At 63.4% G+C, this 40472-nt stretch carries 65 protein-coding genes (1 of these 65 cut by a window edge); 38 read left to right on the top strand and 27 right to left on the bottom strand.

The annotated features are described in order from the left end of the window. Positions 1–99 precede the first annotated feature (99 nt). A complete protein-coding gene (ilvC, locus tag QN347_RS02985) occupies positions 100–1119 on the top strand; it encodes a ketol-acid reductoisomerase (protein WP_322163444.1) in 1020 nt (339 codons plus the stop codon). 123 nt (positions 1120–1242) lie between these two features. Beyond that, positions 1243–1872, top strand: coding sequence for a YceI family protein (locus QN347_RS02980; RefSeq protein ID WP_322163442.1), 630 nt, complete (start codon positions 1243–1245; stop codon positions 1870–1872). Positions 1873–1934: 62 nt separating this feature from the next. Here QN347_RS02980 and QN347_RS02975 read toward each other — a convergent pair whose 3' ends face one another. Next, entirely contained in the window at positions 1935–2327 is a 393-nt protein-coding gene (locus QN347_RS02975) for a BLUF domain-containing protein (protein WP_133188770.1), read from the bottom strand. A gap of 251 nt (positions 2328–2578) precedes the next feature. Here QN347_RS02975 and leuA point away from each other — a divergent pair, with 251 nt between their 5' ends. Further along, positions 2579–4237 (top strand): 2-isopropylmalate synthase, encoded by a 1659-nt coding sequence (gene leuA / locus QN347_RS02970; protein WP_322163440.1) that lies wholly within the window; start codon positions 2579–2581, stop codon positions 4235–4237. 28 nt (positions 4238–4265) lie between these two features. On the opposite strand, the gene QN347_RS02965 is transcribed toward leuA, so the two are convergent. Genes QN347_RS02965 through folE form a run of 3 tightly spaced genes read right to left on the bottom strand, consistent with a single transcriptional unit; the run spans position 4266 to position 5991 of the window. Then, complete coding sequence (locus QN347_RS02965; RefSeq protein ID WP_133188773.1) at positions 4266–4622, bottom strand: dihydroneopterin aldolase; 357 nt, start codon at positions 4620–4622, stop codon at positions 4266–4268. Continuing rightward, positions 4619–5371 (bottom strand): SDR family oxidoreductase, encoded by a 753-nt coding sequence (locus tag QN347_RS02960; RefSeq protein WP_322163438.1) that lies wholly within the window; start codon positions 5369–5371, stop codon positions 4619–4621. The genes QN347_RS02965 and QN347_RS02960 overlap by 4 nt, the downstream gene beginning before the upstream one ends. Continuing rightward, a complete protein-coding gene (gene folE, locus QN347_RS02955) occupies positions 5368–5991 on the bottom strand; it encodes a GTP cyclohydrolase I FolE (protein ID WP_322163437.1) in 624 nt (207 codons plus the stop codon). Before folE ends, QN347_RS02960 begins: the two co-directional genes overlap by 4 nt. A 230-nt stretch (positions 5992–6221) precedes the next feature. On the opposite strand from folE, the gene QN347_RS02950 reads away from it, so the two are divergent. The 3 genes from QN347_RS02950 (at position 6222) to QN347_RS02940 (ending at position 9464) form a co-directional block, all read left to right on the top strand. Continuing rightward, complete coding sequence (locus QN347_RS02950) at positions 6222–8861, top strand: TonB-dependent receptor (protein WP_322163435.1); 2640 nt, start codon at positions 6222–6224, stop codon at positions 8859–8861. 76 nt (positions 8862–8937) lie between these two features. Next, entirely contained in the window at positions 8938–9141 is a 204-nt protein-coding gene (locus QN347_RS02945; RefSeq protein WP_133188781.1) for a DUF2945 domain-containing protein, read from the top strand. A 41-nt stretch (positions 9142–9182) separates the two neighbouring features. Then, positions 9183–9464 carry an SWIB/MDM2 domain-containing protein gene (locus QN347_RS02940; protein WP_322163433.1) on the top strand — a complete coding sequence of 94 codons (282 nt, stop codon included), beginning with the start codon at positions 9183–9185 and terminating at the stop codon, positions 9462–9464. Positions 9465–9588: 124 nt separating this feature from the next. On the opposite strand, the gene QN347_RS02935 is transcribed toward QN347_RS02940, so the two are convergent. The 20 genes from QN347_RS02935 to QN347_RS02840 all read right to left on the bottom strand — a co-directional run bounded on the left by QN347_RS02935 (position 9589) and on the right by QN347_RS02840 (position 19856). After that, positions 9589–9774, bottom strand: a complete 186-nt coding sequence (locus tag QN347_RS02935) for a hypothetical protein (protein ID WP_010186188.1) — start codon at positions 9772–9774, stop codon at positions 9589–9591. 291 nt (positions 9775–10065) lie between these two features. Further along, positions 10066–10401 carry a hypothetical protein gene (locus QN347_RS02930; RefSeq protein WP_322163431.1) on the bottom strand — a complete coding sequence of 112 codons (336 nt, stop codon included), beginning with the start codon at positions 10399–10401 and terminating at the stop codon, positions 10066–10068. Between the two features lie 149 nt (positions 10402–10550). Further along, positions 10551–11318 (bottom strand): tyrosine-type recombinase/integrase, encoded by a 768-nt coding sequence (locus QN347_RS02925; RefSeq protein WP_322163429.1) that lies wholly within the window; start codon positions 11316–11318, stop codon positions 10551–10553. 59 nt (positions 11319–11377) lie between these two features. Further along, positions 11378–11677, bottom strand: coding sequence for a helix-turn-helix domain-containing protein (locus QN347_RS02920; protein WP_322163428.1), 300 nt, complete (start codon positions 11675–11677; stop codon positions 11378–11380). Further along, a complete protein-coding gene (locus QN347_RS02915) occupies positions 11674–12225 on the bottom strand; it encodes a hypothetical protein (RefSeq protein WP_322163426.1) in 552 nt (183 codons plus the stop codon). The genes QN347_RS02920 and QN347_RS02915 overlap by 4 nt, the downstream gene beginning before the upstream one ends. Then, positions 12222–12464, bottom strand: a complete 243-nt coding sequence (locus QN347_RS02910; protein ID WP_322163425.1) for a hypothetical protein — start codon at positions 12462–12464, stop codon at positions 12222–12224. Before QN347_RS02910 ends, QN347_RS02915 begins: the two co-directional genes overlap by 4 nt. 64 nt (positions 12465–12528) lie before the next feature. Beyond that, the gene (locus QN347_RS02905; RefSeq protein WP_322163424.1) at positions 12529–13434 is read right to left on the bottom strand and encodes a phosphoadenosine phosphosulfate reductase family protein; all 906 of its coding nucleotides are present in this window, start codon (positions 13432–13434) and stop codon (positions 12529–12531) included. 187 nt (positions 13435–13621) lie between these two features. Next, on the bottom strand, positions 13622–14224 hold the full coding sequence (locus QN347_RS02900) for a hypothetical protein (RefSeq protein ID WP_323493963.1): 603 nt from the start codon (positions 14222–14224) through the stop codon (positions 13622–13624). Between the two features lie 67 nt (positions 14225–14291). Further along, entirely contained in the window at positions 14292–15257 is a 966-nt protein-coding gene (locus tag QN347_RS02895; RefSeq protein ID WP_322163418.1) for a recombinase RecT, read from the bottom strand. A gap of 24 nt (positions 15258–15281) precedes the next feature. After that, on the bottom strand, positions 15282–16202 hold the full coding sequence (locus QN347_RS02890) for a hypothetical protein (protein WP_322163416.1): 921 nt from the start codon (positions 16200–16202) through the stop codon (positions 15282–15284). 11 nt (positions 16203–16213) lie between these two features. Then, a complete protein-coding gene (locus QN347_RS02885; protein ID WP_322163414.1) occupies positions 16214–16633 on the bottom strand; it encodes a hypothetical protein in 420 nt (139 codons plus the stop codon). Beyond that, complete coding sequence (locus QN347_RS02880) at positions 16630–16944, bottom strand: hypothetical protein (protein ID WP_322163412.1); 315 nt, start codon at positions 16942–16944, stop codon at positions 16630–16632. The genes QN347_RS02885 and QN347_RS02880 overlap by 4 nt, the downstream gene beginning before the upstream one ends. Next, positions 16941–17219, bottom strand: coding sequence for a hypothetical protein (locus QN347_RS02875; RefSeq protein ID WP_322163410.1), 279 nt, complete (start codon positions 17217–17219; stop codon positions 16941–16943). The genes QN347_RS02880 and QN347_RS02875 overlap by 4 nt, the downstream gene beginning before the upstream one ends. Next, the gene (locus QN347_RS02870; RefSeq protein WP_322163408.1) at positions 17219–17533 is read right to left on the bottom strand and encodes a hypothetical protein; all 315 of its coding nucleotides are present in this window, start codon (positions 17531–17533) and stop codon (positions 17219–17221) included. Before QN347_RS02870 ends, QN347_RS02875 begins: the two co-directional genes overlap by 1 nt. Positions 17534–17596: 63 nt before the next feature. After that, a complete protein-coding gene (locus tag QN347_RS02865; protein ID WP_322163406.1) occupies positions 17597–17884 on the bottom strand; it encodes a hypothetical protein in 288 nt (95 codons plus the stop codon). 106 nt (positions 17885–17990) lie between these two features. After that, positions 17991–18113 carry a hypothetical protein gene (locus QN347_RS02860; protein WP_322163404.1) on the bottom strand — a complete coding sequence of 41 codons (123 nt, stop codon included), beginning with the start codon at positions 18111–18113 and terminating at the stop codon, positions 17991–17993. Then, the gene (locus tag QN347_RS02855; RefSeq protein WP_322163402.1) at positions 18110–18364 is read right to left on the bottom strand and encodes a hypothetical protein; all 255 of its coding nucleotides are present in this window, start codon (positions 18362–18364) and stop codon (positions 18110–18112) included. The genes QN347_RS02860 and QN347_RS02855 overlap by 4 nt, the downstream gene beginning before the upstream one ends. Further along, positions 18361–18579, bottom strand: a complete 219-nt coding sequence (locus QN347_RS02850; protein ID WP_322163401.1) for a hypothetical protein — start codon at positions 18577–18579, stop codon at positions 18361–18363. The genes QN347_RS02855 and QN347_RS02850 overlap by 4 nt, the downstream gene beginning before the upstream one ends. 111 nt (positions 18580–18690) lie before the next feature. Next, on the bottom strand, positions 18691–19158 hold the full coding sequence (locus QN347_RS02845; protein ID WP_322163399.1) for an OB-fold protein: 468 nt from the start codon (positions 19156–19158) through the stop codon (positions 18691–18693). After that, complete coding sequence (locus tag QN347_RS02840) at positions 19155–19856, bottom strand: S24 family peptidase (RefSeq protein WP_323493962.1); 702 nt, start codon at positions 19854–19856, stop codon at positions 19155–19157. The genes QN347_RS02845 and QN347_RS02840 overlap by 4 nt, the downstream gene beginning before the upstream one ends. Positions 19857–19880: 24 nt before the next feature. Between QN347_RS02840 and QN347_RS02835 the strand changes: the two genes are divergently transcribed. Both QN347_RS02835 and QN347_RS02830 read left to right on the top strand, forming a co-directional pair. Then, positions 19881–20105 carry a hypothetical protein gene (locus QN347_RS02835; protein ID WP_322163396.1) on the top strand — a complete coding sequence of 75 codons (225 nt, stop codon included), beginning with the start codon at positions 19881–19883 and terminating at the stop codon, positions 20103–20105. Next, positions 20102–20317, top strand: a complete 216-nt coding sequence (locus QN347_RS02830; protein ID WP_322163394.1) for a hypothetical protein — start codon at positions 20102–20104, stop codon at positions 20315–20317. The genes QN347_RS02835 and QN347_RS02830 overlap by 4 nt, the downstream gene beginning before the upstream one ends. On the opposite strand, the gene QN347_RS02825 is transcribed toward QN347_RS02830, so the two are convergent. Beyond that, positions 20314–20655 carry a hypothetical protein gene (locus QN347_RS02825; protein ID WP_323493961.1) on the bottom strand — a complete coding sequence of 114 codons (342 nt, stop codon included), beginning with the start codon at positions 20653–20655 and terminating at the stop codon, positions 20314–20316. The genes QN347_RS02830 and QN347_RS02825 overlap by 4 nt on opposite strands. On the opposite strand from QN347_RS02825, the gene QN347_RS02820 reads away from it, so the two are divergent. The 28 genes from QN347_RS02820 (at position 20630) to QN347_RS02685 (ending at position 37796) form a co-directional block, all read left to right on the top strand. After that, on the top strand, positions 20630–20794 hold the full coding sequence (locus QN347_RS02820; RefSeq protein ID WP_323493960.1) for a hypothetical protein: 165 nt from the start codon (positions 20630–20632) through the stop codon (positions 20792–20794). The genes QN347_RS02825 and QN347_RS02820 overlap by 26 nt on opposite strands. Next, the gene (locus tag QN347_RS02815; RefSeq protein WP_322163390.1) at positions 20794–21255 is read left to right on the top strand and encodes a hypothetical protein; all 462 of its coding nucleotides are present in this window, start codon (positions 20794–20796) and stop codon (positions 21253–21255) included. The genes QN347_RS02820 and QN347_RS02815 overlap by 1 nt, the downstream gene beginning before the upstream one ends. Next, positions 21252–21977 carry a hypothetical protein gene (locus QN347_RS02810; RefSeq protein ID WP_322163389.1) on the top strand — a complete coding sequence of 242 codons (726 nt, stop codon included), beginning with the start codon at positions 21252–21254 and terminating at the stop codon, positions 21975–21977. The genes QN347_RS02815 and QN347_RS02810 overlap by 4 nt, the downstream gene beginning before the upstream one ends. Next, positions 21974–22150, top strand: a complete 177-nt coding sequence (locus QN347_RS02805; RefSeq protein WP_322163387.1) for a hypothetical protein — start codon at positions 21974–21976, stop codon at positions 22148–22150. Before QN347_RS02810 ends, QN347_RS02805 begins: the two co-directional genes overlap by 4 nt. Beyond that, entirely contained in the window at positions 22147–22359 is a 213-nt protein-coding gene (locus QN347_RS02800; protein WP_322163385.1) for a hypothetical protein, read from the top strand. Before QN347_RS02805 ends, QN347_RS02800 begins: the two co-directional genes overlap by 4 nt. Positions 22360–22384: 25 nt before the next feature. Continuing rightward, positions 22385–22627, top strand: coding sequence for a DUF2312 domain-containing protein (locus QN347_RS02795; RefSeq protein ID WP_322163384.1), 243 nt, complete (start codon positions 22385–22387; stop codon positions 22625–22627). Then, positions 22627–22971 carry a hypothetical protein gene (locus QN347_RS02790; RefSeq protein ID WP_322163382.1) on the top strand — a complete coding sequence of 115 codons (345 nt, stop codon included), beginning with the start codon at positions 22627–22629 and terminating at the stop codon, positions 22969–22971. Before QN347_RS02795 ends, QN347_RS02790 begins: the two co-directional genes overlap by 1 nt. Beyond that, the gene (locus tag QN347_RS02785; protein ID WP_322163381.1) at positions 22968–23807 is read left to right on the top strand and encodes a hypothetical protein; all 840 of its coding nucleotides are present in this window, start codon (positions 22968–22970) and stop codon (positions 23805–23807) included. The genes QN347_RS02790 and QN347_RS02785 overlap by 4 nt, the downstream gene beginning before the upstream one ends. Further along, positions 23800–24327 carry a hypothetical protein gene (locus QN347_RS02780; RefSeq protein ID WP_322163380.1) on the top strand — a complete coding sequence of 176 codons (528 nt, stop codon included), beginning with the start codon at positions 23800–23802 and terminating at the stop codon, positions 24325–24327. The genes QN347_RS02785 and QN347_RS02780 overlap by 8 nt, the downstream gene beginning before the upstream one ends. 148 nt (positions 24328–24475) lie before the next feature. After that, positions 24476–24682 (top strand): hypothetical protein, encoded by a 207-nt coding sequence (locus QN347_RS02775; RefSeq protein ID WP_323493959.1) that lies wholly within the window; start codon positions 24476–24478, stop codon positions 24680–24682. 112 nt (positions 24683–24794) lie between these two features. Beyond that, positions 24795–25604, top strand: a complete 810-nt coding sequence (locus QN347_RS02770) for a hypothetical protein (RefSeq protein WP_322163378.1) — start codon at positions 24795–24797, stop codon at positions 25602–25604. Then, a complete protein-coding gene (locus QN347_RS02765) occupies positions 25601–25825 on the top strand; it encodes a DUF3310 domain-containing protein (RefSeq protein ID WP_322163376.1) in 225 nt (74 codons plus the stop codon). Before QN347_RS02770 ends, QN347_RS02765 begins: the two co-directional genes overlap by 4 nt. Then, the gene (thyX, locus tag QN347_RS02760; protein ID WP_322163374.1) at positions 25812–26492 is read left to right on the top strand and encodes an FAD-dependent thymidylate synthase; all 681 of its coding nucleotides are present in this window, start codon (positions 25812–25814) and stop codon (positions 26490–26492) included. Before QN347_RS02765 ends, thyX begins: the two co-directional genes overlap by 14 nt. Beyond that, positions 26489–26644, top strand: a complete 156-nt coding sequence (locus QN347_RS02755; RefSeq protein ID WP_322163373.1) for a hypothetical protein — start codon at positions 26489–26491, stop codon at positions 26642–26644. The genes thyX and QN347_RS02755 overlap by 4 nt, the downstream gene beginning before the upstream one ends. 59 nt (positions 26645–26703) lie before the next feature. Further along, positions 26704–26865, top strand: a complete 162-nt coding sequence (locus QN347_RS02750) for a hypothetical protein (RefSeq protein WP_323493958.1) — start codon at positions 26704–26706, stop codon at positions 26863–26865. A 225-nt stretch (positions 26866–27090) separates the two neighbouring features. Further along, positions 27091–27513 (top strand): hypothetical protein, encoded by a 423-nt coding sequence (locus QN347_RS02745; RefSeq protein WP_322163372.1) that lies wholly within the window; start codon positions 27091–27093, stop codon positions 27511–27513. After that, on the top strand, positions 27488–29737 hold the full coding sequence (locus QN347_RS02740) for a terminase large subunit domain-containing protein (protein ID WP_322163370.1): 2250 nt from the start codon (positions 27488–27490) through the stop codon (positions 29735–29737). The genes QN347_RS02745 and QN347_RS02740 overlap by 26 nt, the downstream gene beginning before the upstream one ends. Continuing rightward, positions 29734–31131 (top strand): DUF4055 domain-containing protein, encoded by a 1398-nt coding sequence (locus QN347_RS02735; protein ID WP_322163368.1) that lies wholly within the window; start codon positions 29734–29736, stop codon positions 31129–31131. The genes QN347_RS02740 and QN347_RS02735 overlap by 4 nt, the downstream gene beginning before the upstream one ends. Positions 31132–31205: 74 nt before the next feature. After that, a complete protein-coding gene (locus QN347_RS02730) occupies positions 31206–31970 on the top strand; it encodes a DUF6651 domain-containing protein (protein ID WP_322163366.1) in 765 nt (254 codons plus the stop codon). Positions 31971–32098: 128 nt separating this feature from the next. After that, positions 32099–33271: a P22 phage major capsid protein family protein gene (locus QN347_RS02725; RefSeq protein ID WP_322163365.1), complete on the top strand. Its 1173-nt coding sequence runs from the start codon at positions 32099–32101 to the stop codon at positions 33269–33271. A gap of 81 nt (positions 33272–33352) precedes the next feature. Then, positions 33353–33502, top strand: a complete 150-nt coding sequence (locus tag QN347_RS02720) for a hypothetical protein (RefSeq protein WP_322163364.1) — start codon at positions 33353–33355, stop codon at positions 33500–33502. Next, positions 33499–33894 (top strand): hypothetical protein, encoded by a 396-nt coding sequence (locus QN347_RS02715; RefSeq protein WP_322163362.1) that lies wholly within the window; start codon positions 33499–33501, stop codon positions 33892–33894. The genes QN347_RS02720 and QN347_RS02715 overlap by 4 nt, the downstream gene beginning before the upstream one ends. Before the next feature lies 1 nt (position 33895). After that, positions 33896–34570 (top strand): hypothetical protein, encoded by a 675-nt coding sequence (locus QN347_RS02710; RefSeq protein ID WP_322163361.1) that lies wholly within the window; start codon positions 33896–33898, stop codon positions 34568–34570. Next, a complete protein-coding gene (locus tag QN347_RS02705; protein WP_322163360.1) occupies positions 34563–35171 on the top strand; it encodes a hypothetical protein in 609 nt (202 codons plus the stop codon). The genes QN347_RS02710 and QN347_RS02705 overlap by 8 nt, the downstream gene beginning before the upstream one ends. Before the next feature lie 11 nt (positions 35172–35182). Next, positions 35183–35374 (top strand): hypothetical protein, encoded by a 192-nt coding sequence (locus tag QN347_RS02700; RefSeq protein ID WP_322163358.1) that lies wholly within the window; start codon positions 35183–35185, stop codon positions 35372–35374. Between the two features lie 12 nt (positions 35375–35386). Continuing rightward, positions 35387–36919 (top strand): hypothetical protein, encoded by a 1533-nt coding sequence (locus tag QN347_RS02695; RefSeq protein ID WP_322163356.1) that lies wholly within the window; start codon positions 35387–35389, stop codon positions 36917–36919. A 38-nt stretch (positions 36920–36957) separates the two neighbouring features. Beyond that, complete coding sequence (locus QN347_RS02690) at positions 36958–37392, top strand: hypothetical protein (RefSeq protein ID WP_322163355.1); 435 nt, start codon at positions 36958–36960, stop codon at positions 37390–37392. A gap of 2 nt (positions 37393–37394) precedes the next feature. Then, positions 37395–37796, top strand: coding sequence for a hypothetical protein (locus QN347_RS02685; RefSeq protein ID WP_322163353.1), 402 nt, complete (start codon positions 37395–37397; stop codon positions 37794–37796). Between the two features lie 163 nt (positions 37797–37959). Here the strand turns inward: QN347_RS02685 and QN347_RS02680 are convergent, their stop codons facing one another. Continuing rightward, complete coding sequence (locus QN347_RS02680) at positions 37960–38460, bottom strand: hypothetical protein (protein ID WP_322163352.1); 501 nt, start codon at positions 38458–38460, stop codon at positions 37960–37962. A gap of 88 nt (positions 38461–38548) precedes the next feature. Between QN347_RS02680 and QN347_RS02675 the strand changes: the two genes are divergently transcribed. Continuing rightward, positions 38549–39037, top strand: a complete 489-nt coding sequence (locus tag QN347_RS02675) for a hypothetical protein (RefSeq protein WP_322163350.1) — start codon at positions 38549–38551, stop codon at positions 39035–39037. Here the strand turns inward: QN347_RS02675 and QN347_RS02670 are convergent. Beyond that, positions 39034–39258, bottom strand: coding sequence for a hypothetical protein (locus QN347_RS02670; protein ID WP_322163348.1), 225 nt, complete (start codon positions 39256–39258; stop codon positions 39034–39036). The genes QN347_RS02675 and QN347_RS02670 overlap by 4 nt on opposite strands. On the opposite strand from QN347_RS02670, the gene QN347_RS02665 reads away from it, so the two are divergent. Then, on the top strand, positions 39257–40472 hold the 5' portion of the coding sequence (locus QN347_RS02665) for a hypothetical protein (protein ID WP_322163346.1). Its footprint extends 875 nt past the window's final position; only the first 1216 of its 2091 coding nucleotides appear in the window; it begins with the start codon at positions 39257–39259; its stop codon lies beyond the right edge, outside the window. The two genes, QN347_RS02670 and QN347_RS02665, sit on opposite strands and share 2 nt — an antisense overlap.

Below are 40472 nucleotides of genomic sequence, written 5' to 3'. Positions count from 1 at the left end.
GGGGGGGGGGGGGGGGGGGGGGGGTGTTGGCGCCCCCCCCCCCCCCCCCCCCCCCCCCCGGCCGCGCGCGGGGCCCACGACTGCCAAAAAGGGACTACCATGCGCGTTTATTATGATGCCGATGCCGATCTGAACCTGATCACGTCGAAGAAGATCGCGATCGTCGGCTATGGCAGCCAGGGCCATGCCCACGCCCAGAACCTGCGCGATTCGGGCGTCACCGACATCGCCATCGCGCTGCGCGAAGGCTCGGCAACCGCGCAGAAGGCGTATGCCGCCGGCTTCAAGGTGATGACCAATGCCGAGGCAGCCGCCTGGGCCGATATCACGATGATCCTCGCCCCCGACGAGCATCAGGCGGCGATCTACGCCGACGATCTCCATGCGAACCTCAAGCAGGGCGCGACGATCGCGTTCGCCCACGGCCTCAACGTGCATTTCGGCCTGATCGAGCCACGCGCCGATCTCGACGTCATCATGATCGCGCCGAAGGGCCCGGGCCACACCGTGCGCAGCGAATATGTCCGCGGCGGCGGCGTCCCCTGCCTGATCGCGATCCACCAGGACAAGAGCGGCAACGCCCACGACATCGGTCTCGCCTACGCGTCGGGCGTCGGCGGCGGTCGTTCGGGCATCATCGAGACCAATTTCAAGGAAGAGTGCGAGACCGATCTGTTCGGCGAACAGGCCGTGCTGTGCGGCGGGATCACGCATTTGATCCAGGCCGGGTTCGAGACGCTGGTCGAGGCGGGCTATGCCCCCGAAATGGCGTATTTCGAGTGCCTGCACGAGACCAAGCTGATCGTCGATCTGCTCTATGAGGGCGGCATCGCCAACATGCGCTATTCGATCAGCAACACCGCCGAATATGGCGACATCACCACCGGGCCGCGGATCATCACGCCCGAGACCAAGGCCGAGATGAAGCGCGTCCTCGCCGACATCCAGTCGGGCCGCTTCGTCAAGGACTTCGTGCTCGACAACCGCGCCGGCCAGCCCGAGCTCAAGGCCGCGCGCAAGCAGGCCGAGGCACATCCGATCGAGAAGGTCGGTAGCGAACTCCGCGCAATGATGCCGTGGATCGGCGCGAACAAGCTGGTCGATCAGAGCAAGAACTGACCGTGTCCAGCGCCCCTCCCCTTTTGGGGGGGGCTCACTCCAGCGAAACGCTTCGTTGCCGAAACGGGGTTTGACGCTGCGGCGCGGGCACCGCACTTGGGTATTTCTTAACAGGAGTATCTAATGCGCTTTAATCTGCTTCATGCTGCCACGACCGCCGCGCTGCTGATCGCCGCGCCCGCGCTCGCCCAGACCGCTCCGCCCGAGATGATGCGGGGGGCCGGCACCGTCGCCGACGTCAAGGCCGGCACCTACAAGATCGAGCCGAACCACACCCAGGTGACCTTCAGCGTCAGCCATTTCGGCATCTCGCCTTATGCCGGCACCTTCTCGAACGCCTCGGGCACGCTCACGCTCGATCCTGCCAAGCCCGCCGCGACCAAGCTCGACGTTACGCTCCCGATCGCGAGCGTCCAGACGACGAGCGATGTGCTCACGGGTGAGCTCAAGAGCGCCGACTGGTTCGATGCCGCGAAGTTCCCGACCGCGACCTTCCGCTCGACCAAGGTCGCGCAGATCGCACCCGACGCCGTGCAGGTCGACGGCACCCTTACGCTCCACGGCGTGACCAAGCCCGTCAGCTTCCGCGCGAAGCTGTTCGGCGCGGCGACCAACCCGATGAGCAAGAAGGCATCGATCGGCTTTCTCGGCCGGATGATGATCCGTCGCTCGGACTTCGGCGTGACGAAGTACGTGCCCGTCGTGTCGGACGAGACCGTGCTTGTCATCAACGCGGCGTTCGAACTGCAATAAGCGACGCCTGGCCGCCAGTGTAGCCGGAACGGGCTCACTGGCGGCGTCACCGGGTCTGGGGCTCAGGCGGGGACGAGTGCGCGGAAATACTCGGCGGTTTCGCGCGATACGCCCAGCAACAGCCCGTGGAGGCGACGATCGAAATCGTCGACGCTCTCGCGCCGTTCGCGATGCACCATCATCCAGTCGCCGAACTCGCGATCCTCGGTCTCGCGATCGATCAGGATGCGCAGGTCGCGATGGCGCGGGTCGCTCGTGAGGCTTAGGAGGAGATCGGCGATGCTGTCGTTCGGCCCCTCGAGCGCCTGCAGGAACTCGGACCCTTGCGTGTAGAGCAAGCCGGTAATCCCATCGAGCCCGTTGCGCAGCGACGCCTGCCGCAGGATCGCCACGGACTCGTCCTCGGCCCGACCGCTGGGATTGGTCGTGACGCTGGTATAGATGATTTGACGCATGGCCGCGGTTTACCCCAGCGCGTGCGTGCTGAAATTGATATCGCTCAACCCCATCTTGATGCTGGACACGGCCGATCGTCGAGCGCTATTCAACGCGCATGGATCTCGCCCTGGGCCTTACCTCGCTTCGACTTACGCGCCCTTAGGCGTGGACACTGCCGCGCGCCGATACCGGCCAGCGCGGCGCGCCTGAGGATCCCCCGCCCCTAGCGAACCGCGTCCCACAAGGGCGATTCCGAGCGAGACCGATCATGCTGCGTGACCCTTCGACCAAATACCGCCCCTTTCCGACGATCGACTTGCCCGATCGCCGCTGGCCGTCGCAGACGATCACCACCGCACCGCGCTGGCTGTCGACCGATCTGCGCGACGGGAACCAGGCGCTGATCGATCCGATGGACGCCGAGAAGAAGACCCGGATGTTCGACCTGATCGTCAAGGTCGGGATCAAGGAGATCGAAGTCGGCTTCCCCGCGGCGGGCGCGACCGAGTTCGACTTCATCTCGGGCCTCGTCAACAGCGGGCGCATCCCCGACGACACGATGATCCAGGTGCTGACGCAATCGCGCCGTGATCTGATCCAGAAGAGCTTCGCCTCGCTGCGTGGCGCGCCGCGCGCGATCGTTCATCTCTACAACGCCGTCAGCCCCGCCTGGCGCAAGATCGTGTTCGGCATGACCCGCGCCGAAGTGAAGCAGATCGCGATCGACGGCGCGATGATCCTGCGCGACCAGGCCGCAGCCCAGCCCCACACCGACTGGTTCTTCGAATACAGCCCAGAAACCTTCTCGACCGCCGAGCTCGATTTCAGCCTCGAGGTCTGCGAGGCGGTGATGGACGTGCTGCGCCCGACGCCCGACCACCAACTGATCCTCAACCTGCCCGCGACGGTCGAGTGCGCGACGCCCAACGTCTATGCCGACCAGATCGAATGGTTCGGTCGCAACATCCGGAACCGCGACACCGTCGCGCTCAGCCTGCACCCGCACAACGACCGCGGCACCGGCGTCGCCGCCGCCGAGCTCGGGCTGATGGCGGGCGCCGACCGCGTCGAGGGCTGCCTGCTCGGCAATGGCGAGCGCACCGGCAATTGCGACTTGGTGACGGTCGCGCTCAACATGTACACGCAAGGCTTTGATCCGAAACTCGATTTCTCGGACATCGATGCCGTCGTCAACACCGTTAACTATTGCACGCAGCTCCCCGTCCACCCGCGCACGCCCTATGCCGGCGACCTGGTGTTCACCGCTTTCTCGGGCAGCCATCAGGATGCGATCAAGAAAGGCTTCGCCGCGCAGGAAGCCAAGAACGATACGCTGTGGGAAGTCCCCTATCTGCCAATCGACCCGGCCGATCTCGGGCGCAGCTACGAAGCGGTGATCCGCGTCAATTCGCAGAGCGGCAAGGGCGGCGTCGCCTGGGTGATCGAGCAGGACAAGGGGCTCAAGCTGCCCAAGCGGCTCCAGGCCGATTTCAGCCGTCACGTCCAGCGCCTCGCCGACGAGACGAGCCGCGAAATGAATGCGAGCGATATCTGGGGGCTGTTCGAGGCGACCTATCTCGCGCGTGACACGCATCGCTTCCGCTTGCTCGATTATAACGAGAGCGGGAGCGTCGGCGATCGCCTCTTCATCGGGCATGTCGCGGTCGATGGTGAGGAGCGCTCGATCTCGGGGCGTGGCAACGGCCTGATTTCGGGCGTGATCGCTGCACTTGGCGACACCACCGGGCCGCAGCTCGACGTTGTCGACTATAGCGAACATGCGATCGGCCACGGTGCCGATGCGCAGGCGGCGGCGTATGTCGAGTGCCGCACCGCTGGCGGGCAGACGGTATTCGGCGTCGGCATCGACGCCGACATCGCGACCGCGTCGGTGCGCGCCGTGCTCAGCGCCGCCAACCGCGCCTGATCCTCCCCGGCACGGGGAGGATCGCGCCTCACCGTGCCCGGATGATCTCACACCCGACGGCCGCGTCGGGATAGATGTCGGGCTTCGACGTCCGCACCGTCACGCGTTCGACGCGCGAGTCGGCGAGACACAGCGCGGCAATCGCCTCGCACAGCGTTTCCTGGAGGTGGAAGTGCCGCCCGGCGATCAGCGCATGGACACCGCTTCGAACGAAATCGTAATCGAGCACGGCGTCGATCCGGTCCTCGCTCGGCGGGGTCGGATAGACCACCTCCATCCGCACCGAGACGATCACACGCTGCGGTGCGGCGAGTTCTTCGGGGTGGATCCCGAGCCCCATCGTGACCTCTAGGCCCTCGAGGACTGTGGTGAAGCGGGCGGTCATGCGCGGTCCTCGAACATTACGTCGCGGTCGCGCTTGAGGAAACGCTGGCCGCAATCGACGAATATATTTTGTCCTTCCAGCCCTTCGGCATCGAGCAGGAAACCCACCGCGCGCGCGATATCGCCGGGGCCGACCGGGCGTCGCAGCAGGTTCTTCGATGCAGCGGCGACGAACTCCGCCTCGCTCTGGTCGGCGCTCGGCAACGACAGACCCGGCGACACCGCATTGACGCGGATCCGCGGCCCGAGGCCCTGCGCCAGCATCGTCGTCGCGCCGGTAAGCGCGATCTTGCCGCAGCTGTACGAGAAGAAGTCGGGATTGAGGTTGGCGACCTTCTGGTCGAGAATGTTGACGACCGCGCCGGCATCGAGATCGTCTTGCGAAGCGAGCGCGCTCGCCAGCAACACCGGCGCAGCGAGATTGACCGCCGCGTGCGTGCGCAGCGATGCCGCGGTGATGTCGGGCGGCGTATCATAGTCGAACAGCGACGCGCTGTTGACGAGCCCGTACAGCGGCCCGCCGAATACCGTGCGTGCGGCAGCGACAAGCGCCCCGGGAACGCCCGGATCGGCGAGATCGCCCGACACCACGATCGCGCCGGGCAGCTCGGCGGCGAGCGCATCGGCGTCGGCGCTCGAATGATGGTGATGGATCGCGACCCGCCACCCCTGCCCCGCAAGCTGCCGCGCGATCGTCGCGCCGAGCCGACGCGCCGCGCCGGTCACCAGAACGGTTCGCGCAGCGCTCATCCGCGCCCGATCAGCGCGAGCACTTCCTTGCGGCTGCGTTCGTCGTCGCGGAACACGCCCATCATCCGGCTCGTTACCATCGCCACGCCCGGCGTGCGCACGCCACGCGCGGTCATGCAGGCATGGCTCGCCTCGATCACCACCGCGACGCCGAGCGGCTTGAGGTTGGTCCAGATACAGTCGGCAACCTCTGCGGTCAGCCGCTCCTGCACTTGCAAGCGGCGCGCAAAGGCGTGGAGCACGCGTGCCAATTTGGAGATTCCCACGACATAATTGCCCGGCAGATAGGCGATGTGCGCCTTGCCGATGATCGGCGCCATGTGATGCTCGCAATGCGACTGGAAGGGGATGTCCTTGAGCAAGACGATCTCGTCATAGCCGCCGACTTCCTCGAACACGCGCGACAGATGCTTGGCCGGGTCGTCGGTATAACCGACGCAATATTCCTTCCACGCCCGCGCGACTCGCGCCGGCGTGTCGAGCAAACCCTCGCGCGTGGGATCGTCGCCCGTCCAGCGGATCAGCGTGCGGACCGCATCGGCAACCGCATCGGGCACCACAATCTTGCCGTCAGCGCCGACCTGAGTGCTGCCGAAATCTTCGTCTTTACGTCCGTCCACGCTGCTTCCTTCGCGATCCACCCATGCAATGACCGTACGGCGGCTTGGGTTCGCCGTACTGCAACATGGAAATAGTCCTTATTTGCAACTCTACCGGGCGCTTGCGCCATTGCACGCCCCCGCCGTTAGGTAATTTAGCCCATTGACTATGCCTCGCCATTTAACGAACCTGATCTTCGAAAACCGTCATCCGGCACAGACTGGAGGCGGCAGAGACAGGGGATGCCATCATGAAGAAATTCGAACTGCTCGCTGCGTCGGCGTTGGTCTCGCTCTACGCGTGTCCCGCAGCGGCGCAAGATACAAGTGCAACGGCGCCAGCCCCGCAAAGCGCGCCGTCGCGATCGACGTCGAGCAGCGCCAGCCAGGACAGCAGCGACGACATCATCGTTACCGCCGCAAAGCGCGAGCAATCCTTGCAGGACGTGCCGATCTCGGTTTCCGTGACCAGCCAAGCGACGATCGAACGGGCGCAGATCAGGGATCTGATCGACCTGCAGTCGGTCGTCCCCTCGCTCAAAGTGCCACAGCTCAACGCGACCGGGCAGACGAACTTCATCATTCGCGGCTTCGGCAACGGCAACGGCAATGACGGTATCGAAAGCTCGGTCGGCGTTTTCATCGATGGCGTCTATCGCTCGCGCACGTCGTCGGCACTCGACGATTTGCCTGAGATCGAACGCGTCGAAGTGCTGCGCGGCCCGCAGTCGACATTGTTCGGCAAGAACGTTTCGGCCGGCGCGATCAGCATCACGACGCGGCGCCCATCCTTCGCCTGGGGCGGCAAGGCCGAGGTCAGCATCGGCAATTACGGGCTGATCAACCCCAAGGCGACGATCACTGGACCGATCACCGACACGCTCGCTTTCCGGCTTTCCGGCAGCGTCAATCAGCGCGACGGGTATTTCAGAAATCTGACGACCGGTGCGAAGATCAATGACCGCGATCGCGCCTCGATCCGCGCCGACATTCTGTTCGAGCCGTCGTCGGACTTCTCGGTCCGCGTCATCGGCGACTACAACCTCGTCAAGGAAGTCTGCTGCGGCGTCACGTCGATCTTCAACGGGCCGCGTACCCTTGCGATCGGGGCGGCGGGCTTCGCGATCTCCGACACGACCAAGATCTTCGACCGCAACGTCATCTTCAACACCGACCCTAAAAATCGCCTGCAAGGTAAGGGCATTTCCGGTGAGATAGACTGGAACCTCGGGATCGCGAAACTGACCTCGATCACCGCGTATCGCGAGCAAGTGAATGAGTCGAACCAAGACATTGATTTCACCGGCGCCGATGTCTCGAACAACATCACGGCAAACAAGATCAAGACGTTCACGCAGGAAGTGCGGTTGACGTCAAACAGCGACGGCCCGTTCAGCTGGCTGCTCGGCGGCTTTTACCAGCACGAAAACGTCGACACTGGCCGCGACATCCGTTTCGGCAAGGACATCCGCACTTTCGTGAACGGGCTGACCGGCGGGCCAGGGGGACTGATCTTCGCGCTCGAATCGCTCCAGCGCGCCACCAACCCAGCAATTACCCCCGGCAGCTATTATTTCACGCAAGGCCAAGGGATCTCTGATCGCTACAAGCTCAAGCAGGACAGCTATTCGATCTTTGGCCAGGCAGACTATAAGATCACAGATCGTCTCACCATCACAGGCGGGCTCGCCTATCTCAACGATCGCAAGGCCGCGGTATCGAACGTCGTCCTCAACGACCGTTTCTCGCTTCTGAACCTTGAAAATGTTCCCGGTCTGGGTGTTCTCCCATTTGCCGCGCTGCCTGCATCGATCTCGGGCTGCCTGCTGCAAAAGGGCTTCAATCCGGCGACGACCGCGGGCAACGTGCCCGTCAATTTGTTCGGCGCATCGCTCGGCTCCTCGCTGCCGGGTCCAGGCAGCGCACCCTGCCCAGCCTCGCCGGCCGGACTCAATCCATTCGGCCTCAACGCTCTCCAGTTCTTCTACGGCAACAGCCCTGCGCACGCGCCGATCAACTTCCCCAACGCGACGGAATCGGGCATTCTCAAGGGTGACAAGGTCACCTATGCGGCTCGCGCGGCGTACAATTTCGGGGTCGTGAACGCCTATATCAGTTACTCGACCGGCTGGAAGGCGGGTGCCTTCAACCTGTCGTCGGACAGCCGCCCACCGCTCAACGGCGTCGGACGCACCGCAGCACCGGAGAATGTTACTGTTTACGAAGCCGGATTGAAGGCCAGGTTCAAGGGCGGCTATTTCAACGTCGCGGTCTTCAAGCAGACCATCAAGGGTTTCCAGTCAAACGCCTTCACCGGGCTGGGCTACAGCCTGGTCAATGCCGGCCAACAATCCGTCAAAGGGTTCGAGATCGACGCCGCGTACAAGCCAATCCCGTGGCTGTCGCTCAACGGCGCGGTGACCTATCTCGATCCGAAATATGACAGCTTCACAGGCGCGGCGTGCGTTTCGTACGACACGGTGCGGTGCCCGATCAATCCGCTGACCGGCCTCATTCCTAATTTCCGCAACCTCACCGGGACGAAGCCGACGGGCATTCCCGAGTGGAGCTCGTCGGTTTCGGCGGTCATCTCGCACACCTTCAGCCCAAGCGTCAGCGCCTATCTGCGCGGCGAATACGACTATACCAGCAAGTTCCAGCTCACCGATACCGTGCCACCGGCGCTCAACACCTATGGCCAGAACAACGTCAATGCGAGCCTTGGCTTCACCTTCGAGAAGTCCAAGCTCGAGGCGATGCTGTGGGTTCGCAATTTGACGAAGGACAACCAGTTGATCAGCGCATTCCCGACGGTCGCACAGGATGGGAGCTATAGCGGCTATCCCAATCAGCCGCGGACCTATGGCTTGACGCTGCGCAAGGCGTTCTGATCGGTCGGTTGGAGCCCCCCGATGCAACCGAATGCCTGCGCCGTGCGCTGCATTGCTACAGACAAGGAGCGTAGCAATGACCGAACCAAAGAAGGGTGATCACGTCACCTGGAAATCGCACGGCGGCACGGCACACGGCGTGGTCGAGAAGAAGCAGACCAAACCGACCACGATCAAGGGGCACAAAGTCGCCGCAACACCCGAGAATCCCGAGTTCATTGTTAGGAGTGACAATGGCGGAAAGGCAGCGCACAAGAGCGCAGCGCTAACGAAGGCGTGAAACCGATGTCGGTTTTAACGGCACATCAGGAAGGACAATCTATGGCCAAGACCCCAACCGAAAAGAGCGACGCCCCCAAGACTGGTGGCATCTTTGCGCCCATCACGCCTTCGGCCGACCTCGCCGAGATCGTCGGCGCGGACAAGCTGCCGCGGAGCGAAGTGATCAGCAAGGTCTGGGCGTACATCAAGCAGCATGAGCTCCAGAACCCGGAGAACAAGCGCGAGATCGTCGCCGACGAAAAGCTGAAGAAGATCTTCGGCAAGGACCGGGTCACGATGTTCGAGATGAACAAGCATCTCGCTGGCCATATGAAGGCCTGAGCGCTTCCACACAGTTTAGCACCATGGCACCGACACTCCTCACGGACTGTCGGTGTCTTGCGTTTGAGCGCCTTCGAATGATCGGCCTGCCATCGGGCAGAAACCGCGTCTTCGCGGCGATGGATCAGCCCGCGAGTTTTGCCGCCGCGTTCACGACAGCGCGCGCCGCGGTCGCCTCATTGGCTTCCGCCATCGCTTCCCACGCATAAGCCGACCGCTCGTGCATCTCGCGACGGTTGGCGAGCGTGGTCTTCTGCGCGGCTTCACGCTGCGCAGCGGCGTTGGCGCGGTAGGTTTCGCTGGGTGTCATAGGATTTCACGATTCCGCGGGCGGCGATCCGCCCGTCTCATTAGGTTGCGGCAAGCAAGGGTGGTCTGGCGTGCGTTCAGCTATCGCGGCGCTCCAAACCCCCGTCGGACGACAATGGTGCCCCCGAGTGGATTCGAACCACCGGCCTGCGGTTTAGGAAACCGATGGTTCCACGGTTGCGACGAGGCAGATAGGCGTGTTTCCGCCGTTTGAATAGCCGTTTTGTAGCAGAACGGCGCAGGAACATATGGCTTCAAGGTGCGCGAGGCACCTAGGAGCAAGGGTTGCTGTTTATTGGTTGGCATTTTTGCGCTCACGCCAGGAAGCCCAATAGGCTTTTACACCTTCCGAAATGCCTTTTCGCATGCGCAGATCCCCCTCTTCAGACAGGTTGGCGCGCTGCTCCTTTACCGTCGCCCAGCGGCAATTCTCGGGAGCATACGGCCCCTTTGGATCGATGCGATCGAGTGTCCTGTCGGCGGGGCGCTCGCCCATGTCTGCCAAAAACGCCATGAAGTCCCCGCGCCAACGGTCGCAGACGACAATTCCGCGCGCGCCATAGCGCTCGTAAGAGGAGTTGTTGGGATTGTGGCACCGGTTGATCATCGCGGCCCACGCGCCGTACATACGATGCTTCCTGCGACCATCGCCCGGCAGCCCAGGTGCCCGAGTCATGTTCGGGTCCCCGGTGCGGTATTGCCGCATGTAGTGTTTGCGACAGAGCCCCTTGGTGACGGTTCCGTAGGCCTCGCATCCATCGTGGACGCATAATGCTTTCACCATGTCAGAGACCTCGCGGCTGCAGCTAGAAAATCAGGAGAAAACCTCGCGTAGACCCTCTCGGTCACTCGGCTGTCCGAGTGACCGAGAAACTGCGCGATCTCCATGATCGGGATCCGGTCCTCGGCCATCCACACCGCGGCGCTGTGGCGAAGCATGTGCGGCGTGGCGACGATTCCCGAGCGCTTGCACGCAGCTGCGAAGCCCTTCTTGATCGATCCAACCTTCCCGCGACCGAGCTCGATCACATAGGGAGACAGCGCGCCTTCCTTGGCTTCCTCGAGCGCGACTCGGATCTGGTCGTTCATTGGGACGGTCGCGCGGTGCTTGCTGGTCTGCACGCGCCCGATCGGGTTGAGCACGATATGCCCACGCTCGAAATCGATGCGGTCCCAGGTCAGGTCGAGCAGCGCGTTGGAACGCGCACCGGTAGCTACCGCCAGCATCATGAACAGCTTGACGTGCGGGCGCCCTGCCCCCTCGATCAGCCGGCGGAACTCCACCTTGCTCAGATGTCCGATCTCGGACGCGGGCAGCTTCGGCATCTGGACGAACGGCGCGTCGTCGATCAGCTTTTCCTTCTTAGCCCAATTGAGCGCAGCGCGGATCACCGCCAGCTCGTTCCGAACCGTGATAAGCGCGCAGTGCTTGCGGTGGGCGCGGTAATCGATCGTGGCCTGCTTATCGACTCGAGCGATTGGCATCTGGTCCCAGAACTCATGCGCAGCCTTCCAGGCGACCTGCGCGCGCTTGATCGACAGCATCTCGGCTTTGTCCTTTAGGTAGCGCTCGACTGCATCGCCTACCGTCAGGACTGGCCCGCCTACCGACCGACCAGCCCAGAACCTGCGCGCCGCTGCTTCGGCCGCTGCGCGATCCGTCGTTCCGAGCGAATAGCGCCGGCGTCGTCCGTCTTCGTGCCAGACGATGGCGAGGAGCCCGCGGTATCGTTGGAGGCTATATTCCGACACTCGTATTTCTCCACGTCATCGGCCCGGATGCGGACCAGCTTTCCGCCAAGCTTGAAGCTCGGCAATTCCCCGCTGGCGACCAGCGAGCGTATCGTCCCGATCGAGCAAGCCCAGCGCTCGGCAAGCGTGGGCACGTCATACACTGCGTTCATCGCGTCTCTCCTGTTGCGGTGGGCTGCGCTTCCCCGCCCTCCTTGCTGGCCGTGGCGAGTGCAACGCGGGCAACGTCGCGGCACCAAACGAAAGCAACAGCATCATTCGGGATTGCTTCGGCGTCTGCTATGTCTTGCAACGCCGCACGCATCGTCGCGTCGACCCGCTCCACCATCCCCCGGTCCACCTCCTCGCGCATGGCGGCGAGGGCTGCGTTCAGACCTATATCCAGTTCAAAATCTTGAGCATCCGGATAGCAGGTATCCCGGTGCCAACGACGCAAAGCCTCTTTAGCCCTCGCCACCCGCTCGACCTCATCCCCGGCGTCGGGGCGGGCGGTGTCACGTATCAAACGCGCCATAGCCTGCATGGCAACCCAAGATGGTATATCGACGGCTTTCCCCTCTAAAAGAGCCTCTGCCATTTCATTGAAGCCGCTATTCGTTTCGCCTTTTCCAAGAAAAACAATTTCGCGCGCGAGCAGATGGCGTGATTCCTCATACCCGTTCACATCCTCGCGCATCGGCGCGGCTTCGGGCGGGGTCATGCGGGCACCTGTGGAGCACGGAACTCGACGCACAGAGTTTTGTACTGCGGAACCTCGGCGAAGAGATGACCGCCACGATAAACCTCGACGTAAGGCATAAAGTCGAGTGGACCGTGGCGTTTGACGATGCGCATTTCGGTTACACCTTCAAAGCCAACGCGGTAACCATGCCCATCGTCATTATCGGTCGAAGCACTGATATATGCCCAAATCACGTCATTCCGCTCTTGAATTCCCATCACAATTCCTCCTCAAAACCGGGTTGCAGCATCGCCGTGAAGGCGGGGGTGGCGGGGCTGAGGATCATGCGGCTTTCCTTCCGCAACGGATCGACACGTCAGCCCCACCAACGCCGCACTCCGCGTCGTATTCAGCATCTGGGTCAAAGGGCGTGAAAACCGGGCTGCGCGCCACATCGCGCGCGAGGTCGGCCACGCTCCACTCAGTGACAAAGCGGCCCCGGCCGATCGTACGTTCAATCCGGCTCCACCAATCGGCGCGCTCGGGTTCGACGCGGATCGTGTGCTCAAGGATGCCGCGACCCTTGAGGAAGCACATGTCGCAATTCCCCTGCCACCCTTCGAGGCCAAGATCGAAACCTTGTGGCTCCTCGTGACCGAGGATCATGCTATCCCCCAGCCAATAGCGAAGAACGACCCGCTTCGTGACGCGCGCGCGAACCAAGGGCATCACAGATTGCCATGCCCGGTTTGCTTCGTCGTTTTGAGCATCCTTCTTTGCCGCTCGGTGCATTTCATCAGCACGAAGCCCGACGACATTCGTCCACGTGGCGTAACCGCGATCTTCCATAAAATCGGCTAGGATCTGCATCTTGAGATGCTCGGTGCAGAAACGACGCGCTGCATTCGGCGTCGTTTTCTTGCTGGCGATCAAAGCCTCGAATGGCTGCCCGGCACGAGCAGCGCTATTATAGCCCACCTCTTCGAACCGCTCGGCGACCGGCGTCCTTTTCAGCCGGGAGCGCCATTCAATCCAATGGATCGGCACGCCCCAGCGTACTTGGCACTCGTGGACGAACCGCAGCGTCTCTTCGCGTTCCTTGCCGGTGTTTGCGAACACGACATGCACGTCGGGCGCGAATGCCCCACCTGCCGCGTCAAGCATCTGCTTGAGCATGTAGGCCGAGGTGCGACCGCCCGAGAATGAGATGAGCGCCGGGCCAGTGATGAGATACGGACTTGCGCTCATCGCACCCCCTCCCGCCCCAACCGCGACGGCGCGTCAGTCTGAGACTTCCACCAGGGCTTAGTCGCGGGCGGCAACTCGACGTCACCAGCAGACCGCGGCGTGCGCAGCTTGTCGTATGCCGGGACAGGCTGGCGGCCGACGGCGCGGAGGTATGCCTTATAGGTCAGGCTGGGTTCGGCGGGGGCGGTCACGCTGCCACCTCCGCTACCGGCGCGTCGGGCAGCTTGAACACCTTGCTGGTGTCCTCCTGCCAGCTCGAGGCAGTCTGGGCTTCGTTGAAGGTCACAAGCGCAGCCTCGAAAGCCTCGCGAAGCGCGACCTCGCCGTTGACGTGATCCGCGGCGTCTTCGAACGCCTCCCCGCACATGTTTTCGACCGCTGTTTCGACCAGCGATTCCGCCAAGTGCTTCGGATTGACCGACAGCGGTATGCTATCGCACGGATGGACCCAGGCGCCCGGGTGCATGTCGGCGGCATCCTCGACGCTCTGGTAATAGCTGTCAGTGCCGACAATCACCATGATGTCGGGGGCGTCTGTGATGACCTCCGCCTTCGCGATGGTGGCCGCGTTCCAGCACGGCTGGCAGGTCGTCGACCACTTGCTGATCTCGGTGCCGCATTTGCAGAGTTTGGCCGGTTCGGGCGGCTTTGGCTGGCAGCAGGTTTCGGCATGATCCCGCGCAGCTTCCCTGTATGTGCGCACGGGGAATGCGGTCCGACACTTCCCGCACGCATAGAGCAGCGGCGGAGCGGCGGGGTCATCTGCAAAAACCAGGGGTCGAACGTCCATCGTCGTGTCCTTTCTCGCCCGAAGACGCCGCAGGGGCGAGCCTCGGGCGTTGCGCCGGGGCGCGGGGTTACTTGATCGCAGTGCGGCGCTTCTCGGCGGCAGCACGAACCTCGGCGACGAGCGCGTCGGGCATCGCAGCCTCATGGCCGGCGAGAACCGCTTCTGCGTTCGCGATATCCGACAGCAGCTCGGCGCGCGCGATGCGGGCGATCAGGTCGTCGGCGATCCGGCGCGCGGGGTGATCCCGCTCGGTGTCGTCGTGCTGGTCACCATGCTGCTCGTCGGTGCGACCCTCGCGTGCAGCCTCGATCTCGGCGTCCAGCCGGCGGGCGATCGTCTCTTCGTCCTCGTCGATCTCGCCGGTCTCGGCATCGTATGCGATCTGCTGGCGCGTCGGCGGAACGGGTCGCGATTCCTCGCCGCCGTCCTGTTGGATTGTGCCGACCACATTACCTGCCTCATCCTCGACATAGATGCCCGAGAAGCCGAACGCGACACGACCGCCCTGGATCAGCGCACGGTGACGAAGCATGCGCTTGGGCGTCTTCTGCCACGCCGGTCCGGCGCCCTTGCACTCGTCCATATACTCGGTGACCTTGATCGGCCGCGAGCGATCGCGCCGATAGATCACGCTCTCGATGGCGTAGAGGTTACCTTTATCGTCGACGATATCGTTGAACTCGATGCCATCGAACTGCGGGTGCTCGTTGATGATGCGGATCCAGCCATCGACGCTGACGACTGGCACGATGCCGCCACCCTTCGCCGGGAACGCGAAGATCTCCTTGAGTAGCGGGTTGAGGTTATAGGCGTTCGACACGATCACCAATGCGACGAATTCCTCGTTGCTAGCGCCCTTGAACACGGTGTTCTTGAGCGTCGAAGTGAGCGCGCCGGGGCTGACGTTGAGGCGACCAGCAAGCGCTTCGAGCGCGGTCGCGCGCGGCTTTGCCTGCTCGATCTTTGCCACGTTGTCGGCGATGGCGGTATCTTGCGTCGCAATGGCGCGGCTGCGTGCGGTTTGCATGTTCATGGTGGTTTCCTTCGGTTCGGAATATCAGCGGATGGCGGTCGAGGTTTCGGAGAAAATCTCGCAGCCCTTCAGCTCGCGCGTGCCGCTGCGGACCTGCGCCGCGATCACCTTGTCGAGCGCCTCGATCACCTTGACGTGCTTGAGGATGCTGTCGGGCAGTTGGCGGACGCTGACGATGCGGTGATGCCACGTCGTGACGCGCGCGACCTTTGCGCCCATGTCACCCTGCACGCGCACCGACTCGGCGGCGGGCGCGGGCGGCGTGTAAGCGACCTCCACCTCGACCACGGGCGCTGAGACCTCGACCGTCTCGGCTTCGACCACCACGACCGCGGCTTCGCGCGCTTCATCTGCCGCGCGCTCGTCCTCGATCGCCTGGAGGCGCAAACGCTCAGCGCGCGCGGCTTCATCGGCGATGGCCTGCAAGCGCAGACGCTCACGCCGCGCTTCCTCGTCGGCAATGGCCTGCAGGCGACGGCGTTCGGCTTCCGCTTCCTCGCGCGCCTTGCGCTCGGCAGCTTCACGCTCAAGCTGGCGCTGGCGCTCGATCGCGGCCTGTGCCTTGTCGTAAGCATCGACCTTGCCGCGGGCGCCCATCTCCGCATCCTTGAGCGGCGCAGTAATCGCGTCGGCGCGGCCCTTGAGCGCGCGCTGGGCATTAAGCAGCGGGCGGTTGAGCTTCTCGCGCGCCGCCTCGACGGCTTTGCCGGCCGCGACCATCTGCTTGATCAGGTCAGCATAGCGGCCCGCGATGTCGGCGCTGTCAATGGCAGGCGCGCGACCAGCGGCGGCGATCAGGTCTCCGATGCGCGCGGTCAGCCCCTCGGCGGCTAGCGCTTCGGCAAGATCGATCACGATCTGCTCGTTGATCGGCGGGTTGTTCGCACCGATCACGGCGCGCGGGTTTTCGTCGATGTCTTGGCGAAGGCGTTGAACGATAGCCATGGTCGGTCCTTTCAGAAGGGGGGTGCAGCGGTCAGCGGGTTGATGCGGCGTCGGGGATTGGCGAAAGCACTGTCGGGGGCGTTCTTCTTCGCCCAATCGGCGGCAGCGATGAGATATTCGGCCTCGGCCTGGTCGATCGGTTCAGCCGCGCACTTCGGCCAGACGCGACCAAGATCGATCTGCTCGCCGTTCGCAGTCGCCTGCCACCGAGGCGCGCGGTCGAGCTCGGTCCCGTCGATCGGGTCCAGCGGCGCGCCGAACCAGATCTTGACCGCGACGAACACACCGCCGCTGACCAGTTTTAGCCGATACCAGCCCGCGATCGGCACGTCGGGGTCGAACCCCTCGCGCTGGACCGACGTGCGCACGCTGTAATCGAGGTGCGCGCGACCCCGCCCATCCCCGGCGATCCCGAGCGACTGCGCGTTCACAGCGGCACCGCTTCGTCTTCGAGGATAGCGCGTACCAGATCGCCCAATTCGATCGCGTTGGCGTCGTCCAAGCGCTCACACAGGCGTGCGAGGCCAAGCAGCTTTTCGCGGTCCTCGGGGTAGCTACTGAACGGTGCGCTATGGATAAGCTGACAGGATACAGCTTCCCATCGGCGCAACTGCCACTCAGGCACGACAGCGCCAGTCCAGCCGCTCGTCTTGGTGCTGCCGTAGCCTTGCGGCACCTGGAGAACGATCTTGCTGCCGATGTAATGGCGCAGTTCGTCGCGCATTTTTTCGAGTGCCGTCATGCCAATGCCTCCATCAAATCATCAGCCGCGACGCCCATCACGCTCGTGACGCGGGCGCGCAGTTCATTGCCGCAAGCCACGGCGCGCGGGGTGTTTGGGTGCGCGAAAATTTCCGTGACGAGTTGCTCGGGCGACAGATCGCAAGGCTCGTACTCAGCGATCGTCTCCGCCTCGAAAGCGGTGCACGAGAAATTCGGGCGACCGTGGAATTGCTGTTGCGCGCCACATGCGCGGCACCGTGCGAGCGGCTGGTCAGAGCGCCAGATCGTAGCCATTACGCCACGTCCCCCGCCAGATCGAACAGGTGCTCGGCATAGGTGTCGCGCACGATCCGCGTCTGGAACTCGGCGTAGCGCGCCTGCCCCTTCGACTGCCGAACCTGATAGAACTTGCGCGTCGCGGCGCCGGTGAGCGTGTCGGTCACCCGGACATAAAATCGCGCCTTGTGGCCGCCGACGCGCTCGATCGCGCGCTCCAGCGTTGCGAAGTCGCCGAGGTCGTAGGTCCGCCCGCCGGCTTCGGCGATCTGGAAGGTTTGGTACGTCTCGCGCGGCAGCACTTGCGGGCGCACGGCGTCAGCAATGTTCATCGGAATCGTCCTCGATCGAGCCGCAGCCGAACAGCGCAGCGATGGCGTGGATAAGGGCGGCGATCATTCGTCACCGCGAGCAAGTGCGAGGGCGGCGCGGGCGATGCACCACGCGCACTCAGCTTCCCCGTTATCGATGCAATCGTGATACGCGGGGGCTTTTTCGGCCAATACTTGCTCGAGCGCTTCATACAGCGCGGGGCTGGCAGCGATCAGGCGGGCGTTGGCTCTTGCTTCGTCTGTGCCTGTTACGCCCATGGTTGACGCCAACCACAAATGCCCGGTGCAGATATACTCGGGCGAACCAGATGCGGTCTTCCAAGGCCCAGGCGTGAATTTCGTGTCAGTCACGAGACGATCCCTTCGATAACGAAAAGCATCGGCAGCCAGAGCGCGACGAGCAGCATCAGCGCCCACTCGGTTGCATCGGCGGTGCGGAGGATGTTGAGAACACGGGTCACAGAAACACTGCCGGAAACGCGAAGTGCAGCGCAACCACAGCAACGATCACCGCAGTGTAGATTGCGACGAGGATCTGCGGTCCTGTGGGCTCATCCTCGGGGGTTGGGCGCGAAGTCACAGCCCCTTCTCCCGCAAAGCAGCATCCGGCCCGCACGAAAGCGTCGGGTAGAACACGCCGCCCTCGGTATGCACGGCGGCGGCGAGATCAGCCGGCGTAAACACGCCGTGCTCGGTCATCACCTTGCGACCGGCGCGAATGTCAGCCGCGATCTGCAGAGCTTCCGCACGCAGGCTGCTTTCGAAGTTGCCGCCGTGATGGCGCGCTGCGCTGTCGGCGAGGACAGCGCGCGAGGGGAATGTCGCGTTCACGCTGCCACCTGCACGACCGAGCCGTCAGCGATCGCCCGCTTCAGCGCCCAAGTGGGGACGTAGCAGCCGATGCCGCTGCCGTCGGCGCGGCGGAAGTCAGCGTCGCGCGAATTCGACCGCGTCTCGACGTCGTACTGACGACCGGCGGTCAGGTAATCGAACGCGACGACGACTTCGTAGCGGGCTTTGGTGATCGTGGGCTTGGCGCGTGCCATCTCTCATCTCCGCGGCGCCCGGGTCAGTGGGGCCGTTGAGATGATCTATAATGCGATTATCGCATCATGTGCAAGCGGTATTATGCGTCTATCGCAATTTTATCGCATTTCTCAGTTCACGGGGTCTGCGGGAGGAATCGTGGAAATGCTGTTGCACGAATCGATGACCACCCGCGCGAGGGACTTGCGCGCGCCGACGCAGTGGAGTTCGATCGTCTGCGCGGGCCGAAAGGCAGCTAGCTTCTGCTCGTCGGCAACCAATGCGCTTACCGCCGCGGATGGGTCTCCCGACAACAAATCGACGGATGCGGGTGAGCCAGAACTGATGGCGCTGATCGTCCCGATCACAATCAGCGACCGAGATGCCCCATACCGATTGTTGGCGTCGATCTCGTTATCGTCGAACGCCGACTGCAGCTCTACAGCCTCGACGCGAACGGCATGCGCGGCATCGAATGGCTTTTGCTGCAAGGCGCTATCTTCCGAGCATGCCTTGAGGACGAACGCCCCTCCTATCAAAGCCAAGATCAGCATCACACCACAGCCCCAAGCCTGCGCGCGCTCCGGACTATCGCTCATAGCCGCCGGCCGAAGAAGACCGGCCGACCGATAATTCGCGTTTCTTCGCTGACGACCTCGGCGGGTGTGTACTTCATATTGCTCGAGAACATGCGAAGTCGACCGCCAGGCAGGCGCTCGATATTCTTCACGACATACTCCGCCCATTCGCCGTCCCAGATAGCGAACGGCCCCGGCTGCGAAGGCGACCGGTCCCGCTTGTCGACCAGAAGCTGGTCTCCATGCTGGAAGTCGGGCTCCATGCTGTCGCCACGAATGTTGATGATCACGAAGTCGCCCGCGCGACCGTTGAGCACGTTCTCGAGCAGTGCGCGCGCCATCAGCGCCGTCTCGCGATCACCCTCCCCGTTGCCGCCCCCACCAGCTCCGGCAAAGGTCGGAAGAACCTCGACCGCGACGTATTCGCCTTCGATGCCGGAAAACGGCTGATCGGGCGCATCCGCGATATTGCCGTCGCTGTCCAAGAATGCCCGGATCTTGACGAACTCCTCCGAGCTCCAGCGCCGGCGCTTCTCGTCGGTGCGGCGAGACTTCGACACCTTGTCGGCGCCCAAACCGAGCAACTCCGCGAGGTCAATGTTCCGAACGCCGCGCGCGTCCAGCTCAAGATTGAGTTCATCCTGGGTCATGCCGCTGTGTCGGGCATCGGCGCGATAATCGCAAAAGCGAAAATCGCAATTTTCTACTTGCGATTGCATTGCGATTATCGCACTAGTCGAAACATGGAAAACCCGATCGATCTCGTGCTGGACAAGCTCGGCGGCACAAGTGCCGTAGCGCAACTCCTGAAGTCCAATCCGACCACCGTACACGCGTGGCGGAAGCGCGGAATCACGGAATCGAGGCTCGACCATCTGCGTCTCGCGGCGCGCGAGCGATTCCCCGCTGGCGAACTGGATCCGCTGATCGACCAGGTTGTCCCGCTCGATCGGAAGGCTGCAGCATGAGCTTCCTTGACAAGCCCTCCCTTAGTGCGGCCGAGCAAGCAGAGGTCCGCGCGATCGTCGCGAGCGTGATCCTCGAATTGGCAAGTCTGCACGCCTTCGGCGACGATTATCCGCTCGTTGTCATTGCGGCGAAGCTTGAAGAAGAGGCGATTGCGCGCGCCAACCTGATGGAAGCGGGCCGCGTCGCGAAGAAGGCATACGCCGGTGACTAGCCCGGCCGGTTCCGCTTCTGATCGATATCCGCGGCTGTCGGTCGCAGTATCCGCGACAGCATTTCGCGCGGACGGAAATCGTCCATCGCGAACCGGTGTTCTGCCTTTTCGATTTCGACCCTCGCAGATGCTCCGAGTGACACGCGGGACAGGAGCAGGAGTAAAATCGCCTGTTCCTGCTCGCGGCCGATCAGCCGATTTTCGCGCTCGGCGAGTGCCTTCTCGCGATCCTCGATCGCATGGATTCGGTCTTCGATTTCGCCTGGCGTCATGCTTGGCATCGTCTCCCCGCGTTCGCTGGGAGTCAATCGCATGATCGCCCTCGCGGTCATCTTCACGATCGCAATCTACGCCACCTTCATCGCTTTCGCCTTCGCGCGCGCCCGCCAGCCACGCGCCCAGCAGCGCGCGCCAGGCAGCGACAGCGACAGCGAACGGGATGGCGGGGGTCAACAACATCATGGGAGCAAGCAATAATGCGCGACCGTAATAATGTCTGTCTGCCTGAGCCGCTGACGAAGGACAAGTTTCAGCAGCTGCTCGCGATCGCCTGGGGCCGCGTCGGGCCGACGATGACTTTCGTCAAAATGGCGTCGCGCATGGCGCTGAAGGACCCGAAGACGCTGAGCCGCGCGGTCGCCTGCGAGAACCTCCCGGAGGCGCATACGGTGTTCAACTCGCTGTGTGCCGACGAGACCGCGCTGCGCGAGATAATGGCACACTATGGCTACGAGCTTTCGCGCGTCAAACCAGAAGCCGCCAACGATTTCATCACCCTGCACGGTGTTTGCGAGGTCGCGGCTGAGCTTTCAGAAGCACTGCGTGACGGCGTTCGAGATCATAACGAGACGCTGCACATCGCGGACAAGCTGCGCCCGCATATGCCGTCGCTGATCGCGTATCTCAACGAGGCCGACGCCCTCCGAGGTGCAGCGTGAACCTCGACCTCGCCCCCACCACGATCACCGCCATCGAAGGATTCCTCGCCAAGCGCGATATCGCTGACGTGCCCGGCCTGATGCGCAAGCACCACCAGATCATCGTGACGCGCGCCGATGTGGTCGAGATCTACAATCGCATCGCAGTCAGCAAGCTCGGTCGCACCGCCGTCCGTAACGCAACGCAGGTCGCGCTCAGCGTTCCGGCCGACTTCGCCGAGCACGCGCCGACAAGTTGCAACCCCGATCTCGCGCAGCGCTACGGTGTGTCGATCAACATCATTTCGCGCTGGCGCAACGAAACGGGGTGTCGGGCGCCGAAGCCCGTTCCGCCGACGGTAGCGAACGCAGCCCCAATTCCCGACGGCTTTGCGTTGGTCGCGCCGACCATGACGATGAAGCAACTGCGCTTGCGCTTTGGCCGCAGTTCGCACGTCGTTCACCGCTGGCTCACGCTGACTAACACCAAGCCAAAAAAGCTGCAGTCTGGCTATCGCAACGGGCCGACGAATGCGGTGCTGCGCGACATGACCGCGGTCGGGCAGGTCGCTGACTACCTGCGCCGCTGGGGGCCGGTGTTCCGCTGCAACAAGGTCGGCCAGGCTGACCCGCGCGGCACGCACTGGCGCCGCGGTCTGGCGATCCTGACCGATGTCGAGCTGACCGATCGCGCTGTCGCCAAGGGCTATGACGCAGGCGCCTGGGAAAGGATCGCCGCATGATCGATCTCGTCATCGGCATCGCGATCGGCGCTGCGGCCATGCTGCCGGCGTTGGTCTATCTCTATGGCTGCAACGCCCCGCTGCGCGCCGACGCGCGTGTCGGTCGCGCCCGTCTCGCTGCGATCGCGCGCGACCAGGCGAACCGCAAGGCCAAGCGAAGGGCGGCGCGATGAACCTGCACTGGCTCTTCGGGCGCGCCGCGCGACCTGCCGCGCCGATCGCGCCGCCCGCGCGCGCCGCGCTGGATCCGCGCAAGTTCGATGCCCTCGGCAACGACCTGTCGGCGCTTACCAAGCGCGTCCGGCGTGAGGTGATCGCCGCGCGCAAGGCAGAGAAGACGGCCGCGCTCAAGCGTGTCGCCGCGGCGCGCGCCCGCGCCTGAATTTACCACCGAAGGAGAGAAGACCATGTCCGACCAGATCATCGCCGCCGACCAGCTTCGTTTGCACCTAGAGGCGGTGGAGCGACTGGAGGACGAGAAAAAGGGCATCTCCGACGATATCAAGGACCGGTACGCACTCGCCAAGGGCGAGGGATTCGACATCAAGACGATGCGCGCGATCGTTCGCCTTCGTCGGATGGAGAAGCATCACCGCGACGAAGCGGAAGCGCTGCTCGAGACCTACAAGCAGGCGCTCGGGCTCGACTGATGGCCGGCCCGATCATCCTTCCTTGGCTTCCGTCCACGCTCTCCGGTCATGCCAATGGCAACCGCTGGGCGAAGGCGGCGCTCACCAAGAAATATCGCGCCTGGGCACACGCCGCGACGCTGGAGGTCGGGCCGATCGCAATCCCCGCGGCGGGCGACATCGCCATCTGCTTCACGTTCTACCCGCCAAACAATCAGTCGGATCGGACCAACCTTCCTAACCGGCTCAAGGCGTCAATCGATGGCATCGCGGACGCGCTTGGCGTCAACGATAAGCGGTTCCTGCCGAGCTATGCATATGCGACGCCTGAGAAGGCTGCGCGCGTCGAGGTGACCTTCGGATGAGCCAAGGCGGCTTCTACCTCATGCACCGGGGCTGGCAGGACAACCCCGTCTTTCGGAACGAGGAATACTCGCGCCGCGACGCCTTCGTGTGGCTGATCGAGGAAGCCGCCTACAAACCCACCCGCGTCCATGCCGGAAGCGGTGCTATCTCATTGAATCGCGGGCAACTTTCTCACTCGCTGCGCTTCATGGCGAAGGCTTGGCAGTGGGATGAAGCGCGGGTGCGTCGGTTCATTGCATCGTTAGTTCGAGAGGGAATTATCGACGCAGTAGCCGACGCAGGACAGACGGTTATAACCATATGTAATTATGAGACTTATCAGTCTTTGTCGCAGGCACCCGACGCAGCAGACGACGCATCAACGACGCAGCAGCGACGCAGCGACGACGCAAAGAAGAATGAAGTTAATGAAGTAATGAAAGAAGTTATTGAGGCTACGCCTCAATTGCGCACGCCGGCACAGCCCGTGACGGAAGCCTTCGCGATCTGGAACGAAAACGCGGCTTCGGTCGGGTGGCCGACGATCGCCAAGCACACCGCATCTCGCCAAGCCGCTATGCGCGCTCGGCTCCGCGACGACGGCCTTGATGGCTGGAAAGCCGGCATTGCCCGTGCTCGCGCCTCGCCCTTCCTCACCGGCTCCCCACCCCCGTCGTGGTTCACGTTCGATTTCATCGTGAAGCCGGGAAATTTCGCAAAGGTCATTGAGGGAAATTACGATGCAAGCTCTCGGCAAAACGGCAATTTCGCTTCTCACGGATCACGCCCAGTCGATGGGCGCATCGCCGCCTTCCGTGAAATGTCGACCGGTCGACAGGCCTACAACGATGGCTGAATGTGATGCCCTCATCGAGTGGGCTCAAACCTCGCAGGAACCGCATCGGCCGGTTGGTGAAGCCGCATTCGGCAAGCATCTCGAATATCTGGCGGCGCTGCCGTCGAAGAACATCGACGAGGATCTGGGACGCAAGAGCGCAACGGTCTACTACGCGCTGCTCAAGGATTACCCTGCCGAGGCCATCGCGCACATGGTCCGCCGAGCGTGCGAGACGCTCGACTGGTTCCCGACGCCGCGGCAGTGCTTGGAGTTGGTCGCGACCTACCGCGCGCCGACGACCGAGCAGGAGCAAGCTCTGCTGATTTGCCGCGAGTTTGCTGAAGAGCAATTCGCGCAGTGGCTCGAGAACGTCCGCAATGGTCAGCCGATCGGCGATGTGCCGGCGCGCTGGATGCGGATCGCTGTCGAGCGCGGCTTGATGCGCGTGCTGGCCGACGGGCGCTTCGTATCGCGCGCTCTGTACCACGGGCCGGTGCGGCCGGTCAGTGCGGTCGTTCGCGTCGATCTCGCTGCATGAACGCGCTCCGCCAGCCGATGCCCTGGTGCTGCATCCCCTGCTCCACGCAGGCTGAGAAGCCCGGCCCGTGCTGGGAGTGCAAGCAGCCGATGACGCGGACCGTCCAACGCGCAACGCGCCACCAGCACGATCGCGAGGAAGACGCGGCATGACGCGCCTCCGGTCCTCCCTCGCCTCGCACGCTGGTTCGATGCGCGATCCGGACCCAGCCAATGCGCGCCGAGCAGCGCGGGACGCCTGGCAGACGTCAGGGCTGGTCCTGATCAATCCCGAGTGGCTGACAAGCTGGGTCGACCGACAGCAGCTAATCATCCTGGCGGAGCGGGTCCACGGCGAGCGCAAGCCGAGCGGGTGAATTGCGGGACTAGAAAACTATTTCGAGCGTGCGCGGGCTTTAGGAGTAAGTTGGCATGGTAATTGCAGTAGATAGCGGGGACTCGGGGCGCAGGCCTTCGATTGCCGAGTTGATGGAGCGCGAACAGGCACGCGTCGAGGCCATTTTGCGCCGCGACCGCGCTGGAACGAAAACCGAGCGCAAGCGCCGCGAAGCGCTGGCAGAGGTGAAGGAGGGCAAGTTCGGCAACCTCGCCGACACCGCCATGCAGCCGACGCCGGAACTGCTGCGGACGGGGGAGTTCGCGCCGTACACGCCCGACAAGACCGACGGCACGATCCGCACGGTGCCGACACTTCGCCGCGTCCAGCACAGTAGGATCATCGCGCTGCACAAGCGCGGGGTGCTGGACGACGACACCTTCCCGGCTTGCCTCTGGTACCGCAAGGCCTGGGAAGGCTGCGGGTTCGACCTATCGCCGACCGCTGCGGCTTGGGGCGAGCAGATCCCGGGCGAGAAAGCTTACGGGCACGGCGGCAAGACGCCGGCGCAGGTAGAGGCGCGGCAGAACTTCCGCTTCGCGGCCGCCTTCATCCCCGACGACATGCGCAAGACGTTCGATCTTGTGGTGCTCGAGGAATTCACGATTGCCGACGCAGCTCGCGAGGCGCGGTGCCGGTACACGAACGTCACGGTGATGCTGAAGCTGGCGGCGTACCTGCTGCGCGGCGGGATCGGGCATGTGCTGCCGACACGCGAGGTTGGGGTGCCGGGTTGCCAGCCGCATGCCCAAATTTCGCCGCCAGAGCCCGCAGGGAGCGTTCCGGAGCCCCGACCGGACCTAGACCCCCGCTACCTCGACGAGCGCGGCTACATGCGGCCGTATGCCGAGATCAAGGTGCTGCTGCTGGGTGGGGTTTTGGATGAGGGAGAGGCGGCGTGACGGAAGCTATCGATCATCCCGCTCACTACGGCGGCGCAGATAACCCGTACGAAGCGATCAAGGTGATCGAGGCTTGGGGCCTTGGCTTCAACCTCGGCAACACCGCGAAATACATCTCGCGCGCCGAGCGCAAGGGCGCCGCGATCCAGGACCTCGAAAAAGCCGCTTGGTACCTCGAGCGCGAAATCCAAAACCGAAAGGTGAACAATGCAGAAGGTTAATGTGCTCGATCATGGTTTCGTCCGGCTGGTGGACAGCATGGGCGGTGACCTATCCATCTCGCGTGCCGCGCGTGTCTCATACGACGCTGCTTGGCGCGCAGGCGAAGACGAAGGCAGCGACGCGAAGCTGATCAGGTACCTCTGGCGCAACAGGCACACGACACCATTCGAGGCGGTGACGTTCACCTTCGAGATTCATGCGCCCATCTTCGTGTTCCGGCAGTGGCATCGACACCGGACGTGGTCGTTCAACGAACTGAGCGCGCGTTACCGCGAACTGCCGGAGGAATTCTATACCCCGGACACCGCGCTGATTGGCAAGCAGTCGACCAGCAGAAAGCAGGCGCGCGACATCGGTGAGATCGTCGATGGCCGGGCGGCAGAGGTCGCGATAATGTCCAACCACTGCAAGCAGGCGTTCGTGGTGTACCGGGCGTTGCTCGCCTCCGGCTGGCCGCGCGAGCTGGCGCGTTCGGTTCTGCCGGTCACCACGTACAGCACCATGTTCGCGACGGTGAATCTGCTCAACCTGATGAAGTTCCTCACGCTGCGAACGGACCCGCACGCCCAGCACGAAATTCGGGTGTACGCTGATGCCATGGTCGGCATGGCCGCGAGTGTCGCGCCGATCGCGATGGCTGCATGGGCTGAGGGAGAAACGAAGTGACGACCCCGCCCGAAGCCGCGCCGATGCGCGCCTATGTGGCGGATTTCCTCCGCGCTGTGCGCAGCAACCCCGGCGGGAAATATCCCGTCGCGAGCTACTATCCGCCGAGTGATCTGCGCGATGACGAGCAGGCAGGTCGATCGCCAACCTGACACAGGCGAAGGCGGCGTTCGGCGCGTGGTGCTCAACACTCGACAGCGATCGTGACCTTGTGCTCGACATGGTACGGGGCGATCAGACATACACCGAGATCGCGAAGCAATACGGGCGTCGCCGCAGCAAGATTCAGGCGATTTTTATCTCAGCGCTGGACCGTTGGGCCGAGCGCCCGGTGCGTTCACCAGCGGCCGCACCGATTATGCCAACGTACTGATCAAACCCCATTGCAATGCGGGCGCGATGTCTGTAACAAAACACCAGTCGGAAAAGCTGCACTAGCAGCACATCCACCATAACCCCCGCGCCGCACGGCTCCGGGGGTTTCTTTTTGCCCGGTCCCCTGTCGCGACGCTCGCGCGGGCCGTTCTCACATTGATGGAGAGGGGGTGATCGATCGTCTGGGCGCGAGTGCCGCGCGCCGTTCACTGGAGATTCCCCGATGGCTGTGAAGCCCAAGGCCGGGGCGCCGAAGAAGCGTGCCGCCTCGGGTCGTTCAGGTGGCCGTCCTCGAATCGTTATCCCCCCGGAGACGCGGGATGCCATCGCGCGCCTCGCGTCGGTTGGGACGCCGCAAGAGGTGATCGCGCGCATCGTCGGGTTCAGCGTGGATACCATGTTTCGCCACTGCAAAGACGAGCTCGAACTTGGGCTCGCCGAGGCCAATGCTCAAATCGCTGGCACCCTCTTCACAAAGGCGCTCGCGGGCGACGCCACAGCAATCATCTGGTGGGAAAAGACGCGAGCCGGAATGCGCGACGGGTCGAAGGACCAGCGCACGGACGACGAAGCGCCCCGCCCTGTCACGGTGAACATCTATGGCGCCGACATGTCTAAGCGTGAAGGTGAACCGCCCGCAGGCTGAATTTCTGAACCTGCCGCACAAATATCGGGCGTTTATCGCCGGGTTTGGGTGCCTCAGGGGCTCGTCGCCGGTGATGACCGAACATGGCCCGATGCCGATCAAGGATATAGTAGGCGCAACGCTTGTTCTATCATGGTCGGAGACGAATAATCGATTCGAGCTCGCTCCAAGTGGTGGTGCGTTCCCAAAAGGAACGGCGAATCTATACCGAATTCGCACGCTGCACGGAGAATTTGTAGCAAACGAATTTCACCGCGTTTTTTGCGCTGACCGTAGCTATCGATCCGTTCGAGACCTGCGCGTTGGTGATGCGCTGTCCGCATCCTCGCCAGGCCATCTTCGCTCCATTGCGGAATTTGCCCCGAGATTGTCGCTCGAAGGTGGTCTGCATTCGTTGCGAACAGCCGTAGATTCGATGGTGCGTTATGCAGATGCAGCCCGTCGATATGGTCGACGACTTCTAGCGGTTGAAGCGGACGCCCAAGTTCACGCTCCATCACCAAGCGATGCTCAAACATCACCTTGCGCGATGACGGATGATCTTTCGGGCGGGCGACCAGCGCATAGCCGTCCAGGTCTACCGAACGACCTACCAGGTAGCTCGAGTTCAGTTCGCCATGACGCGCCCCACGCGATAGCCGGGGCGCATTGTGGATCCGCAGTACGTTCTGAGCATGCCGAGCAGCACAGCCCAGCCGCGTTGCAATCTCGGCAGAAGTCAGGCCGTCGTTCGCAAGCGCAAGAATGCGTGGCGCCAGGTCAGACCGCGGCTCCGGCCGCCTTCGCTGACGAGCTGGCAGGTCAAAGCGCTGGATGCATCGATACACCGTCGAAGGTGTGCATTTCAGCAGCATCGCAATTTCGCGAGGGCTTCGATCCGGCTTCGAAAGAGCCGCTATTTTCTGCTCCAAGTCAGTCATTTCATTGCTCCATTACCGAAACCAGCATCATAGAGATTGAGCGGCTTGAGACAAGCGAGCCGTTCTACGATCTTCAGGTTCTGAACAATAATAACTACGTCACCGCCGACGGAACGATCCACCACAACTCGGGCAAGACCTTCGCCGGCGCGATCGACCAATGCCTCCATTTCTGGAAGCATCCCGGCATCAATCAGGGCTATTTCGCGCCGACATATCCGCAGATTCGCGACATTTTCTACCCGACGATCGAGGAAGTCGCTTTTCTCTGTGGCCTCCAGGTCACCGTCAAGGAAGCGAACAAGGAGGTCGAGTTCTACTCGGGCCGCCAATACCGCGGCACGACAATCTGCCGGTCGCTTGAGCGGCCGCAGACCATCGTCGGGTTCAAAATCGGCAACGCCCAGCTCGACGAGTTCGACTTGCTTGATCCAGAGAAGGCCGAGCAGTGCTGGCGCAAGATCATCGCCCGCATGCGCTACAACGTCCCCGGCTTGCGCAACGGCGTGGCGGTCACGACGACGCCCGAAGGTTTCCGCGCGACGCACAAGCTGTTCGTGCAGGCGGTGCAGGCCAAACCTGAGCTCAAATCGAGCTACGGTCTGGTTCACGCGTCGACCTACGAGAACGCGGGCAACCTGCCCGACGATTACATCTCGTCGCTGCTCGACACATATCCCGAGCAGCTGATCGACGCCTATCTGCGCGGGCAGTTCACCAACCTGCGCAGCGGCACAGTGTATCGCTCCTACGATCGCGCGACGCACGCCAGCGACCACGAAGCGACCGAGCGTGACCTGCTGCACATCGGCATGGACTTCAACGTCCAGCACATGGCGGCGACTGTCTATGTCGAGCGTGCTGATGAGATGCACGCCGTCTCCGAATTCAAAGACGTGTTCGACACGCCCGACATGATCACCACGATCCGCGACCGTTTCCCGAACCATCGCATCATCGTCTACCCCGATGCCAGCGGCGGCGGCAGGCGGACGGTGGACGCCAGCACATCCGACATCGCCCTCCTTCGCCAGGCGAAGTTCGAGGTCAGAGCCAAATCGACCAATCCAGCGGTCAAGGATCGCATCAACGCGATGGAAAAGAGACTGCAGATGGGAAAGGTCAAGGTCAACGCCCGCGCCTGCCCAACCGTGGCGCGCAGCCTCGAGCAGCAGGCGTATGACGACAACGGCGCGCCCGACAAGAAGTCGGGGCTCGACCACCAGAACGACGCATCGACCTATCCGATCGCGTTCCTGCATCCGGTCGTGCGGCCGTCGAGCATCACGGCGCTGCGCCTGTGAGCGATGGCAAGGCCGTCCGTCAGCAATCCGCGGCGATCGCCGAACTGTCGAACGACTGGCCGCTGCTGTCCGCGTTGTGCGGCGGCACGCGGGCCATGCGCGCGGGCGGCACGCAGTTCCTGCCGAAGTTCCCCGCCGAAGAGCAGGACGGCTACGACGCCAAGCTGAAGACGGCGGTGCTGACCAACTTCTTTGGTCGCACCGTCTCGGTTATGGCGTCCAAGCCTTTCAGCCAGGAAATCAACGTCGCCGACATGTCGGCCGACTTGCAGGCGATCTGCGACGACGTCGACGGCCAGGGCACTGAGCTCCAGAGCTTCGGCGAGCGGCTGCTGCGCGGCTGCCTGTCGCACGGTCTGGCCGGCGTCGCGGTGGATTACCCCGCCGGCGAGCCCGCGCGCACCCGCGCCGAGGAAAAGGCCAATCACCTTCGCCCGTATTGGTCGCTCTACCCTGCTCCCACCATCCTCGGCGTCAAGGCCGAGCGGATCGGCGGGGAGTGGGTGACCAAGCAGGTCCGGCTGCTGGAGACGGTGACCGAGCTCGACGGACGCTTCGGCGAAAAGCAGATCGAGCAGGTCCGCGTGATGGAGCCCGGCCTCTGGGAGGTCTGGCGCAAGGCCGCCGATCGCGACGAGTGGCTGGTCCACGCGCAGGGAATCACCAGCATCAATTACGTTCCGTTCCAGATGTTCTACGGCGTGCAGACCGGGTTCGGGTGCGGCATCTCGCCGCTGCTCGACCTGGCGTACCTCAACGCCGAGCATTGGCAGTCCTCCGCCGATCAGCAGAACATCCTGCACATCGCACGCGTGCCGATCCTGTTCGGGAAGGGCATCACCGGGGCGATCAAGATCGGCGGCCAAAACGCTGTCCTCACCGATGACACCGCCGCAGATCTCAAGTTCGTCGAGCACACCGGCGCCGCGATCGAGGCTGGGCGCACCTCGTTGCTCGACCTTGAGGACCGCATGCGTCAGTCCGGGGCCGAGCTGCTGGTCAAGCGCCGCGCCAACGTCACCGCGACGCAGGTCGTCAGCGAGGGCGATGCCAACAAGTGCATTCTGCAGTCGATTATCGAGACGTTCGAGGACGGGCTCAACACCTGCCTCGGCTACACCGCGCGCTGGCTCGGTGACACCGCCGTCGGCGAGGTCGAGTTGTTCAAGGACTTCGGCGTCGACACCCTTTCGGACGCATCGGCGGCGCTGCTGCTTGACGCGGCGATCGCCGGCAAGATTTCCGATCAGACCTTCTTCGAGGAAATGCGCCGCCGCACCGTGATCGATTACGATCGCGAGTGGGAGACCGAGCAGACGCAGCTCAAGGCGCAGCCGCCGCTTGTTGCACCGCCCGCGCCCGCGCTGCCGGTTCATCCAGGCAAGCCGGACTGATCCATGATCCTGCCGTCGTAGCGGATGCTGCGCGGCGCCCCGGGCGGATGCCCACAATGAAGGTTGGATGACCGATGAAACTGAAACTCGACGACAACGGCCAGGTGGTCGTCTCCGACGGCAAGCCCGTCTATCTGCGCGATGACGGCAGCGAGGTGGCATTCGATGCCGCCGGCACCGTTGCCACGATCACGCGCCTGAACGGCGAGGCCAAGAGCCATCGCGAGCGCGCCGAGAGTGCCGAGAAAGGCCTCAAGGCGTTCGAAGGCATCGACGACGCCGCAGCCGCGCGCGCCGCGCTCAGCACGGTCGCCAATCTCGACGCGAAGAAGCTAGTCGACGCCGGCGAGGTCGAGAAGGTCAAGCTCGAGGCGGTCAAGGCCGTCGAAGCCAAATATGCCCCGATCGTCGAAGAGCGCGACACGCTCAAGTCGGCGCTCGTCACTGAGAAGATCGGCGGGGCCTTCACGCGATCGAAGTTCATCGCAGACAAGCTGGCGATCCCGGCCGACCTGGTCGAATCGAAGTTCGGCTCCGCCTTCAAGATCGAGGGCGATCACGTCGTCGCCTACGACCACACTGGCAACAAGATCTTCGCGCCAGGCCGTCCCGGCGAAGTCGCCAATTTCGACGAGGCGATGGAGGTGCTGGTTTCCAATTATGCGCACCGCGACACCATCCTGAAGGGCTCCGGCGCTGCCGGCTCCGGCTCGCAGGGTGGCGGCGGCGAAGGCGGCAAGCGTGTCGTCTCGCGTGAACAGTTCAACGGGCTCGACCCCGCCGCTCAGGCGGCGACCGCGCGCGATGCCGCGGCGGGCAAGGTCACGCTCCAGGATTAACCGAAGACGCCCGGGCGGATACTCGGGCGTCTATCGGCGAACAACAGCCGCACCTCGGATGGGGCGCGGAGACATGGGCGGATGCTCAACAACCCATCGAAACAATCCCCATCCAATAGGAGGCCATCTTGGCAAATACGCTCACTTCGCTGATCCCCACGCTCTACGAATCGCTCGACACCGTGTCGCGCGAAATGGTCGGCTTCATCCCCGCCGTCTCGCGCAACACTTCGGCCGAGCGCGCCGCGCTCAACGAGACGATCCTCGTGCCGATCACCGGCGCGCAGACTGCCGCCGACAACACCCCCGGCGTCACCGCCCCGAACACCGGCGACCAGACGATCGGCAACGTCTCGATGACGATCTCTAAATCGAAGCACGTTCCGATCCGCTGGAACGGTGAAGAGCAGAAGGGCCTGACCAACGCGGGCACCTATGGCGGCATCCTGGGCAACCAGTTCACCCAGGCGTTCCGCACGCTGACCAACATGGTCGAGGCCGATCTGTTCAACGCCGCGCTGCAGAACGCATCGCGCGCCTATGGCACCGCCGGCACCACGCCGTTCGGCACCGCGGGCGACCTCTCGGATATCGCGCAGGTCCGCAAGCTGCTCTCGGACAACGGTTCGCCGCTGACCGATCTCCAGTATGTCGGCGGCACCTCCACCTTCGCCAACCTGCGCGGCAAGCAGAACGTGCTGTTCAAGGTGAACGAAGCCGGCACCGACGCGCTACTGCGCAACGGCATCATCGGTCGCCTCGAGGGCTTCGACCTGCATGAGTCGGTTGCGGTCACCGCGCAGACCAAGGGCACGGGTGCCAGCTACACGACCACGACGGCGGGATTCCCGGTCGGCACGACGCAGATCCCGCTGATCACCGGCACTGGCACGGTCAACCCGGGCGATTACGTCTCGGTCGCCGGTGACGCCAACAAGTACATGGTCACCGGCGGCATTTCGGCGCCCGGCACCGTCACGATCGGCGCACCTGGCCTGCTGCAGGCGATCCCCGCCTCGGCAACCGCTGTCACCGTCTCGGGCTCGTCGAGCCTGACGCCGAACATGGCGTTCTCGAAGTCGGCGATCCAGCTCATCACGCGCTCGCCGCAGATGCCGATGGGCCCCGACGGCGTGGCGATGGATATGGCCGACGACGTGATCCAGGTCACCGACCCGGTCAGCGGCATCGTCTTCGACGTCGCGGTGTATCGCCAGTTCATGCAGCTCGTCTATCACGTCCGGCTCGCATGGGGTGCTGCAGGCATCAAGCCGAACCACACGGTCGTCTCGCTGGGCTAATCGCCCATCGCGCTTAGTTTCGACGCGGCGTCGTCCCCTTCCGGCGCCGCGTCGTATCCTTTTCTGCCGAGGAAGCCGACCATGGAACTCCCGACCGCTCGCATTGTCGCGCCCATCAGCGACGATAACCCGCTCGGCTACATCGTGATCAACGAGAGCGATCTCGCTGAAGGAATGGAGCTCTACGTCGAGCCAGTGGCGCCAAAGTCCGCCCAGACGAAAGCCGCATGATGCTGACCGACGCGCAGATGACCGATGTGCGTCGTTACGCCGGCTATTGGCTGGTCGGCACGACGCAGCCGGTCACCGCGAACACCGACACGGTATACGTGCGCTTCGGCATGACCGTCATGTCGCTCTACACGCGGCTGACGAACTTCTCCGCATCGGAAGAGGCCGTGCTGATCAACACCTTCCTCACCAAGCTCGCCACGCTGGAGACCGACATCGTCGGATCTGCGGCGAACCTGGACACCGATGTCGCCGCCGTCTGGACCCACAACAAGCGCGAGGTCCAGGACCGCACCGCGCTGTTCGACATGTGGCGTCAGCGGATGTGCGAGTTCATCGGCCTGCCGCCCGGTCCCGGCCTCGGCGGCTCGAACAGCATCATGCGCGCCTGATATGGACGCCGCGACCCTCAACGCTCGCGTCTACGCCGGGCGCGCGAAGGCCGCGCAGCGCATCGGAACGCCGTTCACGATCTATCGGCCCGCTGGCACTGTGAACCCGCTCACCGCCAGCCAGGGCGGCACCTTCGTGGCGCTGAACGCCGCGGACAACAGCTACCGCAAGCCCAACCTCTACGGGCACCCGATCTGGTTCGCCGATATGGACGGGCGGCTGGTCAACACCGGAGACTATCTCGTCTCTGCAGACAGCGTTCAGATCTATTTCGTCGGCGCCAAGCAGTCGCTGCTCCCGATCGTGGCGATCGAGTGCAACCAGGCGGTGCGCATCACGCGCGCGGTCGAGACGCCCGGGGCGGTCGGCAGCGTCGGCTATTCCGGCCTGTGCGATTCCGCCGGCGAGGCCGTCAACGTGATCGGGCAGCAATCCCCGTTCATCGGCTGGCCCTGCTCGATGCTGCTCGGCAAGGGCAACGAGAAGGCCACGAATGCGCTGCCGGCCGGCACGCGCCAGCAGCCGGGCTGGATGATCCTGCTGCCGGTCTCTGCTCCCGCCGGACTCGGCATCGGCGATCGGCTGGTCGACGCAAACAACCGGATCTATTCGATCCAGCAAGCGGAACTTACCGACATGGGCTACCGCATCATCGCAAGCGAAGTTCATGGCTGATCAGTCTGCTGCGGCGAACTCGCTCGTCACGCTGATCAGCGCAGCGGCCTACCCGCTTGGCACGGCGTCACCATCGGTCACCGGCGACGCGGTCAAGGTGTTTGCAGGCTGGCCGAACCCGGACGCGCTGTTGAAGGACATGGCGGCGGGCACGGTCAACGTCTCGGTGTTCCCGCGGCCCGGCGAAAAGATCACCTCGATCATGCTCGGCGACACCGAATGGATCGACGACAGCAATACGGGCACGACAGGGGTGACCTCGCGTGAGCTCCGGCGCCAGACCAAGACCTTTCAGATCACGGTATGGGCATCGTGCTTCGATCACCGGGATGCTGTCGCGAACGCCATTGACGTGGCTCTCTCCATCACGACTCGCATCATACTCTCGGATGGCTCGACCGGCATCGTGTCGTTCGTCAATTCGACGCAGAACGACGACCAGCAGAAAGCTGGGATCTATCGGCGCGACCTGTTTTACGCGGTCAATTACGCGACAGTGCAGGCTCTTCCCGCTTTCAACATCATCAGCACCGTCACCACCCTCACCGCAGGACCGACGCCCGACCCGACCGGCCCCACCGTCACCATCACCCGCCCGTAGAGGACAAGCCCATGCTCCGCGTCATCCAGGCGTTCGGCGACCATGTCGTCGGCGAAAGCATCACCGATTCCACCGCGATCGCGGAGATCCTCGAAACCGAGCAGGCGGCGTTCGTCGTCGCGGTCGCCGATCCCGAGCCCGAGCCCGCACCGCCCGCCAACGCGGCAGCGCAGCTCGCTTCCAACACCTCCAGCGCCTCGTAAAGGAGCCCACGCATGCCCGTTTTCCCGCAAGGCGCGATCAACACCACCGCGCTCGTCGTGCCCGACGTCTATGTCCAAATTCAGCCGCCGTCGGACACCTTCCTCAACGGCTTGCCGACCAACATCCTCGGGATCGTCGGCACCGCGCAATGGGGGCCGGTGAACGCGCCGGTCACCGTCGGCAGCCTCGCCGATTTTGTCCAGAAGTTCGGCAACGTCCAGCCGCGCAAGTACGACATGGGCACTGCCGTCTGGGGCGCGGTTCTCAACGGCGCGAACAACATGCGCTGCGTCCGCGTCACCGACGGCACCGACGCCGCGGCCACGGCCACGCTCGGCACGAACGGCGTAACCGTCACCGCGCGCTACACCGGCACGCTCGGCAACAGCGTTGCAGTCGCGCTTGCGGCCGGCAGCCAGACCGGGACGTGGAAGGCCACGGTCACCCTACCCGGCCTCGTGCCCGAGGTGTTCGACAACATCGGCTCCGGTCTGACCGCGAACGCGCTGTGGGTGGCGATCGCGACGGCGCTCAACAACGGCACCTCGGCGCTGCGCGGCCCCTCGCAGCTGGTGGTCGCGGCAGCGGGCGCAGGCACCGGCGCGCCGACCGCAAGTTCGGCGACGCTTGTCGGCGGGCTCGATGGTGCGACCACGATCACCAGCACCGTGCTGATCGGGCAGGACACGACGGCCCGCAAGGGCATGTACGCGCTGCGCTCGTCGGGCGCCTCGGTCGCGATGCTGGCCGATGCGGATGATTCCACGACGTGGACGCTGCAGGTCGCCTACGGCCTCAGCGAGGGAGTCTATATGATCGCGACCGGCCCGTCCGGCGACACGATCACGAACGCCGTGAGCGCCAAGGCGACCGCGGGCATCGACAGCTACACGATGAAGCTGATGTTCGGCGATTGGGTGTATTTCAACGACACCGTCAACGGTCAGGTCCGCCTGATCTCGCCGCAGAGCTTCGTCGCTGGCCGCCTCTCGGCGCTGTCGCCCGAGCAGTCGAGCCTCAACAAGCCGCTCTACGGCATCGTCGGCACGCAGAAGAGCTACCAGAACGCGGTCTACAGCAGCGCCGATCTCCAGACGCTGGCGCAGGCCGGCATCGACCTCATTGCCAACCCGATCCCGGCCGGCAATTCCTTCGGCGTCCGGATCGGGCGGAACACCTCGTCGAACGCGGTCATCAACGGCGACAACTACCCGCGCCTGACCAACTACATCGCCTATACGCTGAGCGGCGGCATGGGGATCTATGTCGGTCGGCTCCAGAGCCCGGCGGTGCGCAACCAAGCGCAGGCCACGCTGAACGCGTTCCTCGGCAACCTCTGGAACCAGGGCATGATCGGCGACGCGTCGGACGCGACCAAGCAGCCGTTCAGCGTCGTGATGAGCGCGCTCAACAACCTGCCGGCGCGCGTGGCGCTCGGCTACCTGCAGGCCGATGTCCGCGTGACCTATCTCTCGGTCATCACGCAGCTGCTGATCAACGTAGAGGCTGGCCAGTCGGTCAAGGTCACGTCGCAGATCGTCTGATCGCCCTCCCCCCGCGCATTCCCTAGGAGCCCTCCCCAATGCCACAGCAAGGCTATTCGATCGGCCGCGACATCACGCTCGCGGTCATTCTCCCCGACGGCACGCCGCTGCGTCTGGGCAAGGTCACCTCGTTCAACGCCAAGCAGGATACGACCGACCAGCGCATCAAGCCGCTCGACGGCTCGACCGACAACCTGCGCTTCTATGACGGCTGGTCCGGCAGCTTTAAGCTGGAGCGCCGCGGACCCGAGCTCGACATCTATTTCGAGCAGCTCGAGCGCAATTATTACGCCGGCACCGACGAACCACCCGCGACCATGCAGCAGACGATCCAGGAGCCGAACGGCGCGATCTCGCAGTTCCGCTTCGAGCGCGTGCTGCTGAAGTTCGACGATCCCGGCGAGTGGACCGCCGACAAGTCCGTCAACCAGTCGGTCAGCTTCATGGCTGGCCGCCGCATCAAGCAGGCCTGATCATGACCGAACCCACGACCTTCACCACCGGCGGCGCGACCGTCACGCTCGACACCCCCAGCGCGCAGATCGTCAAGGCTGCGGCCAAGTCTTTCGACGTGACCGACGATCGCGGTCGCACGATCACGCTGAAAAAGCCGTCACCGCTCGCCAATCTCGACTTCGCCAAGGCGGCGGGCTCGGGCAGCGGCGGCGAAGTCAACCAGATCTATCTCGCCGAGATCTTCCACCTCAAGTTTGTCGCTGCGATCGACGGCAATCCGGTCGTCACGCCTGGCAGCGAGGGCGAGCTGCGCGCGCTATACGGGCGGCTCGGTGACGAGGGCAACGAGGCGGCGCAGGCCGGCGTGTTCGCCAATTTCATGAACGAAGCGCCGTCGACGGGTGACGTAAAAAACTCCTGAGGGACGCCGACCTGAGCGAGTGCCTCTGGCTCGTTCACAACGGCGTCCCGTTTGATGTCGCGTTCGCCGTCTCCCCGGATATGCGCCAAGCGATGTCGATCCGGTTCTCGATCTTCCAGGGCGGGAAGTTCAATTTCGAGACGATGGCGTTCGAGGAAGAGACTTAGGGCTTGTACTTTTTCATCTGACCAGTGATCGCATCTTGGAATGCCGCGCCGATGATCGTGTCTTTGGCCCCGAATTTTTCGCCTATGGTCGGCCGTACGATCACGCAGGGATCGTTGCAGAACGCCTTGCCGACAGTACGTCCATTATCATCGACGAGTCCAAGAATATATTGGTCGTCGTCGGTTGTGCCGTAGAACTTGAATCCTGATACCTGACCTGCGGCAACGCCTTGTGCTTTTGCGTTTTCCGATACTGCGCCGACGTAGTAATAAATTCCCTTTGATTCTTCGGTATAGTTGTGGCTTTGAGCAGCCGGCGGTGTCGTCAAGGCGAGCGTGTTTCCGTCAATCGTCTCGGCGGCGTCGATGCTGTTATTGGTCGCCACGTTGGACGAAGAGCCGGAACCAATCCACGCAGCCGCGACGAGCGTGATGACCAACAGACACCCGCAGCCAGCGATCTTGGATTTCACATCGTCCTTGGGTTTTTCGTCCATAGCTTTGCCCCCTTCGAGTGGCATCGACGCTACTTTGGTTCGGCAGAAAGTCCAGCTTCGGGCCGCCGTTTATATTTGGAGTGTTCGCGTGGAACTGTCTCTGCTCGACATGGCGCTCCAGTTCGCTGAGCGCGAGGTGGTCATCCACACCGCCGCCAATGCCGCGCTCGAGCGGATCGCCACCAAGATCGAAAAGGCCGCCAAAAGCGAGTTCGGCGTCTATCAGCCGGCGATCGGTGCGTTCGACGAGTGGCCCGAGCTCGCGGAAGCGACCCAGTCTGAACGCGAGCGGCTGGGCTTCACGCCCAACGATCCTCTGCTGCGCACGGGCGGTCTGCGCGACAGCATCGGGCATCGCGTCGGCGACCTGGAGGCGGAGATCGGCTCCGACAGCGACATCATGGTCTACCAGGAATTCGGCACCGAGCGGATCCCGCCGCGCCCGGTCCTAGGCCCTGCCGCAGAGCGCAATCACGACGCGATCCTCGCGGCGCTCGGCGGCGCGGTCGTGGCGGGCATCATCGGCGGAGATCTGGTGCATCCGAGCCTCGGCTACGATCAGACGATTGAGGGCTAAGAGATCCAGGTCGAGATGATCACGCCGAGTAGGAAAATGCCGACAAGAAGGCCGGCTATCCCGACGAACAAAAGAAGCAATGACACCATGCCCATCAGCACGGCGTCCCATCCTTTCAAGCCGACGGGCTCGGGCTCGAAAGTCCGCTTGTAAAGGCTCGGCTTATCGAACGCCGGGTTCCGATCGGCCAACCACAACTGCATTTTACGGAGGGGTTTCATGTCGTTCGAAGCCTATAAGGTCGCGGTTCGGGTGTCGCTTATCGACGGCGTGACGCGCGGTCTCCAGTTGATGAGCCGCCACTTCAAGCAGACCGACGCAGATGCGAAGGGTCTTGAAGCACGATTGAAGTCGATCGGCAAGCTGGCGGCAGTCGGCGGTGCGCTTACCGGTGCCGGTTTCGCGGGTCTTTCGCTGTTCAAGGGCCCGATCGAAGAGGCGATGAAATACGAGCGCGCGCTCGGCTCGCTGCGCCAGATGGGGCTCGGCGACAGCCAGATCGCTGATGCGCGCAAGTTCGCCGAAGCGACCAACATCATCGGCACCTCGATCAATGACCGGATCCGCATCTTCGCCGATGCGCAGGGCTCGTTCCGCCAATCGGGCATGTCGGGGGCAAAGGCCACTGCCGCTGCGCGCACGATGGCACCCGTTCTCGCGCGATACGAAGTCGCAACCAGTATGCTGGATGGCGATAAGCGCGTAGCTGCCGAGCAGGCGATGCGCAATCTCAACAAGACCGTCGAAATCATGGGCGGCATCACCGACCCGAAGCGCGCGGCAGCAATCGCCGACGGCGTGTTTAAGGCTGCTATGTCGTCGGGTCGGATGGTCGACGAGCGGCAACTCAAGCAGTTCGTCGCATACGGCTCTTCTGCGACTAACCAACTCGACCTGACCACCATTTTCGGCGCCCTTGAGCCCATCATCGGCGAGCTCGGCGGATCGCAGACTGCCGTTGGCTTGCGCACGGCATACACCCGCACAAACGGGATGACGGCACTAATGCCTCGCCGACTCCAAGCGGAGATGAAGCGTCTGGGCATGACCGATGCCAGCGGCAAACAACAGAACGAAAGTCTCGCGCAACTCCAGGCAACTAATTCAGTCGACTACGCAAAGGAGATGATGAAGCGCTATGCGAGCGCGGGTATCACCAGCCGCACGGATATCGAGCGCGAAAACGCTGTGCTGTTCGGTGGGACTGGCTCAAAGGTCTATAACAAGATCATGTCTCAGATGCCGGTGCTGCTGGAGTCGATCCAAGCATATAACCGCTCACAGGGCATAGGGCAGGTCACCGCCGACCCTCGAAATAAGCCGCTCTTGGCAGCCATGAACCTCGAGAAAAAAGAGGCGGACCTGAAGCTTCTGATCGGGAAAACGATCATGCCATACTACGTGCGCGGGCTGGAGTTGGCAGCAGCAGCGCTTA

The sequence above is a fragment of the Sphingomonas sp. 10B4 genome, assembly GCF_035019905.1.
GTDB lineage: Bacteria > Pseudomonadota > Alphaproteobacteria > Sphingomonadales > Sphingomonadaceae > Sphingomonas > Sphingomonas glacialis.
Note: the sequence above shows the minus strand (reverse complement) of the source record. Positions and strands in the feature narration are given on the sequence as shown.

Bases quoted from the DNA above. Each gene is read 5' to 3' on its own strand.
- ilvC (WP_322163444.1), top strand. From the start codon at position 100: ATGCGCGTTTATTATGATGCCGATGCCGATCTGAACCTGATCACGTCG.
- QN347_RS02980 (WP_322163442.1), top strand. From the start codon at position 1,243: ATGCGCTTTAATCTGCTTCATGCTGCCACGACCGCCGCGCTGCTGATC.
- QN347_RS02975 (WP_133188770.1), bottom strand. From the start codon at position 2,327: ATGCGTCAAATCATCTATACCAGCGTCACGACCAATCCCAGCGGTCGG.
- leuA (WP_322163440.1), top strand. From the start codon at position 2,579: ATGCTGCGTGACCCTTCGACCAAATACCGCCCCTTTCCGACGATCGAC.
- QN347_RS02965 (WP_133188773.1), bottom strand. From the start codon at position 4,622: ATGACCGCCCGCTTCACCACAGTCCTCGAGGGCCTAGAGGTCACGATG.
- QN347_RS02960 (WP_322163438.1), bottom strand. From the start codon at position 5,371: ATGAGCGCTGCGCGAACCGTTCTGGTGACCGGCGCGGCGCGTCGGCTC.
- QN347_RS02950 (WP_322163435.1), top strand. From the start codon at position 6,222: ATGAAGAAATTCGAACTGCTCGCTGCGTCGGCGTTGGTCTCGCTCTAC.
- QN347_RS02945 (WP_133188781.1), top strand. From the start codon at position 8,938: ATGACCGAACCAAAGAAGGGTGATCACGTCACCTGGAAATCGCACGGC.
- QN347_RS02940 (WP_322163433.1), top strand. From the start codon at position 9,183: ATGGCCAAGACCCCAACCGAAAAGAGCGACGCCCCCAAGACTGGTGGC.
- QN347_RS02935 (WP_010186188.1), bottom strand. From the start codon at position 9,774: ATGACACCCAGCGAAACCTACCGCGCCAACGCCGCTGCGCAGCGTGAA.
- QN347_RS02930 (WP_322163431.1), bottom strand. From the start codon at position 10,401: ATGTACGGCGCGTGGGCCGCGATGATCAACCGGTGCCACAATCCCAAC.
- QN347_RS02925 (WP_322163429.1), bottom strand. From the start codon at position 11,318: ATGCTGTCGATCAAGCGCGCGCAGGTCGCCTGGAAGGCTGCGCATGAG.
- QN347_RS02920 (WP_322163428.1), bottom strand. From the start codon at position 11,677: ATGAACGCAGTGTATGACGTGCCCACGCTTGCCGAGCGCTGGGCTTGC.
- QN347_RS02915 (WP_322163426.1), bottom strand. From the start codon at position 12,225: ATGACCCCGCCCGAAGCCGCGCCGATGCGCGAGGATGTGAACGGGTAT.
- QN347_RS02910 (WP_322163425.1), bottom strand. From the start codon at position 12,464: ATGGGAATTCAAGAGCGGAATGACGTGATTTGGGCATATATCAGTGCT.
- QN347_RS02905 (WP_322163424.1), bottom strand. From the start codon at position 13,434: ATGAGCGCAAGTCCGTATCTCATCACTGGCCCGGCGCTCATCTCATTC.
- QN347_RS02900 (WP_323493963.1), bottom strand. From the start codon at position 14,224: ATGGACGTTCGACCCCTGGTTTTTGCAGATGACCCCGCCGCTCCGCCG.
- QN347_RS02895 (WP_322163418.1), bottom strand. From the start codon at position 15,257: ATGAACATGCAAACCGCACGCAGCCGCGCCATTGCGACGCAAGATACC.
- QN347_RS02890 (WP_322163416.1), bottom strand. From the start codon at position 16,202: ATGGCTATCGTTCAACGCCTTCGCCAAGACATCGACGAAAACCCGCGC.
- QN347_RS02880 (WP_322163412.1), bottom strand. From the start codon at position 16,944: ATGACGGCACTCGAAAAAATGCGCGACGAACTGCGCCATTACATCGGC.
- QN347_RS02875 (WP_322163410.1), bottom strand. From the start codon at position 17,219: ATGGCTACGATCTGGCGCTCTGACCAGCCGCTCGCACGGTGCCGCGCA.
- QN347_RS02870 (WP_322163408.1), bottom strand. From the start codon at position 17,533: ATGAACATTGCTGACGCCGTGCGCCCGCAAGTGCTGCCGCGCGAGACG.
- QN347_RS02850 (WP_322163401.1), bottom strand. From the start codon at position 18,579: ATGGCACGCGCCAAGCCCACGATCACCAAAGCCCGCTACGAAGTCGTC.
- QN347_RS02845 (WP_322163399.1), bottom strand. From the start codon at position 19,158: ATGAGCGATAGTCCGGAGCGCGCGCAGGCTTGGGGCTGTGGTGTGATG.
- QN347_RS02840 (WP_323493962.1), bottom strand. From the start codon at position 19,856: ATGCAATCGCAAGTAGAAAATTGCGATTTTCGCTTTTGCGATTATCGC.
- QN347_RS02835 (WP_322163396.1), top strand. From the start codon at position 19,881: ATGGAAAACCCGATCGATCTCGTGCTGGACAAGCTCGGCGGCACAAGT.
- QN347_RS02830 (WP_322163394.1), top strand. From the start codon at position 20,102: ATGAGCTTCCTTGACAAGCCCTCCCTTAGTGCGGCCGAGCAAGCAGAG.
- QN347_RS02820 (WP_323493960.1), top strand. From the start codon at position 20,630: ATGATCGCCCTCGCGGTCATCTTCACGATCGCAATCTACGCCACCTTC.
- QN347_RS02815 (WP_322163390.1), top strand. From the start codon at position 20,794: ATGCGCGACCGTAATAATGTCTGTCTGCCTGAGCCGCTGACGAAGGAC.
- QN347_RS02805 (WP_322163387.1), top strand. From the start codon at position 21,974: ATGATCGATCTCGTCATCGGCATCGCGATCGGCGCTGCGGCCATGCTG.
- QN347_RS02800 (WP_322163385.1), top strand. From the start codon at position 22,147: ATGAACCTGCACTGGCTCTTCGGGCGCGCCGCGCGACCTGCCGCGCCG.
- QN347_RS02795 (WP_322163384.1), top strand. From the start codon at position 22,385: ATGTCCGACCAGATCATCGCCGCCGACCAGCTTCGTTTGCACCTAGAG.
- QN347_RS02790 (WP_322163382.1), top strand. From the start codon at position 22,627: ATGGCCGGCCCGATCATCCTTCCTTGGCTTCCGTCCACGCTCTCCGGT.
- QN347_RS02785 (WP_322163381.1), top strand. From the start codon at position 22,968: ATGAGCCAAGGCGGCTTCTACCTCATGCACCGGGGCTGGCAGGACAAC.
- QN347_RS02780 (WP_322163380.1), top strand. From the start codon at position 23,800: ATGGCTGAATGTGATGCCCTCATCGAGTGGGCTCAAACCTCGCAGGAA.
- QN347_RS02775 (WP_323493959.1), top strand. From the start codon at position 24,476: ATGACGCGCCTCCGGTCCTCCCTCGCCTCGCACGCTGGTTCGATGCGC.
- QN347_RS02770 (WP_322163378.1), top strand. From the start codon at position 24,795: ATGGAGCGCGAACAGGCACGCGTCGAGGCCATTTTGCGCCGCGACCGC.
- thyX (WP_322163374.1), top strand. From the start codon at position 25,812: ATGCAGAAGGTTAATGTGCTCGATCATGGTTTCGTCCGGCTGGTGGAC.
- QN347_RS02745 (WP_322163372.1), top strand. From the start codon at position 27,091: ATGGCTGTGAAGCCCAAGGCCGGGGCGCCGAAGAAGCGTGCCGCCTCG.
- QN347_RS02730 (WP_322163366.1), top strand. From the start codon at position 31,206: ATGAAACTGAAACTCGACGACAACGGCCAGGTGGTCGTCTCCGACGGC.
- QN347_RS02720 (WP_322163364.1), top strand. From the start codon at position 33,353: ATGGAACTCCCGACCGCTCGCATTGTCGCGCCCATCAGCGACGATAAC.
- QN347_RS02715 (WP_322163362.1), top strand. From the start codon at position 33,499: ATGATGCTGACCGACGCGCAGATGACCGATGTGCGTCGTTACGCCGGC.
- QN347_RS02710 (WP_322163361.1), top strand. From the start codon at position 33,896: ATGGACGCCGCGACCCTCAACGCTCGCGTCTACGCCGGGCGCGCGAAG.
- QN347_RS02705 (WP_322163360.1), top strand. From the start codon at position 34,563: ATGGCTGATCAGTCTGCTGCGGCGAACTCGCTCGTCACGCTGATCAGC.
- QN347_RS02700 (WP_322163358.1), top strand. From the start codon at position 35,183: ATGCTCCGCGTCATCCAGGCGTTCGGCGACCATGTCGTCGGCGAAAGC.
- QN347_RS02695 (WP_322163356.1), top strand. From the start codon at position 35,387: ATGCCCGTTTTCCCGCAAGGCGCGATCAACACCACCGCGCTCGTCGTG.
- QN347_RS02690 (WP_322163355.1), top strand. From the start codon at position 36,958: ATGCCACAGCAAGGCTATTCGATCGGCCGCGACATCACGCTCGCGGTC.
- QN347_RS02685 (WP_322163353.1), top strand. From the start codon at position 37,395: ATGACCGAACCCACGACCTTCACCACCGGCGGCGCGACCGTCACGCTC.
- QN347_RS02680 (WP_322163352.1), bottom strand. From the start codon at position 38,460: ATGGACGAAAAACCCAAGGACGATGTGAAATCCAAGATCGCTGGCTGC.
- QN347_RS02670 (WP_322163348.1), bottom strand. From the start codon at position 39,258: ATGAAACCCCTCCGTAAAATGCAGTTGTGGTTGGCCGATCGGAACCCG.